General features: G+C 57.6%; 55 protein-coding genes and 2 pseudogenes (1 of these 57 running past the window's edge). 19 read left to right on the top strand and 38 right to left on the bottom strand.

Going from position 1 to position 56030, the window contains the following annotated elements; translation table 11 throughout:
* The 11 genes and pseudogenes from ACLD1X_RS20730 to ACLD1X_RS20680 all read right to left on the bottom strand — a co-directional run.
* Positions 1-1278, bottom strand: the 5' portion of a protein-coding gene (locus ACLD1X_RS20730) for a tyrosine-type recombinase/integrase (RefSeq protein WP_429370804.1). 111 nt of this gene lie to the left of the window's left edge; the window shows 1278 of its 1389 coding nt (coding positions 1-1278); the start codon lies at positions 1276-1278; its stop codon lies beyond the left edge, outside the window.
* Positions 1260-1796, bottom strand: coding sequence for a hypothetical protein (locus tag ACLD1X_RS20725; RefSeq protein WP_429370802.1), 537 nt, complete (start codon positions 1794-1796; stop codon positions 1260-1262). Before ACLD1X_RS20725 ends, ACLD1X_RS20730 begins: the two co-directional genes overlap by 19 nt.
* 3 nt (positions 1797-1799) lie before the next feature.
* Positions 1800-4088, bottom strand: coding sequence for a hypothetical protein (locus ACLD1X_RS20720; RefSeq protein WP_429370800.1), 2289 nt, complete (start codon positions 4086-4088; stop codon positions 1800-1802).
* Positions 4078-6186 carry a hypothetical protein gene (locus ACLD1X_RS20715; protein ID WP_429370798.1) on the bottom strand — a complete coding sequence of 703 codons (2109 nt, stop codon included), beginning with the start codon at positions 6184-6186 and terminating at the stop codon, positions 4078-4080. Before ACLD1X_RS20715 ends, ACLD1X_RS20720 begins: the two co-directional genes overlap by 11 nt.
* Positions 6187-6776: 590 nt before the next feature.
* A pseudogene (locus tag ACLD1X_RS20710) lies at positions 6777-9104 on the bottom strand (transporter substrate-binding domain-containing protein); the annotation flags it as partial.
* 8 nt (positions 9105-9112) lie between these two features.
* The gene (locus tag ACLD1X_RS20705) at positions 9113-9739 is read right to left on the bottom strand and encodes a response regulator transcription factor (RefSeq protein WP_008002663.1); all 627 of its coding nucleotides are present in this window, start codon (positions 9737-9739) and stop codon (positions 9113-9115) included.
* A 244-nt stretch (positions 9740-9983) separates the two neighbouring features.
* A complete protein-coding gene (locus ACLD1X_RS20700) occupies positions 9984-10376 on the bottom strand; it encodes a response regulator (RefSeq protein WP_429370796.1) in 393 nt (130 codons plus the stop codon).
* A gap of 177 nt (positions 10377-10553) precedes the next feature.
* On the bottom strand, positions 10554-11882 hold the full coding sequence (locus tag ACLD1X_RS20695) for a deoxyguanosinetriphosphate triphosphohydrolase (RefSeq protein WP_429370794.1): 1329 nt from the start codon (positions 11880-11882) through the stop codon (positions 10554-10556).
* Between the two features lie 178 nt (positions 11883-12060).
* Positions 12061-12405 carry a hypothetical protein gene (locus tag ACLD1X_RS20690; RefSeq protein ID WP_429370792.1) on the bottom strand — a complete coding sequence of 115 codons (345 nt, stop codon included), beginning with the start codon at positions 12403-12405 and terminating at the stop codon, positions 12061-12063.
* Positions 12402-12791 carry a phage holin family protein gene (locus ACLD1X_RS20685; RefSeq protein WP_429370790.1) on the bottom strand — a complete coding sequence of 130 codons (390 nt, stop codon included), beginning with the start codon at positions 12789-12791 and terminating at the stop codon, positions 12402-12404. The genes ACLD1X_RS20690 and ACLD1X_RS20685 overlap by 4 nt, the downstream gene beginning before the upstream one ends.
* A gap of 1 nt (position 12792) precedes the next feature.
* Positions 12793-13107: a DUF883 family protein gene (locus tag ACLD1X_RS20680; protein ID WP_046040614.1), complete on the bottom strand. Its 315-nt coding sequence runs from the start codon at positions 13105-13107 to the stop codon at positions 12793-12795.
* 327 nt (positions 13108-13434) lie between these two features.
* On the opposite strand from ACLD1X_RS20680, the gene ACLD1X_RS20675 reads away from it, so the two are divergent.
* From ACLD1X_RS20675 to ACLD1X_RS20660, 4 genes are all read left to right on the top strand, one after another.
* Positions 13435-14643, top strand: coding sequence for an ammonium transporter (locus ACLD1X_RS20675; protein ID WP_429370787.1), 1209 nt, complete (start codon positions 13435-13437; stop codon positions 14641-14643).
* Between the two features lie 107 nt (positions 14644-14750).
* Positions 14751-14987, top strand: coding sequence for a glutaredoxin family protein (locus tag ACLD1X_RS20670; RefSeq protein WP_429370785.1), 237 nt, complete (start codon positions 14751-14753; stop codon positions 14985-14987).
* Between the two features lie 172 nt (positions 14988-15159).
* Positions 15160-15477 (top strand): transcriptional regulator, encoded by a 318-nt coding sequence (locus ACLD1X_RS20665; RefSeq protein ID WP_095946326.1) that lies wholly within the window; start codon positions 15160-15162, stop codon positions 15475-15477.
* Positions 15478-15811: 334 nt separating this feature from the next.
* A complete protein-coding gene (locus ACLD1X_RS20660; protein ID WP_429370783.1) occupies positions 15812-16702 on the top strand; it encodes a pseudouridine synthase in 891 nt (296 codons plus the stop codon).
* An 84-nt stretch (positions 16703-16786) separates the two neighbouring features.
* Here ACLD1X_RS20660 and ACLD1X_RS20655 read toward each other — a convergent pair whose 3' ends face one another.
* Positions 16787-17008 carry a YgdI/YgdR family lipoprotein gene (locus ACLD1X_RS20655; RefSeq protein WP_429370781.1) on the bottom strand — a complete coding sequence of 74 codons (222 nt, stop codon included), beginning with the start codon at positions 17006-17008 and terminating at the stop codon, positions 16787-16789.
* A 76-nt stretch (positions 17009-17084) separates the two neighbouring features.
* Positions 17085-17687, bottom strand: coding sequence for a molybdenum cofactor guanylyltransferase MobA (gene mobA / locus ACLD1X_RS20650; RefSeq protein WP_429370779.1), 603 nt, complete (start codon positions 17685-17687; stop codon positions 17085-17087).
* An 81-nt stretch (positions 17688-17768) separates the two neighbouring features.
* Between mobA and moaB the strand changes: the two genes are divergently transcribed.
* Positions 17769-18308 (top strand): molybdenum cofactor biosynthesis protein B, encoded by a 540-nt coding sequence (moaB, locus tag ACLD1X_RS20645; protein WP_008020368.1) that lies wholly within the window; start codon positions 17769-17771, stop codon positions 18306-18308.
* Positions 18292-19518, top strand: coding sequence for a molybdopterin molybdotransferase MoeA (locus ACLD1X_RS20640; protein ID WP_429370777.1), 1227 nt, complete (start codon positions 18292-18294; stop codon positions 19516-19518). Before moaB ends, ACLD1X_RS20640 begins: the two co-directional genes overlap by 17 nt.
* 64 nt (positions 19519-19582) lie before the next feature.
* Here the strand turns inward: ACLD1X_RS20640 and ACLD1X_RS20635 are convergent, their stop codons facing one another.
* Positions 19583-19873 (bottom strand): hypothetical protein, encoded by a 291-nt coding sequence (locus ACLD1X_RS20635; RefSeq protein WP_429370775.1) that lies wholly within the window; start codon positions 19871-19873, stop codon positions 19583-19585.
* A gap of 301 nt (positions 19874-20174) precedes the next feature.
* Between ACLD1X_RS20635 and ACLD1X_RS20630 the strand changes: the two are divergent.
* Positions 20175-20327, top strand: a pseudogene (locus ACLD1X_RS20630) (lipid kinase YegS); the annotation flags it as partial.
* Here the strand turns inward: ACLD1X_RS20630 and ACLD1X_RS20625 are convergent.
* The 3 genes from ACLD1X_RS20625 to ACLD1X_RS20615 all read right to left on the bottom strand — a co-directional run bounded on the left by ACLD1X_RS20625 (position 20311) and on the right by ACLD1X_RS20615 (position 22835).
* Positions 20311-20970 carry a response regulator gene (locus tag ACLD1X_RS20625; RefSeq protein ID WP_429370773.1) on the bottom strand — a complete coding sequence of 220 codons (660 nt, stop codon included), beginning with the start codon at positions 20968-20970 and terminating at the stop codon, positions 20311-20313. The pseudogene ACLD1X_RS20630 and the gene ACLD1X_RS20625 overlap by 17 nt on opposite strands.
* A complete protein-coding gene (locus ACLD1X_RS20620; protein ID WP_429370933.1) occupies positions 20967-21860 on the bottom strand; it encodes a sensor histidine kinase in 894 nt (297 codons plus the stop codon). The genes ACLD1X_RS20625 and ACLD1X_RS20620 overlap by 4 nt, the downstream gene beginning before the upstream one ends.
* A 504-nt stretch (positions 21861-22364) precedes the next feature.
* Positions 22365-22835, bottom strand: coding sequence for a hypothetical protein (locus ACLD1X_RS20615; protein WP_429370771.1), 471 nt, complete (start codon positions 22833-22835; stop codon positions 22365-22367).
* A gap of 463 nt (positions 22836-23298) precedes the next feature.
* Here ACLD1X_RS20615 and ACLD1X_RS20610 point away from each other — a divergent pair, with 463 nt between their 5' ends.
* Both ACLD1X_RS20610 and ACLD1X_RS20605 read left to right on the top strand, forming a co-directional pair.
* Positions 23299-24234, top strand: a complete 936-nt coding sequence (locus ACLD1X_RS20610; protein ID WP_007973464.1) for a chemotaxis protein CheV — start codon at positions 23299-23301, stop codon at positions 24232-24234.
* A 187-nt stretch (positions 24235-24421) separates the two neighbouring features.
* Positions 24422-25228, top strand: coding sequence for an MOSC domain-containing protein (locus ACLD1X_RS20605; protein ID WP_429370769.1), 807 nt, complete (start codon positions 24422-24424; stop codon positions 25226-25228).
* Positions 25229-25298: 70 nt separating this feature from the next.
* Here the strand turns inward: ACLD1X_RS20605 and ACLD1X_RS20600 are convergent, their stop codons facing one another.
* From ACLD1X_RS20600 to ACLD1X_RS20565, 8 genes are all read right to left on the bottom strand, one after another.
* On the bottom strand, positions 25299-25583 hold the full coding sequence (locus ACLD1X_RS20600; protein ID WP_007940055.1) for a pyrimidine/purine nucleoside phosphorylase: 285 nt from the start codon (positions 25581-25583) through the stop codon (positions 25299-25301).
* 61 nt (positions 25584-25644) lie between these two features.
* Positions 25645-26193 (bottom strand): exonuclease domain-containing protein, encoded by a 549-nt coding sequence (locus ACLD1X_RS20595; protein WP_413423729.1) that lies wholly within the window; start codon positions 26191-26193, stop codon positions 25645-25647.
* 70 nt (positions 26194-26263) lie between these two features.
* Positions 26264-28225 carry an acetyl/propionyl/methylcrotonyl-CoA carboxylase subunit alpha gene (locus ACLD1X_RS20590; protein ID WP_429370766.1) on the bottom strand — a complete coding sequence of 654 codons (1962 nt, stop codon included), beginning with the start codon at positions 28223-28225 and terminating at the stop codon, positions 26264-26266.
* A 131-nt stretch (positions 28226-28356) separates the two neighbouring features.
* The gene (locus ACLD1X_RS20585) at positions 28357-29154 is read right to left on the bottom strand and encodes an enoyl-CoA hydratase/isomerase family protein (protein WP_429370764.1); all 798 of its coding nucleotides are present in this window, start codon (positions 29152-29154) and stop codon (positions 28357-28359) included.
* Positions 29151-30308: a citronellyl-CoA dehydrogenase gene (atuD, locus tag ACLD1X_RS20580; RefSeq protein WP_429370762.1), complete on the bottom strand. Its 1158-nt coding sequence runs from the start codon at positions 30306-30308 to the stop codon at positions 29151-29153. Before atuD ends, ACLD1X_RS20585 begins: the two co-directional genes overlap by 4 nt.
* 26 nt (positions 30309-30334) lie before the next feature.
* A complete protein-coding gene (gene atuC, locus ACLD1X_RS20575; protein ID WP_429370760.1) occupies positions 30335-31951 on the bottom strand; it encodes a geranyl-CoA carboxylase subunit beta in 1617 nt (538 codons plus the stop codon).
* Positions 31952-31954: 3 nt separating this feature from the next.
* The gene (locus tag ACLD1X_RS20570) at positions 31955-32824 is read right to left on the bottom strand and encodes an SDR family oxidoreductase (RefSeq protein WP_429370758.1); all 870 of its coding nucleotides are present in this window, start codon (positions 32822-32824) and stop codon (positions 31955-31957) included.
* 12 nt (positions 32825-32836) lie between these two features.
* Positions 32837-34639: an acyclic terpene utilization AtuA family protein gene (locus tag ACLD1X_RS20565; protein WP_429370756.1), complete on the bottom strand. Its 1803-nt coding sequence runs from the start codon at positions 34637-34639 to the stop codon at positions 32837-32839.
* Positions 34640-34815: 176 nt separating this feature from the next.
* Between ACLD1X_RS20565 and ACLD1X_RS20560 the strand changes: the two genes are divergently transcribed.
* The gene (locus tag ACLD1X_RS20560; protein ID WP_429370754.1) at positions 34816-35442 is read left to right on the top strand and encodes a TetR/AcrR family transcriptional regulator; all 627 of its coding nucleotides are present in this window, start codon (positions 34816-34818) and stop codon (positions 35440-35442) included.
* 93 nt (positions 35443-35535) lie between these two features.
* Positions 35536-36354: a substrate-binding periplasmic protein gene (locus ACLD1X_RS20555; protein ID WP_429370752.1), complete on the top strand. Its 819-nt coding sequence runs from the start codon at positions 35536-35538 to the stop codon at positions 36352-36354.
* Between the two features lie 35 nt (positions 36355-36389).
* Here the strand turns inward: ACLD1X_RS20555 and dsbG are convergent, their stop codons facing one another.
* From dsbG to ACLD1X_RS20535, 4 genes are all read right to left on the bottom strand, one after another.
* Positions 36390-37157, bottom strand: a complete 768-nt coding sequence (gene dsbG / locus ACLD1X_RS20550; RefSeq protein WP_429370750.1) for a thiol:disulfide interchange protein DsbG — start codon at positions 37155-37157, stop codon at positions 36390-36392.
* The gene (locus ACLD1X_RS20545; protein WP_429370748.1) at positions 37133-37987 is read right to left on the bottom strand and encodes a prolipoprotein diacylglyceryl transferase family protein; all 855 of its coding nucleotides are present in this window, start codon (positions 37985-37987) and stop codon (positions 37133-37135) included. The genes dsbG and ACLD1X_RS20545 overlap by 25 nt, the downstream gene beginning before the upstream one ends.
* Positions 37987-39723: a protein-disulfide reductase DsbD gene (gene dsbD, locus ACLD1X_RS20540; RefSeq protein WP_429370746.1), complete on the bottom strand. Its 1737-nt coding sequence runs from the start codon at positions 39721-39723 to the stop codon at positions 37987-37989. The genes ACLD1X_RS20545 and dsbD overlap by 1 nt, the downstream gene beginning before the upstream one ends.
* Before the next feature lie 158 nt (positions 39724-39881).
* Entirely contained in the window at positions 39882-40574 is a 693-nt protein-coding gene (locus tag ACLD1X_RS20535; protein ID WP_429370744.1) for a hypothetical protein, read from the bottom strand.
* Between the two features lie 293 nt (positions 40575-40867).
* On the opposite strand from ACLD1X_RS20535, the gene ACLD1X_RS20530 reads away from it, so the two are divergent.
* Entirely contained in the window at positions 40868-41548 is a 681-nt protein-coding gene (locus ACLD1X_RS20530) for a response regulator (protein ID WP_008020398.1), read from the top strand.
* Positions 41545-42870 carry an ATP-binding protein gene (locus ACLD1X_RS20525; RefSeq protein ID WP_429370741.1) on the top strand — a complete coding sequence of 442 codons (1326 nt, stop codon included), beginning with the start codon at positions 41545-41547 and terminating at the stop codon, positions 42868-42870. The genes ACLD1X_RS20530 and ACLD1X_RS20525 overlap by 4 nt, the downstream gene beginning before the upstream one ends.
* A gap of 181 nt (positions 42871-43051) precedes the next feature.
* Here ACLD1X_RS20525 and ACLD1X_RS20520 read toward each other — a convergent pair whose 3' ends face one another.
* From ACLD1X_RS20520 to ACLD1X_RS20505, 4 genes are all read right to left on the bottom strand, one after another.
* Complete coding sequence (locus tag ACLD1X_RS20520) at positions 43052-43381, bottom strand: hypothetical protein (protein ID WP_429370739.1); 330 nt, start codon at positions 43379-43381, stop codon at positions 43052-43054.
* Positions 43378-43920: a thiamine pyrophosphate-binding protein gene (locus tag ACLD1X_RS20515; RefSeq protein ID WP_429370737.1), complete on the bottom strand. Its 543-nt coding sequence runs from the start codon at positions 43918-43920 to the stop codon at positions 43378-43380. The genes ACLD1X_RS20520 and ACLD1X_RS20515 overlap by 4 nt, the downstream gene beginning before the upstream one ends.
* A complete protein-coding gene (locus ACLD1X_RS20510) occupies positions 43917-45119 on the bottom strand; it encodes a PepSY-associated TM helix domain-containing protein (RefSeq protein WP_429370735.1) in 1203 nt (400 codons plus the stop codon). The genes ACLD1X_RS20515 and ACLD1X_RS20510 overlap by 4 nt, the downstream gene beginning before the upstream one ends.
* Before the next feature lie 385 nt (positions 45120-45504).
* The gene (locus tag ACLD1X_RS20505; protein WP_429370733.1) at positions 45505-45963 is read right to left on the bottom strand and encodes a VOC family protein; all 459 of its coding nucleotides are present in this window, start codon (positions 45961-45963) and stop codon (positions 45505-45507) included.
* Between the two features lie 324 nt (positions 45964-46287).
* Here ACLD1X_RS20505 and ACLD1X_RS20500 point away from each other — a divergent pair, with 324 nt between their 5' ends.
* The 4 genes from ACLD1X_RS20500 to ACLD1X_RS20485 all read left to right on the top strand — a co-directional run bounded on the left by ACLD1X_RS20500 (position 46288) and on the right by ACLD1X_RS20485 (position 50510).
* On the top strand, positions 46288-46557 hold the full coding sequence (locus ACLD1X_RS20500; protein WP_429370731.1) for a hypothetical protein: 270 nt from the start codon (positions 46288-46290) through the stop codon (positions 46555-46557).
* A 100-nt stretch (positions 46558-46657) separates the two neighbouring features.
* Positions 46658-47272: a LysE family translocator gene (locus ACLD1X_RS20495; protein ID WP_429370729.1), complete on the top strand. Its 615-nt coding sequence runs from the start codon at positions 46658-46660 to the stop codon at positions 47270-47272.
* Positions 47273-47478: 206 nt separating this feature from the next.
* A complete protein-coding gene (locus ACLD1X_RS20490; RefSeq protein ID WP_429370727.1) occupies positions 47479-48636 on the top strand; it encodes a cysteine desulfurase family protein in 1158 nt (385 codons plus the stop codon).
* 65 nt (positions 48637-48701) lie between these two features.
* On the top strand, positions 48702-50510 hold the full coding sequence (locus ACLD1X_RS20485; RefSeq protein WP_429370725.1) for an aminopeptidase P family protein: 1809 nt from the start codon (positions 48702-48704) through the stop codon (positions 50508-50510).
* Here the strand turns inward: ACLD1X_RS20485 and ACLD1X_RS20480 are convergent.
* On the bottom strand, positions 50503-51420 hold the full coding sequence (locus tag ACLD1X_RS20480; RefSeq protein ID WP_429370931.1) for a LysR family transcriptional regulator: 918 nt from the start codon (positions 51418-51420) through the stop codon (positions 50503-50505). The two genes, ACLD1X_RS20485 and ACLD1X_RS20480, sit on opposite strands and share 8 nt — an antisense overlap.
* 104 nt (positions 51421-51524) lie before the next feature.
* Between ACLD1X_RS20480 and ACLD1X_RS20475 the strand changes: the two genes are divergently transcribed.
* Positions 51525-52523 (top strand): zinc-dependent alcohol dehydrogenase family protein, encoded by a 999-nt coding sequence (locus ACLD1X_RS20475; protein ID WP_429370723.1) that lies wholly within the window; start codon positions 51525-51527, stop codon positions 52521-52523.
* Here the strand turns inward: ACLD1X_RS20475 and ACLD1X_RS20470 are convergent.
* Both ACLD1X_RS20470 and ACLD1X_RS20465 read right to left on the bottom strand, forming a co-directional pair.
* Complete coding sequence (locus ACLD1X_RS20470) at positions 52520-53110, bottom strand: 2-hydroxychromene-2-carboxylate isomerase (protein ID WP_429370721.1); 591 nt, start codon at positions 53108-53110, stop codon at positions 52520-52522. The two genes, ACLD1X_RS20475 and ACLD1X_RS20470, sit on opposite strands and share 4 nt — an antisense overlap.
* Before the next feature lie 36 nt (positions 53111-53146).
* A complete protein-coding gene (locus tag ACLD1X_RS20465; RefSeq protein ID WP_429370719.1) occupies positions 53147-53875 on the bottom strand; it encodes an SDR family oxidoreductase in 729 nt (242 codons plus the stop codon).
* 93 nt (positions 53876-53968) lie between these two features.
* Here ACLD1X_RS20465 and ACLD1X_RS20460 point away from each other — a divergent pair, with 93 nt between their 5' ends.
* The gene (locus tag ACLD1X_RS20460) at positions 53969-54529 is read left to right on the top strand and encodes a TetR/AcrR family transcriptional regulator (RefSeq protein ID WP_429370717.1); all 561 of its coding nucleotides are present in this window, start codon (positions 53969-53971) and stop codon (positions 54527-54529) included.
* 14 nt (positions 54530-54543) lie between these two features.
* Here the strand turns inward: ACLD1X_RS20460 and ACLD1X_RS20455 are convergent, their stop codons facing one another.
* Complete coding sequence (locus tag ACLD1X_RS20455) at positions 54544-54825, bottom strand: hypothetical protein (protein ID WP_429370715.1); 282 nt, start codon at positions 54823-54825, stop codon at positions 54544-54546.
* Positions 54826-54994: 169 nt separating this feature from the next.
* The gene (gene rhtA / locus ACLD1X_RS20450; RefSeq protein ID WP_429370713.1) at positions 54995-55882 is read right to left on the bottom strand and encodes a threonine/homoserine exporter RhtA; all 888 of its coding nucleotides are present in this window, start codon (positions 55880-55882) and stop codon (positions 54995-54997) included.
* Positions 55883-56030 lie beyond the last annotated feature (148 nt).

The raw sequence follows: 56030 nt of genomic DNA, 5'->3' as shown, positions 1-56030 counted from the left end.
TCTGATTTGGTCTGAGTGCTTCCGCAAAGCTTGCTCTCTAGCGACAAGTTTGTCTGACAGAGAAAGATTTGATAGTTCATCTTCGGCTTGCTGGATGTAGTGATCGGGTGACTGATCTCCATGATGCCCAAGCTGTTGTTTTAGTTTTCGTCGCCGCATATTATCTCGTCGATTCGGGCTGTGAGTCGCAGTGTTCAACCCTGATTCAAGTAGTAAAGTGTAATCGTTGCTTCTATTTTGCGCGAATAGATGCCGAAGTTGGTGTGGATGAGCTTTTTCAGTAATTCCACTATCTTTGCGTAGTTTCGAGAAAATGTTAGTTATGTAGTTTGTACAAAGCGGCTTTCCTGTTCTGGCAGATATGAAAAGAAAACCATGGTCATTCGATTTTCCAATTGTTTTTTTTATTACTATGCGTCTTGAGTTTTTAATGTATTCATGAGCAATTTCCAGTGTGGATCGAGGGACTGTTACTTCTCTGTACTCAAGTTGGCCATGCTTTAGTGTGGTAAGTGTTAAGCCGTTGGGGGATGAGAAATTGTTCAGTGCATCCAGTATGTCAGCCACCATGATGGGAGCAGTTTCTCCTCTACGAGAACCTGATGCCTCCATCATTTCAATTATCAGGAAATTACGTTGGGATAAAAACGAAGATGAAGATTTGCAAGTAGCTTCCTTTAAGGCTTTTAGCGCATCAAACCCAATTGCGACGCCATGCCCAGGGTCTGATGACCTTGGGAGATTTTCTATAGTCCAGCGGGATCGGGAGGAATAGGGGGCATCATTATAATTTCCATTAGGTAGAATTCTTTCAGCGCGGATTACGCCGGTTTTACCAACGAAATTTTCTCGCCCCACATGAGTCCCGATAAACTCAAGAAAATCAAGGCTCATAAATATAATGTCGATCTGTTGATTTTCTGAGCGGAGCTTTGAGCCATCTGCGGAAACTGCTTTGAGTGTAAGCATGAAATGTTGGAAACGATTATCTGTGAAGTGAAGGAATGATATCTGATTGTTATAAGCGTATTGGATTATGTGGCTAAGGAGTGATAGATACGCCCTAACCGTTCCCCCGTTGTTTATGAGTGAATAACCACGCGAATAAAGCTCAAAGACAAACATGTTCGCGAAATAGCAAATTGAGCCATTAGGTAATCGAATTATTGGGAGTGATCCTGCATTCGTCATTTCAACACCCCCATCTGGCAGAACTACACCTGGCAGTTCAAAGTCAGGGGAGACGGACGTGATCATTGTTACTGGGGCTCTGCGCATGCCGAACTCCAAAATTCAGTAAGATCTAAGGTGGAGATCAAGGTGTAAATTTCCCCTCGATCTTTCAAGTAAACAGGTTTGATTAGCTCTGGAGGTAGGTATGCAACCCGCTCGTACATTTGCATTACTTTTCGATGAACATATGACAAACGCAAAATATGCTCCTCTAGATGTTTTATATTTTCTTGGTGGCGTTTGTTTTTCTCTTGTAGAGATCTCACAGTATCGGCTCGCTCTGGCGGCGGCGGAGGTTCAGAACTCAGTTTTTTGAGAACCCGCTGTCGCAATTTGTCTATGGCACTAAATCCACCAGGGATGACTATGTCGGCAGCAGACTTAAATGAATTCAAGGAGCAACCAATTATTTGATTTTCAGGGTCGCTGAGTTTTGCGAACTTTTGCTGCGTGATTAACGCATCACGTATCATCTGCATCGTCTCGTGTTTTTCAGGGGCTTTAAGAATGTCTATGAGCAGGCAGAATTTCTTATGGACGGATGCGGTATCTGTTTTTTTCATATTCTAATCATCCAAGTCTGTAACTTTTACCAGAAGAGTAAACTTGTGTATCACACTTCCGTCTTTATCTTTGATGTCAAAAAAACTTGGATCCAGGGAGATTTCTCCTTGTCTTAGATAACAAAGCAGATCGTACTCAATATTTTCTCCGCGCAAATACTCCTCAAAAGTTGGCTCTAGCTCCACTAGATTTTCGGACGAAAGATAAGCAAGGTCTTCGTTTATCTCTTTTGAGGTTTTGATATGAATAGCCTTCGTGTTGTAATCAAGTTTGAGCTTTTTCATGAGGCTGTCGATATTCTGGATGGGATTGTTGACGCTATCTGCCACGGCTTTATGTAGGGCGTATGCCTTCGCTTCATTCATTGCTCGACCGCCCACGACCTCTGTTACATAGCGATAAAAGCTGGAAAGATCGGTGTGCCCTAACATCCAAGAGATAGCAGGGGTCTTGAACTCACTAGAGGAATTGAAGAAAACCATCGCAAAAAAACGACGAAGTTGGTGTGGGCGGACGTAATGACGACGACGTACTCCATCTTCGCCTACCACACATTCAGATTGAAAGTAATCTGATGCCATATCGAAGCTATCATATATTCCCATCTCAGAACCATTTGTTACTCTCCCATCGTGACGGTTTATTGATTGGAATAGGTGGCGTTTAGAGGGGGTAATTCCTAACTCTGCAAGTTTTTTGTTGAATTGTTGAAAGGAATAAATAATTTTCGCGACGACACGGGGTATTGGTCGGCTGATGGTTTCGCGTTGATCTCCAGCTCCTGTTTTTGCTGGTTGAAACTCTAAATTATATTGAATATTCTGGTTCTTTTTGTTGTTCGGGTTTACGTCTGGCTTCAAGCATGTTTGTGAATCTAATCTAATAAGCTCAGAGCGGCGACGTGCAGATAAAGAGCATATGGTGATGCATGCGGCGCCCACCAGTACTTGATATAGTTCACTCAGGCCCACTCCATTTCTTAAGTCAGAATAAAATGAAGGTGAGTTTCTATACAGCGACCAACGAGTAGGTGAGGGAAAATCAGAGTCGAGGGTTGTTAAAGGTTTATAGCTTTCATTAATTGATAGCTTCTTGGTCGCACCATTTAATTGATGCTTCTGTAACGCACAAAGCATATGTTCGAGAATGTTGTCGGTGTGACAAATAATAAACTCCAAGCTGTTGTGTAGGACGCTTCCTATTACCTCCAATGGGAGAGTAGAAAAACGCCCGTCAGGCTTTCTGGTACGGCCAGCTAAAATACTTTTAACGGAAAGAGATAAAATTGCCTGCTTGTCTATATGGAAACTATCATTGGATTCGAATGACTGCGCCTTACGCAGAGTGTCTATATATACTCTAAGCTCTTTATTGCATAAGCCTTCATGGTAGCCCCGCCTAACTTCGACGGCATCAAACTCTGTCGCATAATATTCACGTCCAGCATCGAGTTCTTCAAAGCGAGTAGGACGTTGATTCATGCCGTGCAAAGTATCCTTATATAAAACTCTCAGTAAGTCTGAGTTGTTCAATACAAGGGCTCCCCGATTTGCTCGATACCAGCCTTTTTTCCAGAAAATGTAATGAGCGCGAACAATTTCATCTTCGGTCAAGTTTAAGCGTCGCGTCGATTCAGGAGCCAAGTACTTTAACCGAGGCTCTATTTTTATTGCCTCTGCAAAGTCGTGCTCATTTATGGATTGTATTTCTTGCCTGATATATTTCTCTGTTCTTGATGGAAAGTTGTATACGGCTTCGTTAATGGGGAGGTCTGCTACAAGTGTTAAAAAGTAGGTATAGTCATTTTTATTAATAATTCCGAGATCGTATTCCGAGACCTTGAAGCGTTCGACATTAAGTAAAATCCAGTCTGCTACGTAAAGCGCTTTCGTAAGCAGTGATTGTGCGTACGTTGGCTTATAAAAGCTTCCATTAAATCTAGGATGAACTTGAATGGCCATCATGTATCTAATGAACGCCAAGAGCTTTCTGTTTTTTTGATGTGTAAGGAGTAGACCGTTTGGTAGGCGTACCCGGAAGTCAATTGTTCGTACATAAACCCCCCCGTGACCATCCGGAAGCTCCTGGTGCCACACGTCATGGCTATATTCTGTGCCTACAGCAAACCAATAAGGATGAAAAATGGTTGTACCTACAGTGAGTGTCGAGAATACTTGGTCTCGAATTTGGTCATGAGTATGCAAGTTTCCTGGATTGTTAAACTTCTCCAAGAGGGCTTTGGCTTCTTCCGGGGAGATATTTGGTTGTTCAATTTTTGGTTTAATTACCATATACTACCCTATTCAGCCGTTCTGCAATTTCAAAGGAGGGTTGAGTTGTTTTCAATAAATATGCCGCCGCCATGGAGCAGGTTCCACCTAGCGCTCCCTCATTCGCCAACTCCCCAGCTATTCTGACTAGGCATGCTATTCGATACCACTTCATTGCTGTATTTGTTACTTTTTTGGATGTGGCAATTGCATCAGTGACCATCTCGTATAGAGAAAGCAATACGATCAATTTTTCTTTGTTTAAGCTGATGTAAATTCTATCGCTCGCGTTAGCTTCGTCAGTATTTGAATTTTTTTCGCGGGTGGCGTTTATCTCAAAATCGTAGTCCGGCCGAATGTTCTGAAGGAACCAGTCAAGTTCTTGTTCATTATTGAAGTCCATGCATTTCAATAAGTAGGGGCTGTTCTTCATGACTTCATAGATAATTGCGTTCTGAAATTGCCTAATCCATCGGTCCATTATGAAGTGCCGGACCGCTGGCGGTATGTAGATGGTTATAAGTCTCCCGCTATTTTGGGAGTGACCTGCTTCTTTAGAAACTGCGCTTTCACTCAATGAAGCTAAGTACTTTATGACTAGCTGATCTGCACGAGCAGTTCTCAGCGTCAGTCTATGAACCAACATGGGAGTATGTTCATTTGCAGGAGCCGCTTCGACTCCAGTAAGAAGGTTACGTTTGAATATATGTGTTTCATTTAGGTACTTCAAGGATGGTATAATTTTCATCCGAGTCGGCGCAGCTAGCCCGGTTCCACATCCCATCAATAGATACCGCCAATCATCTCCTCCTGATTTTTTTAAATATAGGCGTGCCTCTGATGTGAGTTTTACTATTGTTTTGAATAGCTTCGTCGATTTATGGCTTAGCGATATGATTTGAATTTTATTGGCACGCGCTTTTCGGCTGCGTGCTTTATATCCTTTTCCAGCTTGTGTAAAGCCGGTCATCTTCCCTTTTTTGTTGTATAACTCAAATGCTGAGAACCATGAAGGTGTGATTTGCGGGTGCTCTATATTTAGAAGATACAAAAAAGGCAGTAAGGTTTGAGATCTTAGGGTGTATACGGAGCTTTGGATGACTTCGGAGGGGATGTTTAAATCGTCTAAAAGTTGTTTGTTGAAATATGGGCTCTTATGCCAAGTGGCGCATAGATCTGCTGCCGAGACACAGTCAATATTGGCGGGGTTATCATCGTGAGAAATGACTTTCCCTCGTTTTGCGGCGTTTATTGAGCGCCGATAGCGTGCAAGTTCCTGAGCGCAAGTTTTTCTGCACACTTTAATGATGTAGTCGCGATTTTGCTCAAGTGCACTCTTTAAAGCGTCTAATGCGTCGTCGTCTTTTAGCGTTAGAGGTATAGGGGTCAACGTTTTATCATATTCAACAGTTTTGCTATAAACTGAGGTGTTAAAGTTAGGCGCTATTATCTGATACGCAGGCTCGGCAACGAAAATAGAGCCTGCGAGCACCTTTTCAAAAATTCCAACTATCCTAGCCCAAGTTTTGTAGTAGCTCTTAAGATCGTTCTCTGAGGCTATCGCTTTCAGCAGCCCATATGTGAAGCTCTTTTCTGTGAAGTTGTTAACTTTCAAGGGGGCCTTCAGATCTTGAAGCTCCTTATTTGTGCTGTAAGACAAGTACAGTGAGTTGTTAATGAATTTCAAGCACTCGGTATAGCTTTTTACTGAGTGATGGCTGTATCTGGATAGCTTCTTTGTAATTCTTGCCAGATAATAGTTTGTTAGGGTTTTTCCATACTGTAAGTAAAATTTAGAGAGGTTAATAAATGTAAGCTCTCCCGATTGGCATGGGATGAACCAACCCTGGTAATAAATGCGTTTGTCTTCGTCCTTAAGAGTTGATTCATATGTGGTAATGGAGTTGTTTATGCGTCGTGTTGAATTTGTACCCTGTAGCTTATTAGGCGTCAGAGGAAACCCGAAACACAAAGAAAGCATTTTAAGGATGGCGCAATAAATGCCGGATGCAACTTTTCGTGGATATGTGGCTTCTTGCAAAAGAAAGCCTTCGAATCCCTCTAGAAGTGACTCCGCTTTTTCTTGGGAGGTCACGCTATCAACTTCAAGTCGACGCATGGAAATGTCTAGGAATGCGTTCATTAACCCGGAATTACGGGGCCACAATCTGCTGATCTTTGGATTAAGTGCGATCCCTTTTTCTAATATGATTACCGCTTCGCTACTGATAGCCAGCCGAGGAAACCCTGTGATGAAATTAGTAGCGATCATAGAAGAATTAGGTGATTGAGATTCACAATATGGAACAGTGAATTTTTTTGTCTGTCAACTATGAAGTTTGATTGTTTGGAGGTGTGCGAGGGTTTTGGTTTTTTCCTAAGGTTTTGTAGTTTTGGCAGATAATTTGCAGTTAGAATTTTTGCAGGATGGTTGTTTGCTTATTATGTGGTTGACGGTTTTCTTAATTTTATTTTTTCACACTTTTTTGATTGTTAATTCATTGTGTTAAAGGTTTTGTGTTTTTTTGGTCTGGGTTATTTGTACACAATAAAATTTATCATTGATACATTGTTTATATATAATATCAGTGGATATGCATGCGTCTTTTGATAATCGTCAAAGTTTTGTAGGGCGTTAAACCTGTATCGGAGGCATCGCATTTATTGGGGTGTCGACGGTTTTTGACGGCTGTCGTATATAGGAAAATGTGCGATATCGAGAATGTCGCCAATCAGCTCCAGCAAACCTTTCGCCGAGTTGTATGCGACATCGATGGCCTGGCGTTCCGGGTGCTGATGATCAAGACGCTTGAGCGTCAGTTCAAGCATGCCAATGATTGCATTCATCGGCGTGCGGATCTCATGGCTCATCGTCGCCAGAAACGTGCTTTTGGCCCGGTTGGCGTTATCGGCGCGCTCTTTCGCGCAACGCAGGTCATCGAGCAGTTGTCGCCGGTCGCTGATGTCGATCCAGCCACCGATGATGCCTTGCACTGTTGCGCTGGAATCCCGATAGGGAAGAATCCAGTGATAGATCGTCAGTCGCCGGCCACCAATATGCAGCTCGCGATCGACTATCAACGGTTTGCCCTCAGCCACTACGCGTTGGTAGTCAGCCTGGTACTCCCGGGCTTCGAACACATTGTTCATCGAGCCCTGCATGACGCTTTTGCCGATGACATCTTCACGCCTGGCACAGAACACTTGCAGGTAACTGTCGTTGCAACTTTGCAGCAGCCCCTGGCGATCACGTACATAGATCGGGTGGGGCGTGCCATTGACCAGCGATCGCATGAACTCGAACTGATCGTTCAGCGCACGCTCTGCGGCCTTGCGTTGCTTGATCTGGCGTCGCATGTAGTCGTTCCATGCAATGGAAATCAGCAATAGCACGCCTGCACCGATGACGATTTGGTAGAACAGTCTCTGATAGTTGCGCCAGGTGCTTTGCGAGGACGCCGAATAACCGCGCCAGCGACTGTTGATGATGCCCAGTTCCTCGGGGGAAATGCTAAGCAAAGCTTTGTCGAGAATCGCATTCAGCTCTTTGGCGCCCCGAGCGGTGGCCAGGGAAAACGCTGCCTGCTCGGTGCCAATGGTGGTACTGATTTGCAATGTGTGCTCGAACAGGCGCGACGAAATGAAGTAATTGGCAATGACCAGTGAGTTCACCGCGCCCTCGGCCTGACCCTCGGCAAGTAACTCTACGGCGCTGAAGGTGTCCGGGGTCTCGATCAACCTGATCCGGGGGAATTCTCTGCGCAGGTAATCCATGAGTGGATTGCCACGGGCAATGGCCAGGCGTTTGTCCTGCAACTGCTCGAGGTTGGCCGGGCTGTCGGCGGCTTTGCGGGTCAGCAGGACGTAGGAATTTTCCAGAAAGGGGCGGGTAAAGTTCAGTTGGGCTTGGCGTCGGGCAGTGGGGAGCAATGCGGCGATCACATCGGCCTTGTTGTCCCTGACCTGCCTGATCATTTCGTCATCGCTGCGACTGTGCTGGATATCGAAGCGCAAACCTGTGCGCAGCCTGATCAGCTCGAGCAAATCAGCGGTGACCCCGCGAAAGTTACCATCACTGTCGAAAAACGACAGTGGTGCAAAGGCTTCATTGACGACGACGCGCACGATCGGGTGGTTTGCCAGCCAGTGTTCTTCCCGGTCAGTGAGTTGCAGCTTTTGATCGGTCAGCAAAATGTCGCTACCGGCGCTCCAGCGTTTGGCGATGTTTTCCCGTTCACTGGAGGGGATGGCCCTGATCATTGCGTTGATGATGCCAAGCAGTTCGGGGTTGTTCCTGTTAACGGCAAAGCTGAAACCATGGGCTTCCTGTTTGCCGAAGTTGGCCATCCGGATATTGTTCAAGTACCCCTTGTTGATCATGTAGTGAGTTGAAATCGTGTCACCGAGAAACACGTCCGCCTGATCGAAAGCCACGGCGTTGATCGCATTCTGGTAGGACGGATAGGACGTGATGATCGCCTTCGGGTACAACGCCTTGACTTCCGCCAAAGGCAAGTAGTGATACAACATGCTCAGGCGCAATCCGGACAGGCCATCGGTGAGGGATCGGGCTTCGCCTTCGCGGGTCACCAACACGGGTTGGTCGACGGCATAGGGAATGGACAGTGCAATGTTGGCATTGCCGGCTTCGAATCCATTGGCGGTGCCAAGCAGATCCACTTCGCCGTTCTCCAGTGCAGCGATCGCGGCGCCTCGGGAATTGAAGCGCTTTACCTTGACGGGCAAACCGGTTGTTTTTTCCAGGAGACCGGCGTAATCGGCGGTAAACCCTTCATAGTCCTGACCACTGGTGGTCAGGTCGAAAGGGGGATAGTCCGGGGCTGACGTGCCGAGCGTCAGTTGATCTTTGTGTTTTATCCATTGTCGCTGGGATTCATCCAGTGGAACCTCCAGCGCCCCGGCCTTCGATCGGCTGAGCAGCGTATAGTGTTCATTGGCCGGTGCCCCGAACAATGAGGTGCTCACGCATAGACCTGCGGTCACTTGAATCAGATAGACCTTCAAACGGCTGGGCATCCAGGTTCTCACACTAGTGCGTTACGTTTTGCCATCTCGATGAGTTCAACCAGGGATTTGGCCTTGAGTTTCTGCATGAGACGCTTCTTGTAAGTGCTCACGGTCTTGTTGCTCAGAAACATGCCCTTGGCGATTTCCTTGTTTGTGCGACCTTGGGCAAAAAGTTGCAGGACCATCAGTTCCCGATCGTTTACGGACTTGAACAGTTCCAGTTCGATGCAGCGTGTTTCATCTCCGCGGACGGGGTTCAAGGCCTCGCTCGGGAAATAGTTGTAACCTGCAAATACCGCTTTTATGGCACTGACCAGTTCACTGATGTCCTCTTGTTTGCAGACATAGCCCGATGCACCGGATTGCATGCAGCGAATACCGAAAAGTGTCGGGCATTGTGCTGTCAGTACCAGTGTTTTAAGTGGAGTGCTCATTGCGTTGAATCGGGATAGCACTTCCAGTCCATCCAGTTTTGGAATGCTGATGTCGAGAATGACCAGGTCTGGCATGCATTCGCGAACCATCTGCATGGCGTCGACCCCATTATCAGTTTCGCCGACGACTTTGTAACCTTCATGTTCCAGTAACATTCGAACGGCAAGGCGGATAACCGGGTGATCGTCGACAATAAAAACGGAGTTCATAATCAAGTCCCATGCGAGCTCAAATAAAGCGCGCACCTTAGCTCAGATACTTGTAGGGGCGCATGAACTGACTGAGTCGTAGCAGCAATATAGGAAAAGTCCTACAGATTAAAAGGAATAGGACTACGTATTAACTAGGTTTCTTGTTAGGAATGTTGAGAAAGTGTTGTGGCTGGAGGTGCGTTAAAAGGAAGATGTTTGTAAGTTTTACATTGTGTGGTTTTTATATTTTATAGATGTATTTTTATATTGGTGTCGAGGTCAATAGGTATCTAAATTCAGATTGTTTCAAAGGTTTTATCAAATAGCCCAATAATGGCAGCTCATACTCAGTAGCCGTTTTTACAAGTTCATCCAGTTCAAACATCGTCAGGCTGCTCAGAATGATTGCCTGCCGGATCAGCCCTCGCTGGCTGGCGAAGCGGACCAGATCGAGTCCCGTCAGACCGGGCAGGCATTGATCGCATAAAAGTACATCGAACGGCTGCTCGGCCCCGAACATATGCTGCAAGGCGCCTTCGGCACTGTCGGTGGTCGTCAGTCGGGTGAAGCCATAACTTTCCAGCAGGTATTGAGTGGCTATAAGTTGGAAGGGGTGGTCCTCCACCACGAGGATGCGTAGATCGTCTTCGGCCATGGTGCGCACTTCATCTGTCGAACAGAAAGGAGGGCGATTGTTTCGCGAGCGTGTCGGACAAGCGATCAGTTTGCTCGCCATGTGTTGTAGGGCGATTCGACGAAGTTTGAGTGTTGTCGGACTTTGAAGGGGGATCAGCCATAACGAATGCTGTAATGGCTGATCAATCGATACGCCTCAGTGGCCGCCGCGCCCGGTCATTTCCAGGGCCATGTCACTGGCATAGCTGTCGGTCATGCCGGCGATGAAATCGATCATGCGCAAAAACGAAGTGTGTAACGGGCCGTGGGGATCGGGTGCATTGTTGCCCAGCAGGTCAAGGATGCGCCGGCTCTTGAACGACGGGGTCCGCCCGTTGTGCTGCTCCAGCGCTGCTCCGCAAAAGGCGTTGAGCAGGATTTCCAGCGTGGTGTAGGCACCGATCTCGTGCAGGGTCTTGCGCTTGTCCTGGAAGATTTTCTTGCGGGCCATGTCCTTGGCGTTCAGTACGCAGCGCTTGGCGGGACCGTGCATGTGCTCCACCAGGTCGCCGGGCAATGTACCGGCCAGCAGCGCGTCCTGTTGCTCGACGAAGGCGCGGGCCGCGGCATTGGTCAAGTGTTCGATCGCCTTGCCGCGCAGGATCGCCAGCTTGCGTCGACGCGAATCACCGGGCCCGAGCTGGCGGTAAGTCTCCGGCAAGTCATCGCCCACAAGGCCCAGCAGCAGTGACTCGACTTCGGCGTATTCCAGCAATTCCATTTCCAGGCCGTCCTCCAGGTCGATCAGCGCATAGCAGATGTCGTCGGCGGCCTCCATCAGGTACACCAGCGGATGCCGCGCCCAGCGTTGCTCCTCCAGTTGCGGCAGGCCGAGTTTATGGGCGATCTGCTCCAGTAGCGGCAGCTCGCTCTGATAACAGCCGAACTTGTGCTTCTTGTATCCCAGCGAGTCGGCGTGCCTGGCCGTCCATGGATATTTCAGGTACGTGCCCAGTGTTGCGTACGTCAGTCGGGTGCCGCCGTCGAACTGGTGGTATTCCAGTTGAGTGAGTACCCGAAAGCCCTGTGCATTGCCTTCGAAATTCAGGAAGTCATTGCGCTCGACTTCACTCATTGCATCCAGCCAGCCACGGTCGGCGGCTTGCTGGAACCAGTGACGGATCGCGTCTTCACCGGAGTGGCCGAACGGCGGGTTGCCGATGTCGTGTGCCAGGCAAGCCGATTGCACCACCATCCCCAGGTCGCTGGGTTCGCACCAGTCGGGCAAGGCGTTGCGAATGGTTTCGCCGACCCGCATGCCCAGTGAGCGACCCACGCAACTGACTTCCAGCGAGTGGGTCAGGCGCGTATGAATGTGGTCATTGCTGGACACCGGATGGACCTGGGTCTTGCGCCCGAGGCGACGGAAAGCCCCCGAGAAGATGATGCGGTCGTGGTCTTTGTGAAAAGGGCTGCGGCCGAGTTCTTCAGGGCTGTGCAGCGGTTTTCCGAGACGTTCGCGGGTAAGCAGGGTTTGCCAATCCAAGGCGTGGGCTCTCCGTCGGGTGACTGATGGCCTAGCTTCCCGTTTCGCGCCATGACCTGCAAGCGGAACTACAACCGGCTGCGCCGATATCGATGAGCAGCAGGCGTACGGGATGCCCCCCTCGATAGAGGAGGGCATCCCGTCGACATTGCAAGGAATGCAGCCGCAAAGATGCTGATCAGTCTTTGCGCGACGAACCCTGCATGATCAGTTTGATCAGCGGCCCCAGTGTGGTGCCCAGGCGGATCAGCCGGGACAGGCTGCTGAGGCCGCCACCGTTTTTTGCACCCTTGCCGGTCAGGAAGCCCAGCAGGGTGACGACGGCCACGCCCCAGAGGGGGGCATGTTTGATGCCTAAACCGTCCTGCAGGTTTTGCGTCATCCCGCGCACGCGTTGCAAGGGTTGCAGCAGTTGCGCGGACTCGTGGCGGATTTCCTGGCGATGCATTTCCATGCGCAGGCGGATCAGGGCCTTGCGCATTTCCGTGCGGGAGCTGTTGTGTGGCAATTCAGGCAGGCTCATGGCAACAGGCGCTCCCGATCGTTGGCCAGCTCTTCCAGTGTGCCGTGGAAGGGCGAGGACTCATCGAAAATCGCCGCTCTCAAGCGCATTCCACAAAATATCGCGGCGAGGGTGTAGAACACGCAGAGGCCGATGATGGCGGTCAGGCGATACGTGTCCCAGAACACGATAAGCACCAGTGTCGACAGCCCTACCAGCAGCAGCAAGGCAAACACCAGCGCCAGGCCGGCAAACAGCAGCAGGCTGACGGTACGTGCCTTCTGTTCCTGCAGTTCGATGCCGAACAGTTCGACATGGCTGTGCAGCAACCCAAGGAAGGCCGCACCCAGGCGCCGCGATGAGGAGCTGGTTCCCGTTGCAGACGGGCCGGATTCACCGATCGACATATCAGCGCCGGCTAGCCAGCAGACCGATCAGGAAGCCCACGCCGGCCGCGATCCCGACGGATTGCCAAGGGTTGGCCTGGACATAGTCTTCCGTGGCGGTGACTGCAGCCTTGCCGTGTTCGCGCAGGGAGTCCTCGGTCAGTTTGAGGGTTTCACGAGCACGCAAGAGACTGTCGTGAATCTGCTCGCGCAACTCGTCGGCCTGATCCCCGGCCAGGGTCGCGGTGTGCTCCAGCAACCGCTCGGTGTCACTGACCAGTGTCTGAAAATCGTTCATCAGGATTTCTTGAGCGGTCTTTGCCTGGGTGCGGGCCATGGGGATCTCCATAAGTGGCTTTCTGATGCGTTCGAGTATGAGCCTTCGGCGAAGGTTCAGTTCTAATGACTGGTACAACTTTTGCTGTGTCGTGGTGCGCCGGTCGGCACCATTGCGCTATAGCCGGGCATGATTTCAGTAAAACCGTAGGACCAACAATCAAAAACTCGCGTAAACGTCCGGGGCGCGTTTTTCCTGGGCGGTGTCCGTGCGCCAAAGTGGTTCGGCCAGATCAGTCCGCTGATGCTTCGAAGCCGCAACTTGGTGCATGGGCTGTCATCGCGAACTGCTTTGGTGCTTTTTTCTGCCATAAGGTCTGCCCATCCCATGGAAAACCTGCAAAGCGCTGTGGACACCCTGGTCCATAGCTCCAACACGCTGTTCATACTGATCGGTGCGGTCATGGTCCTGGCCATGCACGCCGGTTTTGCCTTTCTCGAAGTCGGAACCGTACGCCAGAAAAACCAGGTCAATGCGTTGTCGAAAATCCTCAGCGACTTCGCTGTTTCGACACTGGCCTACTTCTTTATAGGCTATTGGATCTCCTATGGCGTGACGTTCATGCAACCGGCGGCCGTGCTCAATGCCGACCATGGTTATGGGCTGGTGAAGTTTTTCTTCCTGCTGACCTTTGCCGCGGCGATTCCGGCAATCATTTCCGGAGGGATCGCCGAGCGCGCACGGTTTGTCCCGCAACTGTGCGCTACTGCGTTGATAGTCGCGTTCGTCTATCCGTTCTTCGAAGGCATGGTGTGGAACGGCAACCTGGGTTTGCAGGCCTGGCTGCTGGAGCGCTTTGGCGCCGGTTTCCATGATTTCGCAGGTTCAGTGGTGGTGCATGCCATGGGCGGTTGGCTGGCACTGGCGGCGGTGCTGTTGCTCGGGCCGCGCAATGGCCGTTATCGCGACGGGCGGCTGGTCGCGTTCGCGCCATCGAGCATCCCGTTTCTGGCGTTGGGCTCGTGGATCCTGATTGTTGGCTGGTTCGGCTTCAACGTCATGAGCGCGCAAACCCTGCAAGGTGTCAGCGGTCTGGTGGCGGTGAACTCGTTGATGGCCATGGTTGGCGGTACGGTGGCGGCACTGATCGTCGGGCGCAACGACCCGGGCTTTCTGCACAACGGCCCGTTGGCGGGGCTCGTGGCAATCTGTGCCGGATCCGACTTGATGCATCCTGTAGGGGCGCTGGTCACCGGTGTCATCGCGGGCGGACTGTTTGTCTGGTGCTTTACCGCAGCCCAAGGCAAGTGGCGCATCGACGATGTGTTGGGTGTGTGGCCGTTGCATGGCTTGTGCGGCGTGTGGGGCGGCATTGCCTGCGGCATTTTCGGCCAGGGCGCCTTGGGCGGGCTGGGCGGGGTCAGTCTGATCAGCCAGTTGATCGGCACTGCACTGGGCGTCACTGTGGCGCTGGCCGGCGGGTTTGCGGTGTACGGCGTGATCAAGGTGCTGCATGGATTGCGCCTGAGCCAGGAAGAGGAGTATTACGGCGCGGACCTGTCGATCCACAAGATTGGCGCCGTGAGCCAGGACTGACCCGGGTCGCTTCATTGTCGGCGGCATCGGGGTGGGGGGGGCTCAATGGCTCGACGGTTATTCGAGGCCGGCCTAGAATGGTCACTTCATTATCAGGTTGAGCACTCATGCTTCCCGAATGTCAGCTGTTCGGCACCCTTGGATGCCATCTCTGTGAAGTTGCCGAAGCCATGCTGATGGAGTTTGTCGAGCGCGGTCTGCTGGTGGAACTGGTGGATATCGCTGACGATGAAGCGTGGTTTGCAGCCTACAGCCTGCGTATTCCGGTATTGCGGCGAGTCGACTCCGGCGCTGAACTCGGTTGGCCGTTCAGTGCCGATGAGGTGGTGGCGTTCCTGCGATAAGCGATTTTTGCGCTGGCGGCATGTCCCGCCTGTCGAACTTTGCGATTGATCCCCTTGGCTTATCCGGTGTTGATCGGATACTGTATGCGCATACAGTTATTCGCGGTGCCTGCCTTGCCGTTGCCGGTTTTCGGGCGCGAGCAGGCAAGCCGGGGCGTGAGAGGGATGAATCGTGGTCAATGTCGAGCAGTTGAAGAACAGCGTGAACCGGATGTCCGCGGACGTCGTGCGCGAGGCCGTCCTTGAATTGCGTCTGGATGGTCTGGTGACCGAGGGGAAAACACCCTTCAACAAAACGCATTTCAATACCTGTTTCGCAGAAATCGAAGCCTTGTTTCAACGCGCGGGCTATCACCGACAACTCGATGTCGTGGGTTATCAGGGATTGTTGTACGCCCTGTATGACCCCGCTCGCTGGGAGGCGGTCGATGTGCTGCGCTGGCTCAAGGAGTACACCGAAGCGGCGGCGCGCGCACAGATCCCGGCTTGAGGAATCTTAGGGGGCGTTCTCAATTAGTTTTCACGCCGCGCCGGGCCTGCTGTTGTGCAGGGCAAGGCGCGAGAAGCGTGGTTTGGTCATTCCAAATAAGCTTCGAGCAACGCAGCCCTGCACAACAGCAGGCCCGGCCCTTCGGGTTGTGCCTTAAAACGGGCCAGGCTGCGTTGCAGGCCTTGGAAAGGGAACACCATTTCCAGCGGCCTGCGCCTTGCCTGGCCCGCTTTAAGGCGACAACGCGACGGGAAAACTAATTGAGAACGCCCCCTAGGTTCGTACCCCTTGCTGTTGGATAATGCCGCCCTGCACTGAGGGTTAGAGCTTTCGTATGTCCACTTCTTCTTTTTCCGCGGCACACAGCCAGGCCAGTACGCTCTACTTGCCACCTGGCCCGTGGCAGACCGTTGTCGATTGCCTGTGTGAGCATTTCAGCGCCATCGGTCGTGAACAATGGCTGGACAGAATCGCCCGCGGCCGGGTCCTCGATGGGCAGGGCATGCCGATTGCCCTCGACCTGGCCTACAGGGAAGGGTTGCGGATTCATTATTTTCGCGAAGTGCCGGATGAAAAGCCGATCCCGGTGATCGAATCGATCCTGTACGCGGACGAGCATCTGGTGGTGGCCGACAAACCACACTTTCTACCCGTGACGCCGGCTGGCGAATACGTCGAACAGACCCTGCTCAGGCGCCTGATCCGTCGCCTGGACAATCCGCATCTGGTGCCATTGCATCGCATCGACCGGCATACCGCGGGGCTGGTGCTGTTTTCCGCCAATCCGCAGAGTCGTTCGGCTTATCAGTCGTTGTTTCCAACCCGGCAGATCGAAAAACGCTACGAGGCCATTGCACGAGCATTGCCTGACCTTGTGTTCCCGTTGGTCCATAAAAGCCGGCTGGTCGATGGCGAACCGTTCTTCCGCATGCAGGAGGGGCCAGGGGCCAGCAACACCGAGACTGCGGTCGAAGTCAGGGAGAAACAGGGGGATCTCTGGCGTTATGGCCTATACCCGGTGACGGGCAAGAAACATCAGCTTCGGGTACATATGGCGGCGTTGGGAGCCGCTATCTGCAACGACCCGTTTTACCCGCAGGTGCTCAAGGATGCGCAGGATGACTATGCCAATCCTTTGAAGCTGCTGGCTCAGGGGCTGAAATTCATCGATCCGGTCACAGGCCAGGCGCGAGAGTTCGAGAGTCAAATCACCCTGCAATGGTGATCGGCAAGCGCCCCTGAAGCGCTGTTCTCCAGACATGAAAAAGCCCGCATCAAGCGGGCTTTTTCGTATCCGGTGGAGCCTGGATTACAGCTCTTTAACGGTGCGAACCTGGTCTTTGTTGATGCGGGTCTGCTTGCCGTCGAGCTGTTCGAATTCGTAGAAACCGGAATCCTTGTCGAACCGTGGCGTGTCGACGGCCTGAATTTCGCGACCGTCATTCAAGGTGATCACTGTGGGCGATGCACAACCGGCGAGGGTGGCGAGGCCGAGTGCGAGCATGAAAGTGGCGAGGGTCCGTTGAGTCATGAGTGTGTCTCCGAATAGGAATTCTTTGGTTACTGAGCTTGAGACGTACGCTGTCCGCGCAAGTTCCTGATTAATGTCAGTCTGGCACAGTGTCATGACCGCTTAACAGTTCCGGCGTGTTGAGGTTCGCCAGCCGAGGGTCCTTGTCGGGACATTGCAACGAGGTCGCACCGAGCTTGCGCATCAACCGGCCAGGGCTGCGCTCACCCTCGTTCCAGGCATTTTCAAATGCGGCCCTGTGTAGCACGGGAATCACACACAACAACGGCTCCCAGTGGCCATCATGTCGCACCATCAGTGGCTTGTCCGGATGCAGGTTGGCGGTCTCGCGCATGTTGTCGATCAGCGCAGCATCGATGCCCGGGACGTCACAGGGCAGGACCAGCAGATGGGTATGGCGAGCAGCTTTCAGGCCTGCCCGAATGCCCGCAAGAGGCCCGGGGAAGTCGCCCTCATCATCGTGGACCAACTGGTCGGCGTAGGGCGCATACTTCTCAAGGTTGCGATTGCAGGAGATGATCAGGTCATCGGTCAGCGGGCGGGCCTTGCGGTGCAGATGCGCAATCAGGGGGGCGCCTTGCCAGTCCAGCAACCCTTTATCCTGCCCTCCCATGCGTTGGCCGCGCCCGCCCGCCAGGAGCAGAATGGAGCAGGGCGGCAATTGAGAATTCTTGATCATGGCAGGTCTCCATGGGAGCGGCGAAGAAACGGAGCGCTGTGATATAACACCGGGCTGTTTCTCCTACAACTGGACGAGCCTATGAAAGCCAAGGCTGATGTACCTTTCGCACCGCTGAATATTGCAGTGCTGACTGTCAGCGATACCCGCACACTGGAAACCGACACCTCGGGTCAGCTCTTTGTCGACCGCCTGACCGCAGCCGGCCATTACCTGGCAGCCCGGGTGTTGCTCAAAGATGATCTCTACAAAATTCGCGCGCAAGTCGCCAACTGGATTGCCGACGATGTCGTGCAGGTTGTGCTGATCACCGGCGGTACCGGTTTTACCGGGCGCGATAGCACGCCGGAAGCCGTCAGTTGCCTGCTGGACAAACAGGTTGATGGATTTGGCGAGCTGTTCCGCCAGATCTCGGTTGCCGATATCGGCACCTCGACCGTTCAGTCCCGGACGTTGGCCGGCCTGGCCAATGGCACGCTGGTTTGCTGTTTGCCGGGCTCGACCAATGCCGTGCGCACCGGTTGGGACGGCATACTGGCCGAGCAGCTGGATTCGCGGCATCGGCCGTGCAATTTCGTGCCTCACCTGAAACAGGCAGCGCCTTGTGAATCCCGTGGGTAAGCCAGGCAAGACTGGCAGCCTGATGCCTGTCGAGCAGGCGCTGGCGCGCTTGCTGGAAATGGCCGAGACCTCAAGGATTGTCGAGCGTGAACGCTTGCCGTTGGCGCAGGTACAGGGGCGTGTGCTGGCTGAAGACCTGGTGTCGACCCTGGATCTGCCGCCCTGGCCCAACAGTGCCATGGACGGTTATGCCTTGCGCATGGCTGACTGGACGGGAGAGCCGTTGGTGGTCAGCCAGAAGGTGTTTGCCGGCCAGGCTCCCGATCCGCTGCAGCCAGGAACCTGTGCGCGCATTTTCACCGGGGCGCCTGTTCCCGCCGGTGCCGATTGCGTCGAGATGCAGGAGAACGCCGAGGTTCAGGCAGATGAGCGAGTACGTTTCATCGAGTCCTTGACCCATGGCCAGAATATCCGCCCGCAAGGCCAGGAAACGACCGTCGGCGAGTTGATTCTGCCGGCAGGTACGCGGCTGGGGCCGATCGAGCAAGGATTGGCTGCCTCATTGGGGCGCGCCGAGCTGGACGTCGTGCGCAAGGTGCGTGTGGCGGTGCTGTCCACTGGCGACGAGTTGATTGAGCCGGGGCAGGCGCTGGGTCCGGGACAGATCTACAACAGCAACCGGGTGTTGTTGTGTAGCTGGTTGCAGCGTTTGGGGTGTGAGGTCGTCGACGCGGGCATCCTTGCGGACAATCTGGAAACCACGCGTTCGCGATTGGGTGAGTTGAAGGATGTCGACCTGATCCTCTCCACCGGTGGCGTATCGGTGGGTGAAGCCGATTTTCTGGGCATCGCCTTGCGCGAAGAGGGCGAACTGACGCTGTGGAAACTCGCCATCAAGCCAGGCAAACCGTTGACGTTCGGGCATTTTCGCGGTGTGCCGGTGATCGGCTTGCCGGGCAATCCGGCGTCGACCCTCGTGACCTTTGCCCTGTTGACCAGGCCCTATCTACTGCGCCGTCAGGGTGTAAAGGAAGTTGAACCGCTGAAGGTGCAGGTGCCGGCAGGGTTTGACTGGCTCCAGCCTGGCAATCGGCGTGAGTATTTGCGCGGACGGCTGGAAAACGGCAGGGCGACGATCTACAAAAACCAGAGTTCCGGTGTATTGCGCAGCGCTGCCTGGGCCGATGGGTTGGTAGAGGTCCTTGAGGGACGCACGCTGGTTCAGGGTGATAGCGTCTTTTTCATTCCGTTGAGCGAAGTCCTGAGCTGACAGCTTCAGCGGATTCACCAAAAGAAACCCGGTTGATTGAACCGGGTTTCTTTTGGGTGGCCACTCAATGCGCCAGAAACAATGAAATGACCTGTTCGAAACGGCTATTGGCGATCCAGCCAAGCAGGCCCAGGATCACGGCTGTGCCGCAGGCGGAGTAGGCAAGCCTGTGCTTGATGGATTTAACGTCGCCCCGGACTTCGTCCATGTCCCTGCGTATGTGCTTGAGGTGTGCTTCCAGCTCGGTGACGCGAGGTTCCATATCAATTTCTCCGGTGGCTTTTGTGCTGCTGCATTCAGCTCGATCGCCTGCACTTTTTACGATGGTCGGTGAACCGAGGTTTTGGCTTTGCATGGCACGTCCTTGTGGTGTCCTGCGGTAACTCCAAAAGTCGACCAATTCAGACTCCCGGTCAATTGAGCTGATTCTTCACGTTTTGTAAGAAATTTCCTGTTGTGTGGGAGACCAAGACTCTCCAACTGGAAATAATCAGTGTTCTTGCGACCTTTAAGGGGGGGGCGTTGCGGTCAATATCTACCGGATGCCATTCAAGCCAGGAGTGAACGGATGGGAGATCGCATGGCGCTGGTGATTCTGCAGGGTAAACAGGCACTCAACGAGGCGGTTTGCACCGCTATCGAAAGCCTGTGCGAGCAAGGTCTCGGAAGGGCTTTACATCAACCCTGATGGTGAGCCGCTGGAAGGGGACAACCTGCGCTTCTCGGTTCGCCCAGCGGCGTTACTCGTGCATCTGCCTGAGGATTCGCCGCTGTTGCGTGCCCGTTCAGCGCCTAGTCATCAAGGCTGATGATTTGCTCACGTACGGCAAACAACACCAGGCCGGCCACATCGTAGATCTGCAAGCGCTTCATGATCTGCGAACGGTGGGTTTCGACGGTCTTGACACTCAGCCCCAGGCCATTGGCGATCTCTCGAGTGGATTTCCCGCGAACGATCAATCGCAGGATTTCCAGCTGGCGTGCCGTCAGGTTATGCGAGTCGGCAGGTTCCGGTTGGTGCTTCTGGTTTCGGGTCAGCGCCTGGTTGATCACCGTGTGGGCAATGGCCGGGCTCAGATAACGCTCATTGTTGCGCAAGGCCTCCAGCGCGTGCTCCAGTTCGGTCGCCGTGGTGTCCTTGAGCAGGTAGCCATGGGCTCCGGACTCCAGCGCCTGCATGATGAGGGCCGGGTCGGTGTGCATCGAGAGGATCAGGACCTTGCTCTGCGGGCGCACTCGCTTGAGTTGCTGCAAGGCTTCGAGGCCGCCGGTCTGGCGCATTGAAATATCCAGCAGGACAATATCCGGGGACAGATGCCCGACCATTTCGAGCAACTGCGAGCCGTCATTGGCCTCGCCGATGACCGCATAGCCAGGCAAATCCATTACCAGGGCGCGCACGCCAGCCCTGATCAGCGAGTGGTCATCCACCAGTAGTAAATTACAAGTCAATGCAGAACCTTATTCGAACTGGCCCGTTCGAGCGCACGGGGCGCCCAGGGAAAAAGAGCTTCGATCTGGGTGCCTTTGCCCGGCTCGCTGGTAACGGTCAGTGTGCCGCCCAGTTGATCGATCCGTTCCGACATCCCGGCCATACCGCGTTGCCCCTCACGACCTGGATCTGTTGCGGGCGCGAAACCCTGGCCATCATCGCAGATCTGCAACTTCAGGCCTTGGGGCAAGCGTTGCAGGCACACCACCAGGTTCTTGGCCTGGGCATGCCGCAGGATGTTGGTGACCGCTTCCTGAGTGATGCGGAACGCTGCCACAGCCATTTCCTCCGGTATGCCGGTCAGGCGTTGCTGGCATTCCAGACTCCAGTGCACCGGCGTGTTGGCCAGGGTCTTGAGCAAGTGTGCCCGCAGACTGGCTTCCAGACCAAGGCTGGTCAACTGCCGGGGATTGAGAATGGCGGATACGTCACGAACTTTGGTCAGGGTTTCTTCCAGCGTGTCGCAGAGAACCGAGCATTGCCCCTGAAGTTCTTCGGGCATCCGGCGCTTGAGCCAGTCACTTTGCAGTTTTGCGGCGGTCAGCAATTGACCGATGTCGTCATGCAGTTCCCGGCTCAGTCGGTGACGCTCGTTTTCCTGAACCTGCAACAGCCGGTCGGCCAGTTCCTGGGGCTGGAACTTGATGGATTTACGCGAGAGGCGGTACTGCACGGCAACACTGGTCAGTGCAACGATGTTGAGTGCCAGCAATGACAGTGGCAACGGGATGGACAAGCCATAGACCAGCAAACTGCCGAGCGTCGAGCAGGCGCATAGCAACAGCGTGAATGTGCGCGCATTTTCTCGGGAGGGTGGCCACATGGCGATTGACTTGAGGCTGGCGTGCATAGCGGATGGAGCCAATGGATGTTCGCTGCGGGCTGGCCGGTCATGCTGGCTGACAGGCCCATGTTGTTTAATCTGGAGCGTCGACTTCAACGGGATGTACTTTTTTGTTGGAGAGTTCAGCTCCGAACGGGAGCGAGCTGCGTCCGGCTGCAACCACACTGCCATTAATTGGCGTCAACTAATAGGCGGCATAGTAGCACTTAAGATACCGTTGGTCGCGTCTGTATATATGTCCGAAGAGTCAGGAGTCCAGTCGTTTTGACGATGGTTCCATCATGGGACAAGTTGGTTGTTGCCGTCGTGAAATACAGCTTTTCCCTGGGGATTTTTGTTGATATCAGGCATTACCCCGGTCAAGGCGGGCACGCAATTGTCGATGGATAGATAATGTTTGTTGAAATATGTCGCTTATGGCTATGAGATATTCATTTGCGACATGTGCGCACTCAAGTTACAGCGCGGTATTGATAACCAAAACACGCCAAACGGCATGGTTTGGCAAATTCAGGCCTGTTGTTCCAAATAGGGGACGAGGGTGAACGGCCTGGAATTGACCGGTGGTTGAAACCGGCTTTGCCCGACCTGAAAGGCAAACGCTTCGATAAGGATGACCTGCTCGCTGTCATCGAGACTGAGCTGTCCGGTGGTCTGGTCGATGAGTTCGAGTTGCCAGGCAATCAGGGTCAGACAGTCTTTCAGGGCGCTCAGCGCTTCGTCGTGCAGGCTCATCGTATTTTGTGCGTGGTTGAGCAGGCCATGAATATGCAGGGAAAACTCCGACACGGCCGCCAACGCCAGGGCATCGGCCTTGCTGGCCAGCTTGAGCAGCGTGCTGAGCATGCAGTCGATGGCGTCCTTGTCATTGCTGATCAGCTGTAGATGACTCAGGCATTCCTCGGTTTTAGCCAGGAGTGTTTCAGCCTCGACGAGAAACTCCGGGAGCCGCTGGGCCCACTCTTTACGGTCGTTCGGCATACTTATCTCCACAACGTCATGTCAAATGAGGGGATATCGTGCGTGTCGACGAGGGCGGTCTGGACCCCGGCATTGCCAAGTCGTCGGGTGAGCGGGTTTCGACTGGCCCGGAGGCAGGCTGGGGAACACGAGAGGGTGGTTGGCCACTTACTTGCGATCGCACACAAAAGCCTGACTCCGTTCATGCAATGAGAATGGCGTCACATTAATGGCTATTGGATATTGCGAATATCAGGTTGCACCTGATTGTTGATAGGGGAATCCCTTACGCAGCGGAACCTTTCACTCGAACCAGGGTCGCGTGGCGCAGAAGTGTAGCGGATGTGATAACGGCGCCAGTAAAGCATGATGTTAATGTGACATCAATGCCTTGGCGTGGCATTTTAGAGAGGGTCAAGTTTTGGCAAAAACAGCCGATAACCTGCTCTAAGTGAATTCATCCGAACAAGACCAGGAGTCATTGATGGCCGGCATTCTCGACACGGTAGACCAACGCACGCAACTGGTGGGTGAGAATCGCCTGGAAATTCTCATGTTCCGGCTCGCCGGACGGCAATTGTTCGCGATCAACGTGTTTAAAGTACAGGAAGTCCTGCAGCTGCCAAAGTTGACGCTGATGCCGCAGCGCCATCCTTTCGTGTGCGGCGTGGTCAACCTGCGTGGCCAGACCCTGCCGGTGATCGACCTGTCCCAGGCCATTGGCATGCGTCCATTGGTGCCGGGGCCTGGCAGTACGATTATCGTCACTGAATACAACCGTTCGGTTCAGGCCTTCCTGGTCGGTGGCGTGGACCGGATCGTCAACATGAACTGGGAAGCCATCCTGCCGCCTCCGAGCAGCGCCGGCCGCCAGCACTACCTGACGGCCATCAGCAAGGTCGACGATCAACTGGTGGAAATCATCGACGTCGAAAAGGTCCTGGCCGAAATCGTCCCGTACAACGCCAAGGTCTCCCGCGACAAGCTCGAAGATCCGGTTCTGGAACGCGCCCGTGGCCGTGAAGTGCTGCTGGTGGATGACTCGAACGTGGCCCTGGCGCAATTGCGCGATACCCTGGGACAGTTGGGCGTGAAGATGCACATCGCCAGCGACGGATTGAAGGCCTTGAACATGCTCAAGGCCTGGGCCGACACCGGCGTGGACATGACCGAAAAACTGCTGATGGTGTTCACCGATGCGGAAATGCCGGAAATGGATGGCTATCGCCTGACCACTGAAATTCGCAACGATCCGCGCCTGCGCGGCTTGTACGTGGTGCTGCACACCTCGCTGTCCGGCAGCTTCAACGACTCGATGGTAAAAAAGGTCGGCTGCGACAACTTCCTCTCCAAGTTCCAGCCGGACAAGCTCGTCGACGTAGTGCGCCAGCGCCTGATGCTTGACGAAGTACCGGCCTGATCAGGCCACGGTCAATCTGTAGGAGCGAGCTCGCTCGCGATGGTCTTGAACGATAACGCGTAAAACCAGATGCCCGGCGGCGTCCTTGGGTTTTTCGCGAGCAAGCTCGCTCCTACAGGTTTTTTGCACTTTGATTCGCTGACCAAGCTCGTATAGGGTGGCGTTTTTGCCTACCAGGGAGCTGGCCATGTTGCGTCTGAGCGCGCTGTATCGTTATCCGTTGAAATCCGGCAAGGGCGAGGTCTTGCAGCAAGTCGGCCTCGACAAGCTGGGGCTGGACGGCGATCGTCGCTGGATGCTGGTGGACGAGGCCAGCGGTCGCTTCCTGACCCAGCGGGCGGTGGCGCAGATGAGCCAGTTGTCGGCGTTGTGGAATGCCGAAGGCGGCTTGACCCTCAGTGCTCCCGGTCACTCACCGATTGATATCGCCTTGCCCGGCAGCGATGCGCAACTGCGCGGTGTGACCATCTGGCGCGATACCTTGCGCGTCCCCGATGCTGGCGACGCGGCAGGTGCCTGGGTCAGTGAGTTCATCGGTAAACCGACACGCCTGGTGCAAGTCCCGCTTGATCGGGCGCGGATGACAGAGGCCGGTTACGGCAAGGATGACGATCAGGTGGCGTTCGCCGATGGCTATCCGCTGTTGCTGATTGGTCAGGCCTCCCTCGAGGACTTGTCGCAACGGGTCGGGCGCCGGTTGGAGATGCTGCGTTTCCGGCCAAACCTGGTGGTCGAAGGCAGTGAAGCGTTCGCCGAGGACGGCTGGAAGCGTATCCGTATCGGCGAGGTCGAGTTCCGCGTGGTCAAGTCCTGTTCACGCTGCATCCTGACCACCATCGACCCGCAAACCGGGGAGCGCAGCGACGACCGTGAACCCCTGGCAACCTTGCAGAAATACCGTTCGCAGGCGGACGGCGCCATGTTTGGCCAGAACCTGGTCAACGACGGCAACGGTCGACTCGAAGTCGGCATGCCGGTGACCGTTCTCGAGTAAAACCCGTGAATAAAAAAATGCCCGTGTCCAGGAACACGGGCATTTTTTTCGCTGTAAAAACGCGGGGGTTTTAGCCGCGGTATTCGCACAGGTAAGCGGTGTCGACGGCCACTTTCAGCTGGAACTTGCTGTTGGCTGGAACGTTGAACTGGCTGCCGGCGGCGAAGGTTTCCCAGTCGCTGCTGTCTGGCAGTTTGACGGTCAATGCGCCACTGACCACGTGCATGATTTCACGCTGGCTGGTGCCGAATTCGTACTCGCCCGGAGCCATGACGCCGATGGTCGCCGGACCTTCTGCGGTGCCAAAGGCGATCGACTTGACGGTGCCGTCGAAGTACTCGTTGACTTTAAACATGGGCGATTCCTCGAAAAGGGCTAAAAAGGGCCGGCCAGTATGCACAAGGGGGCCGGTGCCGTCACCTCTCCAGAGGGGGGAGAATCTGCGGTAACAAGCGCGCCGTATTACGCGCATCTTCCAAAGCCCGGTGTTGCTGCCCGGTAAATTGCAGGCCAGCAAGTTGCAGCGCGCCGTTGAGCCCCAGTGGGCGCTCCAGGCGGCGAGCCTTGGCAAAGCGCTGTTTGAGGTTGATATGCGGCGTACGGCTCAGGACGCTGTCGAGTTGCAGGCGCTGCCATTCCTGAAGGAACTGCTGGCGATCGTAATCGCCCCAGCTGACCCAGCTTTCCAGCGATGAATATTGTCCCAGCCATTGTTCGAATGAGGGCCAGATTTCGCTCAGCGTCTGGGCCGAATCGACATCGGCCTGGGTGATGTGCGTCAGCTCCCGACAAAACGGTGTAAGCAGCGGCCGCCGCAGTGGCCGTACAAAGCACTGGAAGTGATCCACTTCGCGCCCTTTGCGGTCCACCAGGGTGGCGCCGATTTCAATGATTTCCATATCTGTTACCGGCCAACCACCCTCATCGGTGGTGGCCTCCAGATCAATGACCAGCCAATGAGGCATTGCAGGGTTCCTGGTATCCGCGTCCTGATGGGTTTGAGCGTAGCCAAACCCGGAGGTTCCGCCTAGCGGCTTATTCGACCTCCAACAGAATCTGCCGGTTTTTCACCTGATCCCCGACTTTCACTTGCAGGCGTTTGAGCACACCGTCGATGCCCGATTTCAACGGGTGTTCCATTTTCATCGCCTCCAGTACCACCAGCAGCTGGCCCTTGGAGACCGGGCTGCCTTCGTTGACCAGGACATCGACAATCGCCCCGTCCATCGGTGCCTTGAGGGTGCCGGAGCTGGCATTGGCCTGGCTGCGGACCGGCGCCTGGGTGCGGTCGACGAACTGCAGGCTGCCCGGCCGGGTAAACAGCCAGAGACGCCCGGTCTCCAGGCGGTAAGCGTGGCGATGGCGGATGCCGTCGATTTCGAGAGTGGCCCAGCGTCCGTCGCAGTGGATGATTTTCAGTTCGAGATTGTGCCCGGCGGCCTGAATGCGCAATGGCTCGCCCGGGATGGCCTGCAACGCGACCGGCCAATCCTGGTCCTCAAGGCCGATGCGATAGTGCAGCGGCACGCTGGCGTTGTTGCGCCAACCGCAAAGCGGGGCCGGATGAGCCTGCGCTTGGGCCTGATAGAAGAGGGCGGTCGCGATGGCCAGGTGTTGTGCGCCCGGGGTGTGGGATTGCAGACAAGGGTGGTCGGCGAAGTGTTGCGGGATGAATCCGGTACTGAATTCACCGCCGGCGAACTGCGGGTGATCCAGCAGGCTGGCGAGCAAGCGCTGATTGCTTTGCACGCCCAGCAGCACGCTGTCCTGTACTGCCCGCAGCAATTTGCGCCGGGCTTCCTCGCGGGTGGCGCCGTGGGCGATGAGCTTGCCGAGCATCGGGTCGTAGAAAGGGCTGATGACCTGGCCTTCGATCAGGCCGTGGTCGATCCGCACGCCGTCCTGCAATCCCGGCTCCCAGGCCACCACGCGCCCGGTTTGTGGCAGGAAACCCTGAGCCGGATCTTCGGCATACAGGCGCACTTCCATGGCGTGCCCGTGGAGCTGCACCTGCTCCTGGCGCAATGGCAGCGGTTGCCCTTCGGCGATGTTCAACTGCCAGGCCACCAGGTCCAGCCCGGTGATCAGTTCGGTGACCGGGTGTTCCACTTGCAGCCGGGTGTTCATTTCCAGGAAGTAGAACTGCCCGCGCGCATCCAGCAAAAACTCCACGGTGCCCGCGCCGACGTACTGCACTGCCCGCCCGGCCTGGAGCGCCGCTTCGCCCATGGCCCGGCGCAGTTCAGGCGTCATCACCGGGCAGGGGGCTTCCTCGATGACTTTCTGATGCCGGCGCTGCACCGAGCAATCGCGCTCGCCGAGGTAAATCAGGTTGCCGTGGCGGTCGCCGAACAGTTGAACCTCGACGTGACGTGGTTCGACCAGCGCCTGCTCGAGAATCAGTTCGCCGCTGCCAAAACCGTTCAGGGCTTCGGAGCGCGCGGTACGGATCTGTTCCAGCAAGTGGCCGGCGTCGTGCACCAGGCGCATACCGCGCCCACCACCGCCAGCGCTGGCCTTGATCATCAACGGATAGCCGATGCGCTCGGCCTCGCGGCTCAGGGTGGCGTCATCCTGTTCGGCGCCTTGATAGCCTTTGATGCAGGGCACGCCGGCTTCGAGCATGGCGATCTTCGAAAGGCGCTTGCTGCCCATCAGTTCGATGGCTTCGGGACTGGGGCCGATGAAGGTGATGGCGGCGTCCTGGCAAGCGCGGGCAAACCCGGCGTTTTCCGAGAGGAAGCCGTAGCCCGGATGGATCGCATCCGCGCCCGTGCGCCGGGCTGCGTCGAGGATGGCCGGGATATTCAAATAGGACTGTTGCACCGCGGCCGGGCCAATGTTGACTGCCTCGTCTGCCATCTGCACGTGCAGTGCGTCGGCGTCGGCGTCGCTGAACACGGCGACCGTGCGATAGCCCAACGCCTGAGCTGTGCGCTGGATGCGGCAGGCGATTTCACCGCGGTTGGCGATGAGGATTTTTTTGAGTCCGGGCATGGGGTGCTCCCTTGGGTTTTACGGTGAATGTGCTGGCCTCTTCGCTGGCAAGCCAGCTCCCACAGGATTTGTGAGCGACATAGATCCCTGTGGGAGCGGGCTTGCTCCGGGCGGCGTTCCGACGATGCTTTTTAAATGGCCCACCCCGGTTTGCGTTTTTGCACGAAGGCCATCGTTCCCTCGACGCCTTCTGCCCCGGTCACCGCTTCGCTGAACCATTCGGCAGCCTGATCCAGCAGTGCATCCGAGGGTTGCCCGGCACTCGCCAGCAGGAGTTTCTTGGTCGCCGCATTCGCCCCCGGCGCACAACACAACACATGGGCCAACACCTCATCGAGACGCTCGGCCAATGCTTGCGGATCATGCTCGACAAAATGCACCAGCCCCATGCGGCGTGCCTGGGTACCATCAAAGCGCGCCGCCGTCAGGGCCAGGCGCCGGGTCTGGGTCAAACCGATGCGTTGCACCACGAACGGTACGATCTGTGCCGGCAACAGACCGAGACTGGTTTCCGGCAGGCCGAATTGCGCCTGGTGATCGGCCAGGGCGATATCGCTGACACAGGCCAGGCCCAAACCGCCGCCGAGCACCGCGCCTTGCAGCACGGTAATCACCACTTGCGGGGCGTGTTGCACCTCTTGCAATAGCGCGCCGAATACCCGGTTCAGGTCCCGGTGCGCCGTCGAGCCTTGAGCGCGGGCATTGGCCATGTCCTTGATGTCGCCGCCGGCACAGAAGTGCCCGCCGACACCGCCGATTACCAGCGCGCGAACCCCTGGTTTATCCCGTACTGCAGCCAGCACCGAGCGCAATTCGGTGACCATCTGCAGGCTCATCGCATTGCGACATTCGGGGCGATTGAGGGTGATGTGCAATACGCCGTTGTGCAGTTCCAACAGCAAGGTCCGGCATGCCGGCAAGCTGCTCATTTGTTTTTCCCCGGCAGAATGCCCATCAGTTTGCAGATGATCCCCAGCATGATTTCGTCGGCACCGCCGCCGATCGATACCAGCCGGACATCGCGGTAGGCCCGGGCCACCGGGTTGTCCCACATGAAGCCCATGCCGCCCCAGTATTGCAGGCAACTGTCGCTGACTTCGCGGCCCAGCCGCCCGGCCTTGAGCTTGGCCATGGAGGCCAGGCGCGTCACGTCCTGGCCTTTGATGTATTGCTCGGTGGCCTGATAGACCAGCGCCCGCAGGCATTCGATCTCGGTTTGCAGTTCAGCCAGGCGGAAGTGGATCACCTGATTGTCGATCAGCGCATTGCCGAAGGTCTTGCGCTCCTTGCAGTACTCGATGGTGCTGTCGACGCAGTACTCCAGGCCCTTGATCATGTTGGCGGCACCGAACAGGCGTTCCTCCTGGAACTGCAGCATCTGCATCATGAACCCCGCGCCTTCATGGCCGATGCGATTGCGCTGCGGTACACGCACATTGTCGAAAAATACCTGGGCGGTTTCCGAGCTGCGCATGCCGAGCTTGTCCAGGTGCGAACTCAAGCTGATACCCGGTGTGTTCATCGGCACCATGATCAGCGATTTGTTGATGTGCGGTTTGTCGTCCGAAGTATTGGCCAGCAGGCAGATGAAGTCGGCGCTTGGCGAGTTGGTGATCCACATCTTGCTGCCGTTGATGACGTAGTCGTCGCCGTCCTTGCGCGCGGTGGTTTTAAGTCCGGCGACGTCGGAGCCGGCGCCGACTTCGGAGACACCGATGCAGCCGACCTGCTCGCCGCTGATGGCCGGGCGCAGGAACTCTTCGCGCAATTCATCGGAACCGAAACGTGCCAGCGCCGGCGTGCACATGTCGGTCTGCACGCCGATGGACATCGGAATACCACCGCAATGAATGGTGCCGAACTCTTCGGCCGCGACGATCGAATAGCTGTAGTCCAGGCCCATGCCGCCGAATTTCTCCGGTTTCGAGATGCCCAGCAAGCCAAGGTCGCCGGCCTTGCGGAAGATGTCGTGGATGGGGAAGCGCCCGGCCTTTTCCCATTCCTCGACGTGCGGGTTGATCTCGTGTTCGACGAATTGGCGAACGGTGCGGCGCAGTGCTTCGTGTTCCTGGGTGAAGATCATTTTTATTGTTCTCCTTGTTAGCCGCCCTAGAGCCGGGCTACACCAAAGCTGTTGGTTTGCAATGGCCGCACCTGGGCCTCGTGACAGATGTCCAGCAAGTAACCCAGCAAGGTCCGGGTGTCGCGCGGGTCGATCAAGCCGTCGTCCCACAGATTGGCGCTGCCGTAGAGTGCCGTGGACTGGCTGTCGAGTTTCTGCGCGGTGACCTGTTCCAGCATGTCGAGCATTTTCGGATCGGGCACCAGGCCGTCCTTGGCCTGTTTGGCCTCGGTGACGATGCGCAGCACTTTGCCCGCCTGTGCGCCGCCCATCACCGCCGTGCGGCTGTTGGGCCAGGCGAAGATGAATCGCGGATCGAGGCCGCGTCCGCACATCGCATAGTTGCCCGCGCCATAGGAGCCACCGACGACGATGGTCAGCTTCGGTACGCGGGCGTTGGCCACCGCTTGAATCATCTTCGCGCCGTGCTTGATCACTCCTTGCTGTTCCGATTCGGTGCCGACCATGAACCCGGTGGTGTTGTGGAAAAACAGCAGCGGCGTCTGGCTCTGGTCGCACAGCTGGATGAACTGGGCGGCCTTGCTCGCGCCTTTTGGCGTGATGGGGCCGTTGTTGCCGATGAAGCCACAGGCGCGGCCCTGGATTTTCAGGTGACCGCAGACGGTCTGCTGATCGAACTCGCCTTTGAATTCAAGAAAGTTCGAAGCGTCGGCAAGACGGGCGATGATTTCGCGTACGTCGTAGGGTTTTTTCGGGTCGTCCGGGATCAGGCCCAGCAGTTCGTCGATGGGGTAGAGCGGCTCCTCCCAGCGACGTTCGGGAAGTGGTGGCAACTGCTCGTTCCACGGCAGCAGGCTGACAATCTCACGTACCTGACGCACACCGTCGGCGTCGTTTTCAGCCAGGTATTCGGCGGTGCCGGCAGTTTGTGCGTGCATCTCGGCGCCACCCAGCTCTTCATCGGTCGCGACTTCGCCAGTGGCGGCCTTGAGCAGCGGCGGGCCGGCGAGAAACAGTTTGGCCTTGCCGCGCACCACCACCACGTAATCCGACAAGCCTGGCTGATAGGCACCGCCCGCCGTGGCCGAGCCGTGGACCACGGTCACCTGCGGCAAGCCCATGGCCGACATCCGTGCCTGATTGGCAAAGCTGCGCGCGCCTTCGACGAAAATTTCCGCCGCGTAATTGAGGTTGGCGCCGCCACTTTCGGCGAGGGTGATCACCGGCAGTTTGTTTTCCATGGCGATCTGTTGCAGGCGCAGGGATTTTTTCAAGCCGCTGGGGGAAATGGTCCCGCCCTTGATCGCGCTGTTGTTCGCCACCACCAGCACACGCACGCCGCACACGTAGCCGATACCGGCGATCAAACCGCCACCGGCGGAGCTGCCATCCTTGTCGTCGTGCAGCTTGTAGCCGGCCAGGCTCGCCAGTTCGAGAAACGGCGCGCCGGGGTCCAGCAGCAGGTTGAGGCGCTCGCGGGGCAACAACTGTCCGCGCTTTTCGAACCTGGGTTTGGCTTCGGCAGCCTTGTTCAGCAAGTTCTGTTCGAGCAAACGTACTTGCTCGATGGCGTTCAGCATCGCCGCACGGTTCTGGGCGAACTGCTCGTTGTGGGGATCGAGTTGCGACTGGATCACCGGCATGGCTTATTCCTTGTCCTTCAACACGTCGGGAATGTAGGCGCGGTGGAATCCGTTGTACGACTCGCTGTTGGTCGCCTTGTGGATCGGCCAGGCGCGTCCGCCGAGGCTGGCGGCGCCGTCGATGCGCAAGGTGCTGCCGCTGACGAACGCCGCTGCCGGGCTGAGCAGGAAAACGATCGCCGCGCTAACCTCCGATTCAGTGCCGATGCGCTTGAGCGGCACGTGCTCGCGCAAGGTTGGAATCACGGCCTTGAAGGCGCCTTCGTAGGTGTCCATGCCGCTGGAGGCAATCCAGCCCGGCGCCACGGCGTTGACCCGCACACCGGCGTGACCCCATTCGTACGCGGCGGTCTTGGTCAGGTTGTCCATGCCTGAACGTGCCGCGCCGGAGTGACCCATGCCGGGCATGCCTCCCCACATGTCGGCGAGCATGTTGACGATGGCGCCGCCGTGCTTGCTCATGGACTGGTTGAACACTTCCCGGGCCATCAGGAAACCGCCCACCAGATTGGTGCGCATCACGGTTTCAAAACCCTTCTGATTGATCGAGGCCAAGGGTGACGGGTACTGCCCACCCGCATTGTTGACCAGGCCATGGATGGGGCCATGCTTGCGGATCAATTCGCTGACCAGGTGCTGCACCGGATCTTCCTCGCGGATGTCGCACACCGCCCAATCGGCCGTGCCGCCGTCTTCGGCAATCTCTGCGGCAACGGTCTTGAGCTTGTCGGCCTTGCGCCCGACCAGCAGCACATGGGCGCCGAGGGCCGCCAGTTCGTGGGCGGTGCAGCGGCCGATGCCACTGCCACCACCGGTGACGATGATGTTTTGGCCGGCAAACAGATCGGCTCTGAAAATCGAATCGTAGGTCATGGCGGCGATCCTCTAGTTGAACTGGTCGGCGATGCGTTGCGGCACCGGGATCTGGATTTCCAGCAGTTGCTGGGCGAAGGCTTTGCCTTGCGGATCGATTCGCAGGCTGGCGACACCGCCGCCGCCGAGGGCGTTTTCCAGCAGGAAATTCAGGCTGTGGCTGGCAGGCAAGTACCAGCGTTCAACCCGTCCGTGGATTGGATCGAGGACGTGGCCCATCCAGTCGACGATCACTTCCGGGGTCAAGGCTTCGGCGATCCATGGCAGGAATTCGGGCTCGCGGGCCATGACGCCGATGTTGCTGTGGTTGCCCTTGTCACCAGAGCGGGCGACCGCCAGTTTGACCAGGGCCACGCTGGCGTCGGCCAGGCCTGTCGGTTTCGGTGGCGCGAGCGGGGCTGGCAGGTCCAGCGGGTCGAGCGCATCGAGAGCGGGCAGGGCAAACGGGTGGCGCTGACCCATGAAATCAATGTCCAGCGTGCAGGCGGTTTTGTCGATCAGGAACGAGAACAGCCGGATCAGCGGATACACCGTCGGCCGGCCACCGACAATGCCGGTCAGCCCGGGCGCCATGCCGGTGGCGGCCTGGGCGATCTCCCGGGAGAACACGATCAATGCCTGCTTGTCCGGATGGCGCACTGCGAGTTTGATCACCACTTCGCGGCTGTCCTGACGCTGGCCGTGGGGGCCGTAGGTGGCCTCGCTGCCGAGCAACTCGATGTTCACCTCGCTGTACGGCGCCCAGCCGCGCTGGCGGAACATTTCCGAGGTCTTGTTGATGATCGCCGCGCTGACTCGCCGTGCCTTGCCGACGGCGTCGATGCCGGCAATCAGGCAACTGGCGGTGCAGCGAAAACCATCGGGGTACGTGGCACTGACCTTGTATTGAGCCGTTGGCGGCAGGCCTTTGGCGCCGTGCACCTGTACCGCATTGCGGCCTTGTTGCAGCAGTTTGACCTGAGTGAAATCGCACACCACGTCGGGCAGCAGATAGGCGCGCGGGTCACCGATTTCGTACAGCATCTGCTCGCCCACTGTCAGCGGCGTGACCAGCCCGCCGGTGCCTTCGGGTTTACTGACGATGAACTGGCTGTCGGCGCTGACTTCGACGATGGGAAAACCGATGTGTTCGTAGTCGGGGACATCGCGCCAATCGGTGAAGTTGCCGCCCGTGCACTGCGCGCCGCATTCGATGATGTGCCCGGCCAGTGCAGCCTGGGCGAGCTTGTCGTAGTCGTGCCACGACCAGCCGAACTCATGTACCAGCGCAGCGCTGACCACCGCACTGTCGACCACGCGCCCGGTGATCACGATGTCCGCGCCCAGGCGCAGGGCTTCGACGATGCCGGGTGCGCCGAGGTAGGCATTGGTCGAGACGCACATCGGTGGCAGGGGCGCGCCGCTGAACATTTCATGAATGCCCAGGCTGCCCAGTTGTTTGAATTGCGGTTGCAGGTCATCACCCAGCAGCACGGCGATCTTCAATGCCACACCGGCCTTGTCGCAGGCCGCTTGCAGGGCGGCGGCGCAGGCCAGGGGGTTGACGCCACCGGCATTGCTGATGACCCGGATGTTGTGCTGTTCAAGCTGCGGCAGCAAGGGCGCGAGGACTTCAATGAAGTCGCCCGCGTAGCCGGCCTGGGGATCTTTCATCCGCGCGCCGGCCATGATCGACAGGGTGATTTCGGCCAGGTAATCGAAGACCAGATAGTCCAGATGCCCGTGTTCCACCAGTTGCGCGGCAGCGGTCGATGTATCGCCCCAGAAGGCGCTGGCGCAACCGATGCGAATTGATTTGGGTGCAGTCCATTCCATAGCCACCTCCAACCGAAGTGCGTCGACATTACCAAGCAAGCGCTTGGTTTGTAAATGACTTGATTTTCTTCTGCCAAGCGCTTGCTTGGTGCCATCTGTCAGCTTAAATTGCCGGCGCAACTCCGGTGTTTTCGGGGGATCGGCGTTATTGATTGATCGACTGTAGGAGAGAACGGGTGGACGAGCAAAAAGCCCTGAGGGTCATGCGTGAATTGGTCAACGACGGCCAATTGACCGACCCGGACAGCGCCCGTGGCAAGCTGCTGCAAGTGGCGGCCCACCTGTTCCGCAACAAAGGCTACGAACGCACGACCGTGCGCGATCTGGCCGGCGCCGTGGGCATTCAGTCCGGGAGTATTTTCCACCACTTCAAAAGCAAGGACGAAATCCTGCGCGCCGTGATGGAAGAAACCATTCGCTACAACACCGCGTTGATGCGTGCGGCCATCGCCGAGGCCGGCAATGTGCGCGAGCGGGTGCTGGCGCTGATCCGCTGTGAATTGCAGTCGATCATGGGGGGCAGCGGCGAGGCCATGGCCGTGCTGGTCTACGAGTGGCGCTCGCTGTCTGAAGACGGGCAGGCCAAGGTCCTGGCACTGCGCGATATCTATGAGGACATCTGGCTGCAAGTGCTGGGCGAAGCCAAGGCCGCCGGGTTTATTCGCGGTGATGTGTTCATCACCCGGCGGTTCCTGACCGGTGCATTGTCCTGGACCACCACCTGGTTTCGCGCCGGAGGCAGCATGAGCCTCGATCAATTGGCTGATGAAGCGTTGATTCTGGTGCTCGAAGACCGCCAGTAAGCTTGTGTTGGCCAGCATTAAACTGGCTAACTGGGCAAAACCGCCTAGCTTGAAGGCATTGATGCCGTTTTATTGGGGAGCGGGGTTGTTTTGATGGGGTCGCCAATTTGGACAGCCTCGCGGCTTTTGCTGGCGATGCTTGCGGCGTCAGCGATGATGCCTTCCCAGGCAGCGCAACTGGTGCGTATTGGTGCCGCGCACTTTCCGCCTTACACCGTACGCCCGGAATCCGGGGCCGACACCGGGTTGCTGCCGCAACTGGTCGGGGCCCTGAACGCCGCGCAAACCGACTACCAGTTTGTCCTTGTACCCACGTCCATTCCCCGGCGATTCGGTGATTTGAAGCAGGGTCGGATCGACATGGCCATCTTCGAGAATCCGGCCTGGGGTTGGCAAGACGTTCCCCACACGGCCGTCGACATGGGGCTGGAGGACGCCGAGATTTTTGTCGCGCAACGCCTGCCCGATCGACAGCAAAGTTACTTTGCCGACCTGAGCGGCAAGCGTCTGGCCCTGTTCAGCGGTTATCACTACGCGTTCGCCAGCTTCAATGCCGAGCCCCAGTACCTGGCGAAAAACTACAACGCCACGCTGACCTATTCCCATGACAGCAATCTGCTGATGGTATTACGCGGCCGGGCCGACATTGCCCTGGTTACGCGCTCCTACCTGAGCGACTATTTGTTGCGCAATGAAAAAGTCGCTGGCGAGTTGCTGGTATCCCAGCGCATCGACCAGATCTATCACCACTACGCCATCCTGCGTCCCGCGGCCCCCATCAGTGGCGAGGCCTTTGGCAAGTTGCTGCAAGGCTTGCGGGACGGCGGCCAGATGCTGAGGATTTTCGATCCGTACAAGATTGCGCTGGTGCCGGTCCCGCACAACGAGCCGGCACCACAAGTCGCCAATTGACGGGCTTATCCTGAATTTCCAGGGGGGGGCTGGCGTCACTTCGGCCCGAGAATCTTCACCAGTTTGTCCGGCGACGGCGCGCCTTGCTGCTGTTGCAGATCTCCCTTGTCGTCCATGTAGAAAATCGCCGGCGTCGCCTGCAATTCCAGCTCTTCCATCAATCGCATGTTGGCCGCGAATTTTGCCTGAATCGCTGGCGGCACTTCCTTCAAGGCCTTGAGCGAGCTGTCCTTGCCTGCGGCTTCGTGATCCTGCAGGGCTTTTTCCGGGTCTTTGGCGGCGAGCAGTGCGGCGGATTTCCCCGGGCTGTCTTCGCGGATGATGCCCACCATGATGTGGCGCAACTGCACCTTGCCGGCCTTGACCCACGGCCGGGCCTGTTCCCAGAACATGTTGCAGTACGGGCAGTTCGGGTCACTGAACAGGTAGACCACGCGCGGCGCATCCTTCTTGCCGTCGCCGATCCAGTTGCTTGTTTCGAACTTGGCCCAGACTTCCTTGGCCATCGGTGCGTACACCAGTTTCTGCAATGGCGCGCTGCTCAGGTCATTGCCCTCGGCGTCATACAGGTTGCCCAGCAACACGTGTTTGCCATCCGGGGTCAGGTACAACGCCATGCCGCGGCTCTGGTATTGCGCGGCATAACCGCGCAAGCCGTCGGGGGCGTCGAACTGGCCGACGATTTTTGCGCCCTTGGCCTCGATTTTCTTGATCGCATCGGGCAATTCTTCGGCCTGCACCGATGGCAGGTGCAGCAGGGCGGCACCGAGGCTCAGGGTCAGCAGGTGGCGGAGGCGGGGCATGGCAATTTCCTTGAAGAGGTGGCAGGTACGGTGTCGAAGTTTTCCAGTGCGCGAGCCAGGCTGGCGTCCGACAACTCGCCCAGATGGCTGCCCAGCAGGCGGCCTTCGGGGCTATAGAACAGCGTAGTCGGCAATGCCATGGAACCGACGGCCTGGCTCAGACGCCCGCCGCCGTCGAACAGCACGTTGGACAGGCTCAGGCCCTGGGTTTCCAGGAAGGTCGCGACGCTTTGCATGCTTTCAGCCTGGTTGACGAACAGGAACGTCAGGTCCGGGCGGTGTCGCTGGGCGTTTTCCAGCACCGGCATTTCCCGGCGGCACGGCGGGCACCAGGTGGCCCAGAGATTGATCACCAACGGGCCACCCTTGTAGTCGGCCAGTTGCACGGTTTCACCGGCGGCATTGCGCAGGGCGATTTCCGGCAGGCGTGTGCCTTGTTCATATATCGACAGGGAAAACGTCGCCAACAACCAGAACGCCAGGCCACTGGCCACGCCAAAGCCCAATGGACGGCGCAACCCCGGGCGACGCCAGCCGCGATACAGCGTGGCGAGCAAAACGACAATCACCCCTGGCCAGGCGAGGAAACCGCCATCGCGCAGGTCAATGATCTGCCACGGATCGTTGTGATAGTGCGCCCAATAGGCCGCCACGAAACTGATTCGGGCCGCCAGCATGCCCAGTAGAAACAGGCTGAACAGCGCCGACTCGGGGTTATCACCGCCACGCTTGGCCACCCGCCAGCCGACAAACGTGGCCAGCGCCAGCGCACTGATCAGCAGCAGATGATTAAGCGCAATGGCAAAGGTGCCGAGGGTGAAGGTCAGCATTAATGGGCGTCTCGGGTATTGGTCCAGCGTTGCAGGAAGGTATCGGCATCGACCTCGCCGGTGATGCGCTGACTGCGACGCTCTTGACCGTCAGCGCCAATCCACAGCAGGCTCGGCGGCCCAGGCACTTTGTAACGACCGAGCAGTTCGCGGCTGGCGGCATTGTCGGCGGTCACGTCCAGTCGGAGCAAGCGCACGTCGTTCAGCGCTTGCAGGACATTGGCTTTGCCGAACACCTGCTTTTCCATGACCTTGCACGACACGCACCAGTCGGCGTAGTAGTCCAGCAGCACCCACTGGCCTTGAGCCTGTGCGGCGTCGAGTTCCCGTTGCAGTGCCAGCGGATCCTTGATGGTGGTAAAGGCATCGTGGCCAACAGGCACGGCAGCCACCGCCTGGTTCGAGGCGCGGAAGACCTGCAATGGCTTGAACGGATCGTCACTGCCACCGGCCGCCCCGATCACCAGCAGGCTGCCCCACAAGCCGAGCAGCAACGAACTGGCGCCAAACAGGTGCGCAATACGGCCGAAACCTTCCGACTGTTTCCAGGCGCTGTAGGCCGCGATCAACAGCAGCGCACCGCACAAGCCGAGCCACAGGGATTCGTCCAGCACCGGACGCAGCATCAGCAACGCGGTGGCAAGGAACAGGAAGCCGAAGATGCCTTTGACCAGGTTCATCCAGGCGCCAGGTTTGGGCATGAAGCGATTGCCGACGGTCACCAGCAACAGCAGCGGCACGCCGATACCGATGCCCATGGCGAACAGAATCAATCCGCCATGCAGCGCGTTACCGCTTTGCGCGATGTAGAGCAGGGCGGCGGCCAGCGGTGCGGTCATGCACGGGCCGACCAGCAGGCCGGACAGAGCGCCCAGCACCCCGGCACCGATCAGACTGCCGCCGCGTTGGTTGCGCGAGACGTTTTCCAGGCGATCGCGCACGGCCACCGGCAGTTGCAGTTCGAAGTAGCCGAACATCGGCAGCGCCAGTAATACGAAAATCGCCGCGAAACTGCCCAGCAGCCAGGGGTTCTGCAGCCAGGCTTGCAGGTTCGCCCCGAGGGAGGCGGCCAGGACACCCATCGCCGCATACACCAGCGCCATGCTGACCACGTAACTGCCGGCCAGGGCGAATCCGCGTTTGGGCGTGGCGCCGCTGCCGACGATCAACCCGGCCAGAATCGGCAGCATCGGCAACGAACACGGGGTGAAGGCCAGCAGCAGGCCGAGGCCGAAGAACACCAGGAGGCTCCAGCCCAGCGCTCGCTGTTGCAGGTCGCTGGCCAATGCCTGGTCCGGTGCTTCGTTGGCTGCATCGGTGGCCGTTATCCCACCCAGATCGACGACCCTGGTTTGCGGCGGATAACACAAGCCGGCATCGGCACAACCTTGGTAACTGACCTTGACTGTACCGCTGGTACCGGCCGGGATCTTCAGTTCCAGACCCTGGCGATAGACCTGCTGCTCACCGAAAAACTCGTCGCTGTGGGCTTCACCTTCCGGCAGCGCGGGATGCTGTGCGACAGGCAAGCCGTCGAATTTCAAACGCTTCTGGTACAGGTAATAGCCGTCGGTGATCTGCCAATAGAGCTGGGTTTCACCGGACTCCAGACGTTCAGAGGTGAACGTGAACGCTTTATCGACCGGGAGAAACTCGGGTTTGGTATCGAATGGATTGGTTCCCGCCTGGGCCAGGCCAGCGATCATGAGGGTGAAAAGTAAAAAAAGACGACGCATGGATAAGCCTTTGCCCTGTGCTAATGAGGTGCACAGTGGCGGGTGGCGATTAACCGATGATTAACCCCGTCCGTTGTGGCATTAAAAATGCGTCGTTTGATTCCGGTTTTTCGGGCAATTGATTGATGAAAGGTGCCTGAATCTGTGGGGGCGAATGCTTAGTTTTCAATTAGTCCTGGCCAGGACACTTCATCGATCGCGATCGGATCCGATAGGCTCCGTTTATTCACGTCAAATCTCAGATATTCATTATTGGTCAGGAAGATATAGAAAAATATGTCGACTAGTGGGTAGTCGTTAAGTACTGTCGTTATCATGCGGTCTTTATATTGCTCCAGTTCGCTCCATATAGAGCCTTTGAGGGGCCTTAATTTCGTTATTTTTTTCAACCACGGATTGTAGATGAGATAGTTTCCGCCCTTCAACAGTACGTGGTAAGTGTGCTTGACTTCCGCCTTTTCATCCCACAGGACACCAATAATTCTGTCAAAGTAAGGTTCCAGTGGCGCCCAGACAGTTTCTGAAATGGTTTTTTTGTATATTACTCTGTCGTCGTATTGGCCGTACTTGCATACCATTGGTGTATTGCCGCTGTAATAGAAAAACCAGGTTATATCACTTTCGGCTTCGAGATTCCAATTAAGGCCCGAAGTGTTAAACCCGAAGCGCAGGTCTTTCACATGTTGGTCGAAGTCGTCCCAGTGAGAGACTACAGTGCTGGGATCATTGTCCGCGACCTTGTTGTCCCCCAAGTTGAAACGAGCGTAGGTGTTCGTGTCCTTGAAAAAAAAGTAAATGCGGTCGGGTCCGCTACGGTGGTCGACAGCTACAAAGTTTTTGAGTTCTGGCATGATCTGATTCCTTTCAGGTTATTTAAGTGGTGAACTACTTCGAAGTGTGCTGTTTTCGGTTCTCGAAGTTGGTGCGAGATTATCGTTTTACTTGGTTGGGTTGTAGGTGTTTTTATCGGCTTTATATTTCCAGGTTAGTTGAGGTCATTAATCTTGCGTGTTCCTGTAAACGCGCGTGACGGGCGCGACGGATGGGCTGGAGCTTTTCCGTGCTGTTCGTCAGTCAGTCTCCTTGCCATAATTGCGGCTTAATCCACAGGTGTTTGACTCGGGTTTTTACTCTTGGAGCGCCCATGCACGTACTGGTTTGCGAAGACGATGAGCTGATCGCCAGCGGCATTGTCGCCGGCCTGACAGCCCAGGGCCTGACCGTGGAACACGTCGCCACGGCATCCGCCGCCCGGGCGATGCTCAAGGTCGCGGAGTTCGATGTCATGGTGCTCGACCTTGGCCTGCCGGACGAAGATGGCCTCAAGCTGCTGCAACAGTTGCGCCATCAAGGCCTGGAGTTGCCGGTATTGATCCTCACCGCGCGTGATTCGGTCACCGACCGCGTCGATGGCCTGCAGGCCGGCGCCGATGATTACCTGCTCAAGCCGTTCGACCTGCGTGAACTGGCTGCGCGCCTGCACACGCTGTTGCGACGGGTGGCGGGCCGCAGCGTCAACCTGATCGAACATGGTGCCCTGACCTACGACCCGAGCAGCCGTGAAACCACGCTCGCGGGGCAGCCGGTGGACCTGTCGCGCCGCGAGCAGTCGCTGCTGCAAGCCCTGTTGCACAACCGGGGGCGGGTGCTGTCCACCGAGCAGCTCAAGGATAGCGTCTACGGTTTCAATGACGAACTGGAAAGCAACGCCCTCAACGTCCATATCCATCACCTGCGGCGCAAGCTCGGCAATGGCATTGTCGAGACCGTGCGCGGCCTGGGCTATCGTCTGGGGCCGGCTGATGGCGGAGAAGAATCGAAGTGATGAGCCTGCGTTTGCGCCTGAGCCTGACGCTCGGCGCCGCATTTGCGTTGATCTGGGCCCTGGCCGCAGCCTGGATGCTCAGCGATTTGCGCAACCAGATGATGTTTTCCCTCGACCAGCGCCTGGTGGCGTCGGCGCGCATGGTCGCCGGCCTGATGGAGCAACTGCCGCCCGTGCCGAGCAAGGGCGAGGGCACCCACTTCAGCGCCGAACAACTGAACATTCCGGGGGGCATGGCGTGCCAGGTCAGCTCGCTGCGCGGTGAAATCCTGGCCCGCAGTCACACCGATCCGCAGCAGACCCTGGAGGCCGAAAAACTGGGTTTTCACGATCAGATGATCGATGGTGCGCCGTGGCGCAGTTTCACGTTGGCCCGGGGCGATCTGCGCATCACCACCGCCGACCGGCAGATCGAGCGCGAAGCCTTGAACATGTCGATCCTGCTGGCTGCTTCGGTACCGGTCGGCGTGGCCTTGCTCGGGTGCCTGTGCCTGCTGTGGCTGGGCATCGGCCAGGGGCTGGCGCCGCTCAACCGCATGCGCGACGCCTTGATGCGCCGCAGCGCCGACTCCCTCGAACCCTTGCAGATCCAGCCGTTGCCCAGCGAGCTGCAACCCTTGCTGGAAACCCAGAACCAGTTGCTCCAACGCATTGGCAAGGCCATCGAGCGCGAACGTCGCCTGACCGGGGACGCGGCCCACGAACTGCGCAGTCCGCTGACGGCGATCAAAACCCACCTGCAAGTGGCACGGATGACCGACGGCAACGCCCGGGACCAGTCCCTGGCCCGGGCCGAAGAGGGCGCGGACCGCATGCATCGGACACTGGAGCAATTGCTGTTGCTGGCGCGAGTCGAGGGCAGCCTGTCTTTCGATGACGGAGTGCAATGCAACGCCGAACAAGTGGCGAAACTGGCGATTCAGGACGCGGCGAGCGGCGATCGTCAACGCATCAGGTTTCAGGCGCCGGGCAAGGTCTCCGCTGCGCCTGTACAGATGCCCGCCGTGCTGTCGATTGCCGCACTGCGCAATTTGCTCGACAACGCGCTGCGTCATACCCCGGCCGACAAAGCGGTGGAGTTGAGCCTGGAAACCACCGGCAATCGCGTGCAGTTCGTGGTGCGCGACCATGGGCCGGGGATTGCCCAAGAGGATTTGCAACACCTGACCCAGCGCTTCTGGCGCAACGGCCAGAGCACCGGTTGTGGTCTGGGCCTGGCGATTGTCCAGGCCATCGTTCAGCGTTGCGGCTGCACGTTGCGTTTCGATAGCCGGCCGGACGGCTTGCGGGTCGAGCTGACGATGCCGCTGCAACCGGTCTGAAAAACACCACACCCCCTGCAGGAGCGAGCTCGCGATGACCGATAACGATAACGCGTGCTTTCTGAATGCACGCGGTGTTCTTGAGTCCATCGCGAGCAGGGCTCGCTCCTGCAAAGGTTGGCGTGTTACCGCCTTGCGCAGGCGCGGGCATCGTCGGTTGTGCTCAGGCGCAGCAGAGAGCTCATGGTGCCTCGATGTCCGCTTGGTCGATTTCCACGACGTGTCCGGGGCCGGCATCGAACAGCACATAGAACTCGGTGCCGGGCTTCTTGAAGGTCAGGGTCGAGTCGGCGCCAAGCCTGCCCGGCAGCAGAATGGTTTCGTCGTTGCCGATCACATCAAGGGTCACGCCCGGCGCGCCGCTGCCATCGGAAAAACCGCCGATGCACTTGATCTGTTCGGCGTCGACGGCCTTGCATTCGCACATCGGGTTATTGGCCAGGGCGCTGGCGTTGAAGCCGACGCAGAGCGCCAGCAACAGGGCTTTGAGTGAGTGAAGAGGGGTGATCATGGTTTGCCTCCTTGTTTGTTCAGCCAGGCGATGGTGGCGGGGGAGGCCTGGCTCAACGGAATGGATGCCTGATGCATGGCGCCGTCCCAGCCTTCCATGGTGATCCACAGTTCGGCGTCGGCCGTGGTCTTTTCCGGGACGGGCAGTGAAGCGCCCATGCGGTACGGCGCGCCGAAGAAAATCGCCCCGGCCGCGCGCAGACTGCGGGGCTTGCCGATGCGCAGGTACGTGGCCTTGACCTGCCCGATACAGGCATCACACAGCGCTGCGTTGAAGCCCTTCATGTAGCCGGCCGGGCCATCGGGCATGGGCGCGGCGTTGTGTAATTCCGCCAGGCGCAGGCTCCATGGGCCGACCCGGACTTCGCCGATTTCCCGTTCGCCAAGGCCACTGTCGCCACGCATCAGCGCCTCGTCGGCGAAGTACTCGGGCATGAAACCGAGTGGAATCAGGAGCAACAGGACGTTCAGGTGAAAGCGCCATGTGTGCCAGAACAGGCTCAGGCGCGAGGGTTGTGCGACCGCGGTGACTTTGCTCACAGGTTGGCCTGCGACGCTTCGTTGCGGGTGGCCACCTGTGCCGTAGTGCCGCGCTGTTGCTTGTTGCCGCGTTTGAAGGCATTGGCCGTGGCCAGTGCGGTGCGCTTGGTCCAGATCAGCAAACCACTGAGTACCATCATGCTCAGCAGCAGACCGAAGAGCGCCCAGATCAACTTGATCCACAGGCCACCGAAGTCGCCGGTGTGCAGGGGGCGCATGGACTCGGTGACGAACTCCAGGGTCGAACGGTCCGAAATCAGGCGCGAGTCAGCGATTTCACCGTTGTACGGGTTAAGGGTGGCGGTCTGGAACATCAGCGGATACCAACCGCGTCCGCCGACTTCCAGATGGCTGTAGGCATTGCCCGGCAGGCTGACGAAACTGGCCTCCAGCCCGGAGATTTCCTGCGTGGCGATTTCAATCGCGCGATCAAGGTCGATACGCGGCGGGGGCGAGCCATCGGGTGACAGCGGCACGGCTTCACGTGACATCGTCGGGATGATCTTTTCCGTGGAAATGGAAATCTGGTTATCGGACAGCAATGCCTGGATCAGGAACCAGGTGCCGGTGATGGAAATCACCGCGATGAACCAGATCGACCAGATACCGCTCAAGCGATGAAAGTCGCCCCAGAAAATTCGCGCACCGTGGCGAACGCGCAGGGTCGGACGGAAAAAACCTTTCCAGAAGCGCTTGTAGACCACCAGCCCGGTGATCAGCGACGCCAGCAAGGGCAAGCCGAGAAACGACACCAGGTACCAGCCCCAGCTATAGCCATTGGTGAACGGCACCAGCCACCAGGCGTGCAGGGCGCGGGTAAAGGCGCGGAAGTTGAATGGCGGCGCGACACCCTGGATCACGCCGCTGTACGGATTGACATAAATCACCACCGAACGCCCGTCGGGGTAGCTGACCTCGACATCCAGGGCGAAGTGCGATTCGTCAGGGCGACTGATGCTCTGCACCATGGTCTGCGGTTCAGCGCGGTTGATGGCTTCGAGGACCCGCTGATAGCTGAGCAGAGGCGCATCGTCCGAGGGCTGGCTGGCGCGCATTGGCGGATTGGCCAGCCAGACGATTTCCTGGCTGATCACCGCCAGGGTGCCGGTCACGCAGACGATCAGCACGAAAAACCAGATCGGCAGCGCCAGCCAGCTATGGACCAGGAACCAGATTTTTGAACGGGACTTCTTTGACATGTTGGAGGTCTTGCCTGGATGAGAGGCCGCTCGGCTGCGGGCTTCGCAGGGACGAGCGCCCTGAAGGTCCGGTCGTGGCATTTGCCTGTGCGAAAGGACTGCATCCAGGTAGGACGGATGAGCAGAGGAAATCCCGAAAGGGGAAATGAAAGAAAATGTTTCGCGAGAGGCAGAGAGGCAGGGCAGCCTGCGCAGGATTTACATTCACTGGAGATCAAACGGTGGGAGCGGGCTTGCTCGCGAAGGCGCAGTGTCAGGCAACATATCTATTGGATGTGCCGGCCTCATCGCGGGCAAGCCCGCTCCCACAGGGGCCTTCAGTGGTCACAAGTCCCGTGTGGGAGCGAGCCTGCTCGCGAAGAGGGCCGAGAGGCTAACGAAGGTCTCAACCCTGCGAAAACATCTCCTTGGCCCGTTGCTCGATCTGTTCCTGAGTCAGATCTTCCTTGTGCGTGGCCAGGAACCACAGATGCCCGTAGGGATCCTTCAAGGTGCCGGAACGGTCACCGTAGAATTGATCCTTGACCTCCGATACCACGGTTGCGCCGGCATCGATGGCCTGTTTGTAGGACTTGTCGACATCTGTCACGTACAGATGCAGACCCACGGACGGTGATTTGTCCGGATTGCTCAGAGGCCCTTGATCGCACGGTGTGCCGAGCATGATCGGGCAATCGCCGATGCGCAGTTCGGCGTGGCCGACACCGCCGTCGGGCATGTTCAGGCGCATGACTTCAATGGCGCCAAAGGCTTTTTTGTAGAAGGCGATGGCGTCGGCGGCCTTGCTGATGCCCAGATAGGGGGTGACGCTGTGATACCCCTCTGGAATGGGTTTGACGCTCATGATGGATCTCCCTGTTCTTGTCGTGTGAATGTCAGTTCCTGTGCCGTTACATGGCCGAATAAATATAGGCCAGCCTCTTGCGCCTCACCGAGTGCCCGACGAGCAGCAACGCCATACAAGTGCCATCAGGCTGGCTGCAGCCAGTGCGCTCCCGGCCCGCGTTCTCCCGGCACATCGCCTGCATTGCACTCTGGTGGACCAGGGCTGATCAGGACAATGATCGCCATTTCCTGATAGCCACTATTGAAAGCGTTGATTTCTGCTGCCCGGGAGGCGCGGGTAGCCTGTGTTCATTGCCTCGAACCCAGTCGCCAGGACGCCAAAATGAAACCGATGATCGCCACTTTGCTGATGCTCGCCGTCTCCGTACTCGCCGGATGTGCCAGCCATGTTGCCCCGGAGCTTCGCCCTTACACGGCTGAAGAAACCAGGGAACTGGCGCTGGAGGCGCTGAACCGTCGCGGATTGTCCTTCGACGAGTACCATGCGAAAAAAGCCGAACTGCTCGGCCAGCCGCAAAAGTCGTTCGGCTTCGACAACCAGGGTGAAATGAACGCCGGGCGATCTGTACAGCTTCACGGTCGTCCAAGCTGAGGCGAAACTGTACCGCTCCAAGTTTCGCGTAACTGTCCATGGGTTTCGCCCAAGGGGTGCGATAGGGTCAACACCTGACCGACCCTGACGGACTCCCCCCATGACACTCTCACTCGACCTGCTGCTGGGCTTCGCCCTGTTCGCCCTCGTCACCTCGATCACGCCCGGCCCGAACAACACCATGTTGCTGGCATCCGGGGTGAACTTCGGCTTCAGCCGCACGATTCCGCACATGCTCGGCATCACCTGTGGCTTCTTTGTACTGGTGGTGGCAGTCGGTTTCGGCCTGGGCGCGGTGTTCCAGACTTATCCTTTGCTCTACACCGTGCTGCGTTATGTGGGGGCGGCGTATTTACTGTACCTGGCGTGGAAAATCGCCCATTCCGGGCCGATGTCGGAGAGTCAGCAGGGCGAGGCGAAACCGATCAGTTATCTGGGCGCCGCCGCATTCCAGTGGGTCAATCCCAAGGCCTGGATCATGGCCATTGGCGCGATCAGCACCTACACGCCGATGCAGGGTTACTTCACCAATGTGATCGTGATTGCGGCCGTTTTTGCCATCATCAACCTGCCGAGCGTCGGCGTCTGGGCTGCTTGTGGCACGCTGTTGCGCAACGTTCTGAAGGATCGCCGCTGGCTGCGCCTGTTCAATTGGGGCATGGCCGCGCTGCTCGTGGGGTCGCTGTATCCGCTGATGCTCGAAAGCTTTAGCTGACGCATTGCTTCAATAGGTTGCCCGATGCCTGTTAAGCTGACTTTTCAGGAGCGTTCCTACGCACTATTAAATGAAGTAGCCCTTCTTTAACGGCATCCGATCAGGTATTGGTAACGTTCTGAAAACAGCGCGCAGCTCACAAGGCTGCGCTTCGCCGTTTACAGTCACGAGCTTCCTGATCCCGGAACACGCTCTGCGAGTCTTTTATGAATAAACGTCCGTTGTATTTCGATTACGCCGCCACCACGCCGGTGGATGAGCGGGTCATCAAGGTGATGGTCGAGTGTCTGGGCTTTACTGGCAATTTCGGCAATCCGGCCTCAAGCTCCCATATCTTCGGCCAACAGGCCCGGCAATCGGTGGAGCAGGCGCGACGCCAGGTCGCCGAACTGGTCGGCGCGACGCCCGAACAGATCGTCTGGACCTCGGGTGCTACCGAATCCAACAACCTCGCGCTCAAGGGCGTAGCACAGGCCCGCGGTGCTGGCGGCGGCCATATCATCACCAGCCAGATCGAACACAAGGCCATTCTCGATACCGCCAGGCAACTGCAGGATGCCGGTGTCGCCGTGACGTTTCTGGTGCCGGACGCCGAAGGGGTGATCACTGCGCAAGCGGTCAGTGAAGCCATGCGCGAGGACACCTTCCTGGTGTCGCTGATGCTGGTCAACAACGAACTGGGTACGCTCAACGATGTTCCCGCCATCGGCCAGGTGGTGCGTGACCGTGGGGCGTTGTTTCATGTCGACGCCGCACAGGGCGCGGGCAAAGTGGCGATCGACCTCGCGCAGTGGCCGGTGGACCTGATGTCGTTTTCCGCGCACAAGCTCTATGGCCCCAAAGGCATCGGTGCGCTGTACGTCGGTCCGCGTGCGCAACAACGATTGCAGGCGCAGATCCATGGTGGCGGGCATGAGGGCGGTTTACGCTCCGGCACCCTGGCGACCCATCAGATCGTGGCCATGGGGTCGGCATTCGCCCTGGCGGCGGCGTCCTTCGATGAAGAGAAAGCCGTCATCGAGCGTTTGCGTGAACGCTTGCTCGAGCAATTGCACGGCATTCCCGGCGTGCGTCTCAACGGCAGTCCGACCCGGCGCATTCCCCATACCCTGAGCCTGACCTTCAGTGAAGGCGAGTTCAACCCGGCGGCATTGCTGGCTTCGATCGCGTTTTCCGCGACCTCGGCCTGCAATTCCGCGAGCAATGCCCCATCCCATGTACTGCTGGCCCTGGGGCATGACGCCCGTTCGGCCAGTCGCACCATCCGCTTGAGCCTCGGGCGTTTCACCACCGAGCAGGATATCGACCAGGCGGTTCAACTGATCAAGGCAGCCTGCGCCAGTGCTCCGGCATTCTGGCAGTAGGGCGACGAAGCGCCGACGATGATCGGCACTCAACAATAATGATGAAGTGGTTAGCAGGAGACACGATGAATACGCAGCTTTCGATCAATGGATCGGTGCCCCAGCGCCTGGCGCAAACCCGCGAACTGATGAGCCGGGAGGGCATTCACGCCTTGCTGGTGCCGTCGGCCGACCCGCACCTGTCCGAATACCTGCCGGGTTACTGGCAGGGGCGCCAGTGGTTGTCGGGTTTCCACGGCTCGGTCGGCACCTTGATCGTGACCCCGGATTTTGCCGGTGTCTGGGCCGACAGCCGTTATTGGGAGCAGGCGACCAAGGAACTCAAGGGCAGCGGCATTGATCTGGTCAAGCTGCAACCGGGTCAACCCGGGCCACTGGAATGGCTGGCCGAGCAAACCCCCGAAGGTGGCGTGGTTGCGGTCGATGGCGCGGTCATGGCCGTGGCTTCGGCACGGACCCTGGGCGGTAAACTTGAAGAGCGTGGAGCGCGCCTGCGCACCGACATCGACCTGTTGAACGGAGTCTGGAGCGACCGCCCAAGCCTGCCGGACGAACCGATCTATCAGCACTTGCCGCCGCAGGCGACCGTCAGCCGTGGCGAAAAACTCGCCAAACTGCGTGAAACCCTCAAGGCAAAGGGTGCCGACTGGCATTTCATCGCCACCCTCGATGACATCGCCTGGCTGTTCAACCTGCGTGGCGGCGACGTGTCGTTCAACCCGGTGTTTGTTTCCTTCGCCCTGATCAATCAGCAACAGGCCACGCTGTTTGTCGCCTTGAGCAAAGTCAGCGCCGAGTTGCGCGCAATCCTCGAACAGGACGGGGTGACCTTGCGCGACTACAGCGAAGTCGCTGCCGCACTGCGCGCCGTGCCGAGCGGCGCGAGCTTGCAAGTCGACCCGGCGCGGGTCACGGCGGGGTTGCTGGACAACCTCGACAGCGGGGTGAAGCTGATCGAAGGCCTGAACCCGACGACCCTGGCCAAATCGCAAAAAAGCCTGGCCGATGCCGAGCACATCCGTCAGGCCATGGAACAGGACGGTGCAGCACTGTGCGAATTCTTCGCCTGGCTGGATTCGGCGTTGGGCCGCGAGCGCATCACCGAGCTGACCATCGACGAAAAACTCACCGCCGCCCGCGAGCGCCGTCCGGATTATGTATCGCTGAGTTTCAACACCATCGCCGCGTTCAACGCCAATGGCGCGATGCCGCACTACCACGCTACCGAAGAAGAACATGCGGTAGTCGAGGGGGACGGTCTGCTGTTGATCGACTCCGGCGGCCAGTACCTGGGCGGCACCACCGATATCACGCGGATGGTTGCGGTGGGCACGCCGACCGATGAGCAAAAACGCGATTGCACTCGCGTGCTCAAAGGCGTGATTGCCTTGTCCCGCGCGCAGTTCCCCAAAGGCATTCTGTCGCCGCTGCTCGACGCCATCGCGCGCGCGCCCATCTGGGCTGAAAGTGTCGACTATGGCCACGGCACCGGTCATGGCGTCGGTTACTTCCTGAACGTCCACGAAGGTCCGCAAGTCATCGCCTATCAGGCCGCACCTGCACCGCAAACCGCGATGCAGCCCGGGATGATCACGTCCATTGAGCCGGGCACCTATCGTCCGGGTCGTTGGGGGGTGCGCATTGAAAACCTGGCGATGAACCGTGAAGCGGGCAAAAACGAATTCGGCGAGTTCCTGAAGTTCGAAACATTGACCCTGTGCCCGATCGACACGCGTTGCCTGGAAACTTCGCTGTTGTCCGAGGAGGAGAAGCAGTGGTTCAACGCTTACCACGCTGAAGTGCGCGAACGCCTGAGCCCGTTGGTCGAAGGTGCCGCGCTGGAGTGGCTGAATACCCGCACCGCGGCTATTTGATGTGAAGTTCGGGCGCGTTTTCCAGCGCCTGAGCCATATAGTCGACAAAGGCTTTGACCCTGGCGGATTGGCGACGATTTGCCGGGGATACGGCATGTATCGGCAGCGACAGCGTGCTGTAACCCTGCAAAATCGCGATCACCCGGCCAGCGATCAGGTCTTCATTGAATAGCCACACCGGTGATAGCGCAATTCCCAATCCCCCCAGCACCAGTTCACGGATCGCCTCGGAATTGTTGCTCTGTGCATTGCCCTTGATCCGCACTTCGTGACGTTGGGCGTCCTTTGTGTACACCCACAGGTTTTGACTGCTCAGCAGGTTGAACATCAGGCAGTTGTGTCTGCTCAGTTCCTGCGGTGTTTGCGGTTGGCCGTATTGCCTGAGGTAGTCAGGTGATGCGACGGTCACCCGATGGGTCGTGCCAACAAGGCGAGCGATCAGGCCGCTGTCGTTCAGGGCTCCAATGCGGAATGTGACGTCCAGCCCTTCGTTGACCAGATCCTGGTTTTGGTCGCTCAGTTGCAGGTCTATCTGTACCTCAGGGTAGTGTTTGAGAAAGTCCGGCAACCGGGGGGCGATCTGCAAGCGGCCGAAACTCACCGACGAGCCGATTTTCAACGGCCCGGCGACCTTTTCGCGACCGGATTGAAAGCTATGTTCTGCCGCATCCACGGCGGCGAGGATGCCCCGGCATTCGTTGTAATAGCGCTGACCTTCGTCCGTCAGGGATAACTTGCGGGTGCTGCGGGCAATCAGCTTTCCTCCCAATCGAGCTTCCAGCGCCTGCAGCACTTTGCTGATGGTCGGCTGGCTGTTCTGCATCTCCCGGGCAACGGCAGAAAAGCTGCCCCGTTCGACCACTCGCACGAAAATCGCCATTGCGTTGAGTTTGTCCACGGGATTCCTCATTGATGCTTTATTGGCATGATCACTATAGCGATATGGCGTCTTATCGGCATGAGTTGGGCGAAGCAAGATTAGCCCCACATTCACTTCTGATGGGACATGGCGAAATGACTGACTCACTGAATATGCGCGCTCTGATGGTCGACTCGGCCAATGCGCCGTTACGTTTGGTTTCCATTGCACGTCCGGTGCCGCAGGCGGGGCAGGTATTGGTCAGGATCAAGGCCAGCGGTGTGAATCCGCTGGATGGCAAAATCCGCTCCGGGCAAGCAGCCCATGCAGGTCAGCCATTGCCGGCGATACTGGGGATGGATCTGGCCGGGACCGTAGAGGCGCTGGGAGAGGGCGTCAGTGGCTGGCTTGTGGGAGACGAGGTGTACGCCATGGCCACAGGTATTGGTGGTATTCAGGGCTCTTTGGCCGAATACGCGGCGGTCGATGCGCGACTGTTGGCTCGCAAACCGCTCAACCTGAGCGTGCGTGAGGCTGCCGGTTTGCCGCTGGTGCTGATCACTGCTTGGGAAGGGCTGGTGGACCGGGCTCGCGTTCGGCCCGGGCAGAAGGTTTTGATCCATGGCGGTGCCGGTGGTGTCGGACATGTCGCCGTGCAAATCGCCCGCGCTTTTGGCGCTGAGGTTTTCGCCACGGGCTCGGCCGGGCAGCAATCGATCATCGAAGGGTTCGGTGCAACCTTTATCGATTATCGCAAGTCTTCGGTCGAGGACTATGTGGTGCAACATACGGCCGGCGAGGGCTTCGACATTGTCTATGACACGGTGGGAGGCGAAACCCTGGATGCGTCATTCAAGGCTGCGCGGATGTATCACGGTCATGTGCTCAGTTGCCTGGGGTGGGGGCAGCACAGCCTGGCACCGCTTTCCTTTCGCGGGGCGACTTACTCCGGTGTCTTCACTTTGCTGCCGCTCTTGACGGGCCAGGGACGTGAGCATCACGGCGAGATTCTGCACGAGGCGGCACGGCTGATTGAGGCGGGTCAGCTCGTACCTTTGCTTGACCCGCACCTGTTCACTTTGCAAACCGCAGAAGCCGCCCATCTACTGCTCTTGTCGGGAGCGGCAAAGGGGCGGTTGGTGGTCGAGATTTAACGCAAGGCCTCGAGCACGAAGTCGAGTCGATCCTGGCCGAAGTACAACTGGTTGTCGACAAACATGCTTGGGGCTCCGAATACGCCTCGCGCTACGGCTTTTTCGGTGTTGTCCTTGAGCAGGGCTTTGACTTCCTCATCGGCGGTCAGGGCCAGTACTTCCTGTGGATCGAACCCGTGTTCGCTGAGCACTGCCGCAACGGTTGCCGGATCATCCAGGCTGCGACCGTCGACCCAGATTGCCTTGAACAGGCAATCGATGAAGGCGGCAAAACGTTCAGGGTGGCGCAGCTGCATGCCTGTTACGGCACGCATCAGCATCAAGGTGTTGATCGGGAAGTGGGGATTGAACTTCAGAGGCACGCCATAGCGTTTGGCGTAGCGGTCCAGATCCTGAAACATATAGCGGCCCTTGGCCGGGACCGTCACCGGAGAGGCGTTGCCAGTGGCTTTGAACACCCCACCCAGCAAGAACGGAATGTAGATCAACTGAGCGTCGGTCTGTGCGCAGATCTTCGGTAGCTGGGTGTAGGCCAGATAGGTGGCGGGGCTGCCGAGGTCGAAGTAGAACTCCACGGTTTTGCTCATATTCAAGGCACTCGTCTTATTGTTGTGCAGGAGAAGTTACCAGCGTTCGCTCCAGGGGCGAAGGTCCAGCTCGAAAGTCCAGGCATCGCGGGGCTGGCTGTGCAGGTACCAGTAGTTTTCGGCGATATGCTCGGGATTGAGGATGCCATCCTGGTCCTTGGTGGCGTATTTCTCCGGGAAGCTTTCACGAATGAAGTCGGTATCGATGGCGCCGTCGACGACGACATGGGCAACGTGAATATTCATCGGGCCGAGCTCTCGGGCCATGCTTTGCGCCAGTGCACGAATGCCGTGCTTGGCCCCCGCAAAGGCGGCGAACCCGGCAGCGCCACGCATGCCGGCGGTGGCGCCAGTGAACAGGATCGTGCCCCGCTGGCGCTTGGCCATGCGCTTGGCGACTTCACGCGCGTTGAGAAAACCGGAAAAACAGGCCATTTCCCAGATCTTGAAATACTTGCGGGCGGTTTCTTCGAGAATGCTGCACGGCACATTGGCGCCGATGTTGAAGACGAATGCTTCGATGGGGCCAATCTGACTCTCGATCTGCTCGACCAGCGCGATCACGTCTTCCTCCTTGCGTGCATCACAGGCGAAACCGTAGGCCTCGCCGCCATCGGCCTTGATGGCGTCCACCAGTGGCTGGAGTTTGTCCGCACTGCGGCGGGTGACGCAGGCGACAAAACCCTCTTGGGCAAAACGCTTGGCAATGGCGCCGCCGGTGGCATCACCTGCACCGACGACCAGTACGACCTTCTTGTTATTCATGGGTAGATCCCTTTTGGTAAACGATCGTTAACTAAACGAACGTTATGCTACGATTCGACAGGCGTCAAGGCGATCAACTTTGGGAGAAGGACAATGCGTTATTCGGCCAGTCACAAGCTGGAAACCAGGCAAAGGCTGCTGGAAAGCAGTGCTGTTTCGGCCAAGAAGTCCGGATTTTCAACGGTGGGCGTGGACGGCCTGATGAAAGCGATTGGCCTGAGTGGCGGTGCCTTCTACAGCCACTTCTCGTCGAAAGACGAGTTGTTCGCAACTATTGTCGAGCGTGAGTTGGGGCAGAGCCTGGCGCGATTGGGAGAAGGGCAGGACCGTGAAAAGCTTGAGCGCTGCTTGAAGCTGTACCTGAGCATGTCTCACGTCGAAAATCCGGAAACCGGTTGTGCATTACCGGCATTGGGGGCGGAAATCGCCCGTTCCGACGTGACTGTCCGCCAACAGGCAGAGCACTGGATTTGTCGGCTTCAGGAAAGTTGGGCTGGTGTTCTGCAAAGCGACAGCCTGGCGTGGGCGATTCTGTCGCAATGTATTGGCGCGCTGGTCGTGGCGCGTATGCTGGCTAATCCGGATATCCAGCGCGCGGTGCTGAAGTCCAGTTACGAGGAAATTGGCCGTCAGATCGCAAGTCCGAGAACCTGACGCGACGGCCCTGCCTATTTGCAGATGACAATCATGCTGCGGCTGGTATAACCCGCAGGATTGAGGCCAAACGGATAATCGCCGGGTTCCTCCACGGCATCTCCCGACTTGGCAATGACCTTGTATCCCTTGGGTGCGCAGGAGTTGGCGGCGCTGGTGTAGCATTTGTCCCAGGACGAAGACAGTCCGGAACAGTTGATGTGTAACCCTTTCCTGCCGTGCTTGATCTGTGTTTTTGATGTCGCTGCGCAGCCCGCAATTGCAAGTACGGCGATCAGTATCAAAATTCGTTTCATTACTGTCCTTATAGCGTCCCCGGATCTTGTGCCCGGGTCTGACTGCGTTCGCTTTCGATTGACGCGTATCGATATCCCTATCTGAAATTGTCCATGGTCTGATTCTGGGGTGCGGGGCTAAACATGGCCTAATTGAGCGGCAAATACCAGAGCCGTGTCATATCGGTCATCAATCTGCCGCTACGGCGGGTCTGGCGGCGGTGCTCATGGTCATGGTTGCACCGACGGATGCCAGAATGATGCACAGGATCGCCATCCATTGCGACAGCGAGAGGTATTCGTGAAGGAACAGCAGGCCCGATAACGCGCCGAAGGCGGGCTCAATGCTCATCAGCGTGCCGAAGGTTCTGGCAGGCATGCGGGTCAGGGCGACCATCTCCAGGGTGTAGGGGAGGGCTGTGGACAAGACGGCGACGCCGAGGGCCACAGGGATCAAAGAAGGGGTCAGCAAAGCGGAACCGGCATGGACAATACCGATAGGGGCTACGAAGAGCGCAGCGATCATTACCCCCAGCGCGGCAGTCTGCACGCCATTATCGGCTCCCGCCTTTTGCCCGAACAAAATGTACAGTGCCCAGCAGACCCCGGCACCCAAGGCATAACCGGCGCCGACCAGGTCGATGCCTGCGCTCGCTTCGCCTGTCGGTATCAGCAACAGCAAGCCGACGGCAGCCAGGGCGATCCACAAGAAGTCGATCGCGCGACGCGAGGCGTAGATCGCCACGGCCAATGGCCCGGTGAACTCAAGCGCCACCGCAATGCCCAGAGGAACGGTTTGCAGTGACATATAGAAGAGGAAGTTCATGCCGCCCAGCGCCATGCCGTAAATGATGACGGTGCGCAGGGATCTTGCGGTGAGTTTTGCCCGCCATGGACGCAGTATCAACATCATGATCACGCTGGCAAAAATCAGGCGTAATGTTGTCGTCCCTTGAGGGCCGACAACAGAGAACATGCTTTTGGCCAGGGAAGCTCCGGACTGGATCGACGCCATGGCTATGAGCAGCAGCCCAACCGAGAACAGAGTTGAGGCGAGGCTGCGAGGCTGATCATTCATTGCGTGGCATCGTCCGAAAAGGGGGGAACAAGGAGATCTCTCTAACTATTGGGCAATATACTGCGCATTCCCCGCAGGCGCGTCTATATATAAGCAGTGTTTTTGCGCATATCGGTAGAAAACCATAATCGGTGCTTGACGGCAGATT

Source organism: Pseudomonas sp. 18173, assembly GCF_050432945.1.
GTDB lineage: Bacteria > Pseudomonadota > Gammaproteobacteria > Pseudomonadales > Pseudomonadaceae > Aquipseudomonas.
The sequence above is the reverse complement of the archived record's forward strand: the minus strand, read 5'-3'. Positions and strand labels throughout refer to the sequence as shown.

Bases quoted from the DNA above. Each gene is read 5' to 3' on its own strand.
- ACLD1X_RS20725 (WP_429370802.1), bottom strand. From the start codon at position 1,796: ATGAAAAAAACAGATACCGCATCCGTCCATAAGAAATTCTGCCTGCTC.
- ACLD1X_RS20720 (WP_429370800.1), bottom strand. From the start codon at position 4,088: ATGGTAATTAAACCAAAAATTGAACAACCAAATATCTCCCCGGAAGAA.
- ACLD1X_RS20715 (WP_429370798.1), bottom strand. From the start codon at position 6,186: ATGCGTCGACTTGAAGTTGATAGCGTGACCTCCCAAGAAAAAGCGGAG.
- ACLD1X_RS20705 (WP_008002663.1), bottom strand. From the start codon at position 9,739: ATGAACTCCGTTTTTATTGTCGACGATCACCCGGTTATCCGCCTTGCC.
- ACLD1X_RS20700 (WP_429370796.1), bottom strand. From the start codon at position 10,376: ATGGCCGAAGACGATCTACGCATCCTCGTGGTGGAGGACCACCCCTTC.
- ACLD1X_RS20690 (WP_429370792.1), bottom strand. From the start codon at position 12,405: ATGAGCCTGCCTGAATTGCCACACAACAGCTCCCGCACGGAAATGCGC.
- ACLD1X_RS20685 (WP_429370790.1), bottom strand. From the start codon at position 12,791: ATGTCGATCGGTGAATCCGGCCCGTCTGCAACGGGAACCAGCTCCTCA.
- ACLD1X_RS20680 (WP_046040614.1), bottom strand. From the start codon at position 13,107: ATGGCCCGCACCCAGGCAAAGACCGCTCAAGAAATCCTGATGAACGAT.
- ACLD1X_RS20675 (WP_429370787.1), top strand. From the start codon at position 13,435: ATGGAAAACCTGCAAAGCGCTGTGGACACCCTGGTCCATAGCTCCAAC.
- ACLD1X_RS20670 (WP_429370785.1), top strand. From the start codon at position 14,751: ATGCTTCCCGAATGTCAGCTGTTCGGCACCCTTGGATGCCATCTCTGT.
- ACLD1X_RS20660 (WP_429370783.1), top strand. From the start codon at position 15,812: ATGTCCACTTCTTCTTTTTCCGCGGCACACAGCCAGGCCAGTACGCTC.
- ACLD1X_RS20655 (WP_429370781.1), bottom strand. From the start codon at position 17,008: ATGACTCAACGGACCCTCGCCACTTTCATGCTCGCACTCGGCCTCGCC.
- mobA (WP_429370779.1), bottom strand. From the start codon at position 17,687: ATGATCAAGAATTCTCAATTGCCGCCCTGCTCCATTCTGCTCCTGGCG.
- moaB (WP_008020368.1), top strand. From the start codon at position 17,769: ATGAAAGCCAAGGCTGATGTACCTTTCGCACCGCTGAATATTGCAGTG.
- ACLD1X_RS20635 (WP_429370775.1), bottom strand. From the start codon at position 19,873: ATGCAAAGCCAAAACCTCGGTTCACCGACCATCGTAAAAAGTGCAGGC.
- ACLD1X_RS20620 (WP_429370933.1), bottom strand. From the start codon at position 21,860: ATGCACGCCAGCCTCAAGTCAATCGCCATGTGGCCACCCTCCCGAGAA.
- ACLD1X_RS20615 (WP_429370771.1), bottom strand. From the start codon at position 22,835: ATGCCGAACGACCGTAAAGAGTGGGCCCAGCGGCTCCCGGAGTTTCTC.
- ACLD1X_RS20610 (WP_007973464.1), top strand. From the start codon at position 23,299: ATGGCCGGCATTCTCGACACGGTAGACCAACGCACGCAACTGGTGGGT.
- ACLD1X_RS20605 (WP_429370769.1), top strand. From the start codon at position 24,422: ATGTTGCGTCTGAGCGCGCTGTATCGTTATCCGTTGAAATCCGGCAAG.
- ACLD1X_RS20600 (WP_007940055.1), bottom strand. From the start codon at position 25,583: ATGTTTAAAGTCAACGAGTACTTCGACGGCACCGTCAAGTCGATCGCC.
- ACLD1X_RS20595 (WP_413423729.1), bottom strand. From the start codon at position 26,193: ATGCCTCATTGGCTGGTCATTGATCTGGAGGCCACCACCGATGAGGGT.
- ACLD1X_RS20590 (WP_429370766.1), bottom strand. From the start codon at position 28,225: ATGCCCGGACTCAAAAAAATCCTCATCGCCAACCGCGGTGAAATCGCC.
- ACLD1X_RS20585 (WP_429370764.1), bottom strand. From the start codon at position 29,154: ATGAGCAGCTTGCCGGCATGCCGGACCTTGCTGTTGGAACTGCACAAC.
- atuD (WP_429370762.1), bottom strand. From the start codon at position 30,308: ATGATCTTCACCCAGGAACACGAAGCACTGCGCCGCACCGTTCGCCAA.
- atuC (WP_429370760.1), bottom strand. From the start codon at position 31,951: ATGCCGGTGATCCAGTCGCAACTCGATCCCCACAACGAGCAGTTCGCC.
- ACLD1X_RS20570 (WP_429370758.1), bottom strand. From the start codon at position 32,824: ATGACCTACGATTCGATTTTCAGAGCCGATCTGTTTGCCGGCCAAAAC.
- ACLD1X_RS20565 (WP_429370756.1), bottom strand. From the start codon at position 34,639: ATGGAATGGACTGCACCCAAATCAATTCGCATCGGTTGCGCCAGCGCC.
- ACLD1X_RS20555 (WP_429370752.1), top strand. From the start codon at position 35,536: ATGGGGTCGCCAATTTGGACAGCCTCGCGGCTTTTGCTGGCGATGCTT.
- dsbG (WP_429370750.1), bottom strand. From the start codon at position 37,157: ATGCCCCGCCTCCGCCACCTGCTGACCCTGAGCCTCGGTGCCGCCCTG.
- ACLD1X_RS20545 (WP_429370748.1), bottom strand. From the start codon at position 37,987: ATGCTGACCTTCACCCTCGGCACCTTTGCCATTGCGCTTAATCATCTG.
- dsbD (WP_429370746.1), bottom strand. From the start codon at position 39,723: ATGCGTCGTCTTTTTTTACTTTTCACCCTCATGATCGCTGGCCTGGCC.
- ACLD1X_RS20535 (WP_429370744.1), bottom strand. From the start codon at position 40,574: ATGCCAGAACTCAAAAACTTTGTAGCTGTCGACCACCGTAGCGGACCC.
- ACLD1X_RS20530 (WP_008020398.1), top strand. From the start codon at position 40,868: ATGCACGTACTGGTTTGCGAAGACGATGAGCTGATCGCCAGCGGCATT.
- ACLD1X_RS20520 (WP_429370739.1), bottom strand. From the start codon at position 43,381: ATGATCACCCCTCTTCACTCACTCAAAGCCCTGTTGCTGGCGCTCTGC.
- ACLD1X_RS20510 (WP_429370735.1), bottom strand. From the start codon at position 45,119: ATGTCAAAGAAGTCCCGTTCAAAAATCTGGTTCCTGGTCCATAGCTGG.
- ACLD1X_RS20505 (WP_429370733.1), bottom strand. From the start codon at position 45,963: ATGAGCGTCAAACCCATTCCAGAGGGGTATCACAGCGTCACCCCCTAT.
- ACLD1X_RS20500 (WP_429370731.1), top strand. From the start codon at position 46,288: ATGAAACCGATGATCGCCACTTTGCTGATGCTCGCCGTCTCCGTACTC.
- ACLD1X_RS20495 (WP_429370729.1), top strand. From the start codon at position 46,658: ATGACACTCTCACTCGACCTGCTGCTGGGCTTCGCCCTGTTCGCCCTC.
- ACLD1X_RS20490 (WP_429370727.1), top strand. From the start codon at position 47,479: ATGAATAAACGTCCGTTGTATTTCGATTACGCCGCCACCACGCCGGTG.
- ACLD1X_RS20485 (WP_429370725.1), top strand. From the start codon at position 48,702: ATGAATACGCAGCTTTCGATCAATGGATCGGTGCCCCAGCGCCTGGCG.
- ACLD1X_RS20480 (WP_429370931.1), bottom strand. From the start codon at position 51,420: ATGAGGAATCCCGTGGACAAACTCAACGCAATGGCGATTTTCGTGCGA.
- ACLD1X_RS20475 (WP_429370723.1), top strand. From the start codon at position 51,525: ATGACTGACTCACTGAATATGCGCGCTCTGATGGTCGACTCGGCCAAT.
- ACLD1X_RS20470 (WP_429370721.1), bottom strand. From the start codon at position 53,110: ATGAGCAAAACCGTGGAGTTCTACTTCGACCTCGGCAGCCCCGCCACC.
- ACLD1X_RS20465 (WP_429370719.1), bottom strand. From the start codon at position 53,875: ATGAATAACAAGAAGGTCGTACTGGTCGTCGGTGCAGGTGATGCCACC.
- ACLD1X_RS20460 (WP_429370717.1), top strand. From the start codon at position 53,969: ATGCGTTATTCGGCCAGTCACAAGCTGGAAACCAGGCAAAGGCTGCTG.
- ACLD1X_RS20455 (WP_429370715.1), bottom strand. From the start codon at position 54,825: ATGAAACGAATTTTGATACTGATCGCCGTACTTGCAATTGCGGGCTGC.
- rhtA (WP_429370713.1), bottom strand. From the start codon at position 55,882: ATGAATGATCAGCCTCGCAGCCTCGCCTCAACTCTGTTCTCGGTTGGG.